The following is a 53,595-nucleotide window of genomic DNA, read 5'->3' on the forward strand; positions in this document are numbered from 1 at the left end:
GAGCCCGTCGCGGCTTTCCTCGCCGGAGCGCAGGTCCGCGTCCGGGCCGCGCGACCACCGGACGTACAGTTCGTCCTCGCCGGCCCGGCGGAACGCCGAGACCAGTTCGTCGAGGTCGCGCACGACGGGCAGCCGGTTGTCCCATTCCGTCATGGGCCCGGGATTACCCGCGTCCGGCGGAGGCAATCTCAGCGGGCGACGACCCGCACGCCGCGCAGCAACGGATCCACCGGATCGGGCAGGAACATACCCGCGGCCACCCCGCTCCGCAGATAGTCGAGCATCGGCCGGGTCAGCACCTCGCCGGGCAGCACGGCCGGGACGCCGGGCGGGTACGGGCTCATCGTTTCGGCGACGATCCGTCCGGCGGCTTTCTCGACCGGGATCTGTTCGGCCGGGCCGAAGAAGGCGTCGCGCGGCAGCATGGCCTGGTCCGGTTCCAGGTCCTCGGGTGCGGGCAGGTCCACCGATTTCGCGCGGGGCAGCTCATCGGCGTGATCGGACAACGCTTGCAGCGCCTCGACCAGGCGGGCAGCCGTCTCCTCGTCGTCGCCGACGGTCAGCTGGGCGGCGATCCGGCGATGGTCGGAAAGGCCGACGTCGACCCGCTGGTGTTCGCGCAGCCAGTGGTTCGCGTCGTAGCCGGAGCAGCCGAGGCCGGACACGTCGATCAGCATTTTCAGCGGGTCCCGGTCGTCCGCCCGGCCGGGGCCGAGGAGTTCGGCGTCGCCCAGCACGGTGATCCCGGCGATTCCGGCCAGCCGCTTCCGCGTGTCCGCGGCCAGCTCCAGCACGGTGTCGAGCAGGCCTTTTCCGTACTCGACCATCTGCCGTCGCCAGCCGTCGAGTCCGGCGTAGACGAGCGACGACGGGCTGGTCGTGTCGAGCAGGTCGGCGCGCATGGCGAGCACGTCGGCGTCGACCAGGTCGCCGCGCAGGTGGTAGACCGAGCCCTGTTCCAGGCCCGCGCCCATCTTGTGCACGCTCGTCACGCACAGGTCGGCGCCCGCGTCCATCGCCCACGCCGGCAGGTCCGGGTGGAACGGGAAGTGCGCGCCCCAGGCTTCGTCGACGATCAACGGCGCCCCGCGTTCGTGGCAGATCCGCGCGACGCCGCGGATGTCCGCGCAGGACCCGTAATCGGTCGGCGTGATCAGCAGCATTACCTTCGCTGCCGGGTGTTCCGCGAAGGCCGCCTCGGTTTCTTCCGGACCGGGCGGATGGGCGAAGTGCAGGGTCCGGTCCCAGCGCGGGGACACCCACACCGGCCGGACGCCGCTCAGGATGAGCCCGGCGACCACGGATTTGTGCACGTTCCGGGAAATCAGCAGTTCTTCGCCCGGACCCGCGACCGACAGCATCGCCGATTTGACCGACAGCGAACTGCCGCAGGTCGAGAAGAACGCGCGGTCCGCGTGCACCGCGTCCGCCATGAGGTCTTCGGCCTCGTTCAGGACGCCGCGGGTGAGCGCCCGGTCGTCGAGCCCGTTCATCAGGATGATGTCCGAGGCGAACACGTCGCGGCCGACGATCTCCGTCAGCCGGGGGTCGGCGCCGCGGCCCTGTTTGTGCCCGGGCGGCAGGAAGGACACGTGCCCGGACGCGCGGAACCGCCGGATCGCCTCGAGCACTGGTGCGCGGGAATGATCGGCCACCCGCCCCGCTTACCCAGCCGGGCCGATCTCAAACAACGACCCGTTTCAGGGGCCCCGGAAGGGGTAATCCCCGCTGGTCTTCACCCGGAGACGGAGGAATCATGACTCAGATGACAGAACAACCGCAGCAGGCAGGCGGCTCGCTCGCGACGCCGCGGCGCACGTGGATCGGCGACCACGACCCGACGGACCAGAACTGGCAGGAGGTCGGCGACGAGATCCAGCTGGCCGCCCAGCGAGCCGGAAGGGCGTGGCAGCAGCCGGAAACCGATTGAGCGAAACCCCGGGAACGACGACGGCGAAGAGGGATGATCGGGCAGGCGCAGGTGCCTGAACGTCCTCCGGCTTTCGCCGCCGTCGCTTTGTGCGCACCCTCGACCGCCGTCGCCGCACCCCTGTCGACGGCCGGGTCGGCGCAGGTCAGCGCGGCGCGGGTCGGCCAGATGGCCGATGCCCGGACGGGGTTGCCCGCCGACTGGCCTGAATGGACGGACTTTTCGGACGATCCTGTCCGTCCCCCGGTCTCCCTACCTTCGGAGCGCTCCCGCTTCCCGCAGAAGCGGACCGTTGCCGAAGGAGTGCGCATCGATGAAGATGCTCGTGGGGCTCGCCGCGCTCGCCGTCGCGGGAGGTTTGGTCGCCGCGATCTGCCTGGCCGCCGACTCCGGCGGCACCGACTGGCAAGCCGCGTGCGGAACGGCCCCGGCTTCGACGGCGGGCAAGCACCCCGGAGCCGTCGCGGACGCCCGGAAAGCGTTGCTGAGCAACGGGAACGACCCCCGGCTCGAGATGGAGGTCGTCGACCTCGACGCGTGCGCGGTGGAGGTCGGCTGGAAGGCCGATCAGCCGCAGCCGACGGCGTCGGTGGTGAAACTGCTCATCGCGCTTGATCTCCTCGACCGGTCCGGCGTCCCCGAAGACAGCGAGGCCGACGCCGTCCACGCCATGCTCGCGGCCAGCGACGACCGGGTCGCCAGCCGGTTCTGGCAGCAACTCGGCGGACCGGCCATCGTCCGGCGGCAGGCCGGGAAGCTGGGGCTCACGCACACTTCGCCGCCCGACGATCCCGGCCAGTGGGGGTCGACGAAGATGTCGCCGGAGGACGTCGTCACGGTGTACCGGCACATCACCTCGGCACGGTCCGCCGACGAACGCGATTTTCTGACCGAGGCGCTGGAAAGCGCCCCGCTCACCGCCGCCGACGGGTTCGACCAGCATTTCGGGATCCCGCGCGCCTTCCCCGGTGCGACGTGGGCGATCAAACAGGGCTGGGGCACGTCGGAGGGGCGGCGGGTGCTCAACACGACCGGTCTGGTCCGGACCGGGTCGCGGACGTTCGCGGTCGCGGTGATGAGCACGTGGGACGACAGCATCGATGTCGGGACCGCGACCAAGGCGCTCACTACGGCCACGGGGGCGTTGAAGGATTCGCTTGTCGCCAACGGCAAACTCACCTGATTTTGTCCTTTGTGGACCTACTCGGGTGCCCAGCTCAGGCCGTGGCGCTCTGCAGTTTCAGCGGATTCTTCGGCGCGTCCGGCCGCGCGTCGATCATCCGCTGCCCCAATTCCCGCAACTGCTTGCGACCCATGGCCGAGCGGACCTCCGGAAACCACTCGTCCTCTTCTTCCTCGACGTGGTGGCGGACGTTTTCGGTCAGGACGGTCACCTTCGCGTCGAAGGTTTCGTCCTCCGGGTCCAGGTCGAGCAGCTCCGACAGCATCCACACCACGACGTGGTGCTCCTCGACGCTTTCCAGGACGTGGTCCTTGGTCTCCGGCACGGCTTCCTTGGCCGCCGGGTAGAAGATCTCTTCCTCGATGTAGGCGTGAATGGTGAGTTCTTCGATGATCGAGTCGACGATGCGGCGCTTTTTCTTGTGGGCCTTGTCGCCCGCTTTCTCGAACTCCTTGAAAAGCTTCTCCACCGTCTTGTGGTCGTTCTTGAGCAGCACGATCGCGTCGGTCGACATCGGGGTCCTCCCAGTGCGGTCCGGGCGCGGGCAGCGCAGGGTCGCCCCGCCCGCCGTTTCTTGTTCCGCGGATTACCCTTTTCCGGGCCGGGAAAACGTCGTTTGCGCGCGAGGCCGCCGGGGTACTCCGATGCCCCCGACCCCAGGAGAACCTCGGTGAACGACCAGACCGGCGACGAGCTGACCTTCGGCATCGAGGAGGAGTTCTTCGTCGTCGACCGCGACGGCCGGCTGGCCCAGGCGGACGACGTCGTCGACCGCGCCGCGGAAACGGGCGGCGACAACGGCGAACTGCAGCACGAACTGACCCGGGCGCAGGCCGAGATCGCGACCGACGTCTGCCGGACCCGTGGCGAGGCGCTGCAGCGGCTGCGCGAGTTGCGCGAAGACCTGGCGGCGGCCGCGCGGCGGCAGAACCGCCGGTTGCTGCCCGCGGCCTCGCCGCCGGTGTCGGAGGAGGGGTTGCCGGATGTCACGCCGAGTCCGCGCTACGAGCGGATCGGCGAGCATTTCGGGGCGACCGCGCGGACGTCGCTGACCTGCGGGTGTCACGTGCACGTCGCGATCCCGGACAAGGAGACCGGCATCCAGGTGCTCGGGCGGATCCGGCCGTGGCTGCCGGCGTTGCTGACCGTGACGGCAAGTTCCGCGATCGCCGACGGCTACGACACCGGTTACCGCAGCTGGCGCTACCAGCAATGGAGCCGCTGGCCCTCGGCCGGCCCGCCGCCGCGGTTCGCGTCGCTCGACGAGTACGAAGGCGTCGTCGACGCGTGGCTGCGCTCGGGCGCGATCCTCGACCGCGGGATGGTCTACTGGGACGCCCGGCTCTCGGAGAAGCAGCCGACGATCGAGTTCCGCATCGCCGACGTCGCCGCGACGCCCGAGGAGGCGGTCTTGCTGGGAGTGCTCGCGCGAGGCCTGGTCGCCACCGCACTGGCGGACGACGATCCCCCGCCGGACCTGCCGAACGAGGTGCTGCGAGCCCACCTCTGGCGCGCGTCGCGGGACGGCATCAGCGGTTGTTGCCCGCACCCGCGGAGTGGCGATTTGGCCCCGGCGAAGGCGGTGCTCGCGGATTTGATCGAGGTGACGTCGTCCGCGCTGGAATCGGCCGGGGATCTGGAGTTCGCGCAGGAGGCGACGGCACAGCTGTGCGCCGAGGGCTGCGGCGCGGACCGGCAACGGCGGCGGTTCGCTGAGCGGGGGCGGGGCGAGGATGTCGTGGACTTGCTCGCAGGCGCTCCCTGACCGCCAGGCCCGTCAACGCCGGAGCCAGACGATAAACGCGCCGAACGGGGACGCGGCGAGCGACGTCGCGGACCTGGTCGCAGGCACCCCCTCAGCGCCGATGCGCCCACGCCGCAGCCAGGCAATAAACACCGAACGCCGCGAGCCCGAGCGCCACCACCGTCAGCAGCACCGCGCCGAACGGCTGGGCGGCGAGGGTTTTCAGGCTGGCGTCCAACCCGCCCGCCTGTTTCGCGTCGGAGCGGAAACCGGCGTAGCCCAGCAGGAACGCGGTCACCGCGAAAACGACCGCCTTCGCCAGGTATCCGGTGCTGCCCAGCCATCCGACCCAACGGCGGGTCTTGCCGGGCAGCCCAGCTAGGTCTAGATCCTCGAGGAAAGTCTGCTTCACGCCCTTGACCCCGGCCGCGACGGCGACGCCGAGCACGATCGCGGCGGCGGCCACCACGAGTGCGGGACCGGCGGGCAACTGGAGCAGCTTCGCGGTGAATTCCTGCTGGGTCTGATCGCTCGAACCGCCGCCGCCCTGGCCCGCAGCGAGGCGGAAGGCCGTGGCGCCGATCGCGAGCACGACGATTCCTCGCGCGGCGGCGCCGAACCGTTTGCGCGTCCGTTTTCCGCCGCTGGTCCAGGTGTATCCGGTCGCGGCCATCAGGAACTGCCACAACCCGAACGCGACGAGCCCGGCCGCGAGCACCCACAGCAGGACCTGGCCGAACGCCGTCGACCCGACCTCTTGCAACGCGCCCTTCTGGTCGGGCTGTCCGCCGCTGCCGAAGGCGACCCGCAGCGCGAGGTAGGCGAGGATGAGGTGCACGAGCGCGTAACAGGCCATTCCGGCCCGGCCGAGCAGCTGGGCGGTGTCGGTCTTTTCGCCTCGGGCGACCTTGGCGGCGATCCGGTTCATGGGGTGGGGATACCCGCTGTTGCCCCCGCTACCACTGGGCCAGGTGGCGCAATCCGCCACCTCGATGAGCCAGGCTCACGGAGGGTAAGTCCACAGCGGATCTGCGCGGCCGGCCCAGCGCCGTGAGCCCGGCTTGCCGTTCGCAGGTTCAGATCCACGTCGACGCGGGCGGCCGCGCAGGCTCCGGCCCAGTCGCCCGCGGCCCGGCGGGCAGTCGCTGACTCGATCATCGACGGCGGCACGGCGAACTGTCGCACGCGCGTCCAGGAAAGAAGACGAGGATTCTCGTTCGCGGGGAATGGGTGCATCAGCACTCACCCGGGGCGAACGGAACCTCCGATCTGCACGAGTAGTCGTTCATCACACCCGAGCGTAGCAGGATCGCCGCGAGCCGCGCCCGAACGTGTCATATTCTGACACCCGTGGCCGGACGGCACGTTGTTCCGCAGAGCGGTCAGCGGGCAGCACCAGGCGCGTCCGGGCGGCTACGGTCCATGCACGCGACAGGGAGGGAGTCCTGGTGACGGAGCCGAAACGGCAGACCCTCACCGAGCGCCGGGCCGAGGAGCTGCGGATGAGCATCGCGCTCACCGCACGCGACCTGTTCGTGGCCGAGGGCCACACGGCGGTCACTGTCGAGCGGATCTGCGAGATCGTCGGGATCAACCCGCGGACGTTCCACCGGCACTTCCCGGTCAAGGAGGACGTCCTGATGCCGCTGCTGCGCCGCAGCGAACGCGTCATCCTCCAGGGGCTCGAGGACGCGCCGGACGACGCGGACCCGGTCGAGGTCCTGACCGCCGCGCTCACCACGGAACTGAACCGGCGGCAGGTGCCGGAGTACGACCACCAGATCATGACGCTGATCGTCAACACGCCGCAGTACCGGCTCCGGTTCGTGGAGTGGTGCGAGGGGCTCAGCGAGGCGGTGACGCGGTTTCTGGCGCGGTATTACGAGCTCGACGAGGATCCGTTCCTGCGCGAACTCCCGGCGCTGCTGGTGATCCAGACCATGCGGCACGCACTGATCCAGTGGGTACAGAACGGCGGGTCCGATGACTTCGCGGACATCGAACGGTGGGAAGCGCGCGGATTGCGGCTGGCATTGAGCGGATTGACCCGGCTCCCCAAGTAGTCCTTTGTGGACCGGACGCGAAACCCGCCCGGTCCACAAAGGACGTTACGAAGACGCGCCCGCCGCGTGCAGAGCGGCGATGTACCCGTACACCACACCCTGCCCGATCGTCGCGCCCGCGCCCGGGTACGACGCGCCGAAGGCGTTCGCCGCGGTGTTTCCGATCGCGTACAGGCCTTCCACCACGGTGCCGTCCTCGCGCAGGACTCGGGCGTGTTCGTCAGCGACCAATCCCCCGCACGTGCCGAGGTCGCTCAGGACCACCTTGACCGCGTAGTACGGGGCGCGGCGCAGCGGGGCCAGGTTTGGGTTGGGGGCGATCGTGGGGTCGCCGTAGTAACGGTCGTACGCGCTGTCTCCGCGGCCGAAGGCGGTGTCGCGTCCGGCGGTGGCGAGAGTGTTGAACTGTTGGAAGGTGTCCTGGAAGGAATCGGCCGGAACGCCGATCGCCCGGGCGAGTGCGCCGAGGTCGTCCGACTTGTGGGCGATTCCTGCCCGGTACCACGATTCCGGGAGCGGCTGCCGGGGGAAGCAGCGGCCGGCGAGGATGTAGCTGTCGCGGTAGCGCTGGTCGAAAACCAGCCACATCTCCTCGACCGGCGTCCCGGCTCGGTCGCGCGCCAGGATTTCCTGCCCGAACGACATGTAGTCGGTCGCCTCGTTGATGAACCGTTTCCCGGTCTGGTCGACGATGAACGAACCTGGCAGCGAACGTTCGGCGAGCATGACCGCCGGGGCGCCGCCTGGCACTGGGGCGAAGGCGGGGAACCACCAGGCCTGGTCCAGCAAAGCGGTGCCCGCGCCGAGTTCCTGGCCGGCCAGGATACCGTCGCCGGTGTTGCCTTCCGCACCCAGGCTGTACTCGCCGAGCCGCGGCGACTGGAACTTGTGCCGTGCCTCGACGTCGTGGTCGAAGCCGCCCGTGGCCAGGACGACACCGCGCCGGGCCTGCACGGTGACTTCGCGATCCCCTTGCCGCAGAACGGCTCCGGTGACCCGGTCGCCGTCGCGCAGCAGGCGGACGAGGGCGGTCTCTGTCCACACGGGAATGCCCGCGCGCAGCACGCCCGCGAACATCCCGGCCGCAAGCGCTTGCCCGCCCGCCAGGTAGTCGCGGCCGATCAGCATGCCGCCGATGCCCAGCGCGGCCCGGGCGAAGATCCGCGGCAGCGCCTTGAGCGGCTTGCGCGCCACCAGGTTCATCCACTTGTAGTCCGCGCCGGTGACCGGCATCGGGACCGGCGCTTCCATCACGCCGGGACGCAGCCTGGGGCGCTCGTCGCCGAGGACGGAGGCGTTGAACGGGCGGCATTCGCACGTCCGGCCTTCCGCACGGCCGCCCGGTTCCTCGGGGTGGTAGTCGGAATAGCCCTTGGCCCAGAAGAACCGCATGGGAGTGGTGCGGCGCAGCATGTCGACGGCGGCGGCGCCGTGCTCGAGGTAGGCGCGGCCGCGTTCGGCCGGGGCCGAGTCGCCGATCACGGCGTTCAGGTAGGTGCCCGCGTCGGCGACCGAGCGGTCCGGCAACGCGGCGTTCCCGGGGATCCAGAACGCCCCGCCGGAACGCGCGGTCGATCCGCCGACGTAGCCGGTCTTCTCGACGACCAAAGTGGACAGTCCGCGTTCGTGGGCCGCGAGCGCGGCGGCCATCCCGGTTCCCGAGCCGACGACGAGGAGATCGACGGTCGTGTCCTCGGCCGGCACGAGCGCGGGCATTTTCTTCTTCATGTCCTTCGAACTCCACTTCGTTCTCGGCAGGAGGCCGGGTCACCGTATTTCGCCGGGTGCGCCGGTCCCCCGGCCGAGTCCAGTCAGCGGAACATCAGCGGCCGAGGAATGCCAGGACAGTGGCTTCCCAGGCGGCTTTCTGCTCGATCATCACCCAGTGCCCGCAGTTCGGGAAGATGTGCACCTCGCCCTGCGGCAGGGCACGCATCGGGAGCAACGCCATGTCGACCGGGCTGACGCGGTCGTCGCGGCCCCAGGTGACCAGGGTCGGGACGTCGAGGCGGCGAAGCTGGGCCCAGGCGGGGGTTTCCGCGCTGCGTGCGGCGGCCGCCATCGCGGCCAGTGCCGCCGCGCCGTACATCCGGCGCGAGTTCTCCAGCGTGGCGGGATCCGTTGCCTGGCTCCAGCGTTCCTCGATCAGTTCCTCGGTGACCATCGCCTGGTCGTAGACCATCGAGCGCAGCCAGGCGACGAGCGCGGCACGGGTCGGGTTTTCGACGAACTCGCTGAGCCGGACGATCCCTTCCCCGGGCTGGGCACTGAAAATCGGGGTCCCGATGCCGCCGATCGTGACCAGCCGCTCGACGCGTTCGGGGGCCGCGAGGGCGAAATCCGTCGCGACGAACCCGCCCATCGAGTTGCCGACCATGCGCACGCGGTCTAGGGAGAGACCGTCGAGCAGCGCGCGCACGGCGGTCCTGGCGGACTGCATCGGGTGCACGGCACCGAAATCGTCGCTGACCCCGAAACCCGGGAACTCCAGGACGATGGTGCGGTAGTGCGGGGCGAAGGTCGGCAGGTTGGCGCCGAAGTTGCGCCATCCGGTCACGCCCGGCCCGGAACCGTGCAGCAGCACCAAAGGCGGACCGTCGCCGCTTTCGCGGTAGCGCAGGACGCCGTGTTCGGTGGGGAGTTCAAGCAGTTCGGGGGTCATGGCCCGACCTTGCCAGCGGAACCGGGGCCGGTCGATCGCCCTTCCCGATCAGCGGACGCCCGCGCTGATCCGCCCGTAGCGGCCCCGGAAAAAGACCAGCGGCTCCAGGTCGGACGAGTACAGATGCCGCACCCGCGAAACGACGATCGCGTGATCGCCTGCCACGTGCTCGGCATCGAGTTCCGCCTCGATCCACGCCAGCGAACCGGCCACCACGGGCGCGCCCGAAGGCGACGGCGTCCAGTCGATCCCCGCGAACTTGTCGACGCCCCGGGCCGCCAGCTGACGGCACACCGCCTCCTGCGACTCGGACAGGATGCTGATCGCATAACATCCCGCCGAGCGCACCCGCGGCCACGAAGTGCTCGTCGCGGCCACGCAGAAGGCGACCAGCGGCGGATCCAGCGACACCGACGTGAACGAGTTCGCCGCCAGCCCGACCGGCGAGCCGGTTTCCTCGTCCATGCCGGTGATCGCCACGACGCCGGTCGCGAAATGTCCCAGCACAGTGCGCATCAGGGCAGGGTCGGACGGTTCGGTCACTGCACTTCCCCCTTCGCCGCGGCGCGCCCGGCCCGGCGTCCGTAGAAACTGCCGTCGCCCAGCGAAGCGCCGCTGACGTAACCGCCGGTGCAGATCCCCGCCGTGCAGCGGCCAGCCGCGAACAACCCCGGGATCGGTGCCCCGGACACGTGCAGCACCCGCGAGTCCAGGTCGGTCCGCAGTCCGCCCAGCGGGAAGCCTGCGGTAGCGCCCCGCAGGTCGAAGGCGGCGACCGCGCCGGTGAGCGGGCGCAGCCATTCCGGTTTCTTGCCGAACAGCGGGTCCCGGCCTTGCGCCGCATACGTGTTGTAAAGCTCGACCGTGGTTTGCAGCGCCCGTTCCGGGAGGCCCATGTCGGCCTCGAGTTCGGCGACGGTCTCCGCGGCCCAGGTCGGCGGGACGCGGAAGTTCGGGGTCGCGGTCTCGGTCGCGAGCGCTTCCTCGTGCGCTTGTTCGTCGATCACCAGGTACGCCTGGTTGTCCTGGTGGAACAGCGTCGCCTGGCCGATGCGGCCCGGGTACGTGTCCTCCGTGACGTAACGCTGGCCCTGGCCGTTGACGAGGATGCCGCGCGCCATCATCTGCGGGTCGCCGAAGAACGCGACCTCCGTGGCGTCCATGTGCGCGGTCGCCGCACCGAACGCGGTGGCCGCCAGGATGCCGACGCCGTCGTGTTCTTCGATGGCGGCTCCCGGGCGGCCGATCAACCGCGGCGCGTGATCGGCGACCATCTGCTCTGAGTAGGCGAATCCGCCGGTAGCCAGGACGACACCGAGGTCGGCCCGCACGGCGATCTCGCGTCCGTAGCGGCGCGCGAGCACTCCGACGACTCGGTCTCCGTCCACAATGAGACTGCTCAGGCGGACGTCGTAGGAAACGCGCACGCCGAGCGCTTCCGCGGTCTCCGCGAGCGGCTTCATCAGCATGTATCCGCCGCCTTGCTCGCCCGTGCGCTTGTTGCTCATCCGCGGCACGTGCCCGCGCGGCGCAGGCCTGGCGACGGCGTTGAACGGGGCCGCGTTCTCGCCGCCGGAGTACGCCAGGCCTTCGTCGTGCGGCGGTTCCCAGCCGGGCTCGTCCCAGAGTGCCTCGCGGAAGGGCACGCCGTTGCCGACCAGCCAGTCGTAGTGCTCCAGGCTGCCGCGGCAGTAGTCGGCGATCTTGGCTTCGTCCGCGCCCGGGCCGACGGCCGCGAGCAGGAACTTCTCCATGTTCTCCGCGCTGTCCTCGCAACCGAGGGCGCGCTGGAGCGGAGTGCCGCCGCCGAGGTACACGAACCCGCCGGCCAGCGCCGCCGCGCCGCCCCAGCCGCTCGTGCGTTCCAGGATCAGCACCTGCGCGCCGGACCTCGCCGCCTCGATCGCCGCGGACACCCCGGCGATGCCGTACCCGGCGATCACCACGTCCGCGGACTCGTGCCATTCGGCGATCGAGGCGGCCGGGACGGGACGCAGTCGGTCGGTCGTCATGGATCAGTCCTTCCTAGGCCAGGAGGTCCCGCATCATCTGCCAGAGCTTCTCGCGCGCGGGTTCGGTCAGGGACAGCGCCGGGATCGTCAGGAAACCGTGGAACAGGCCCTCGAACCGGTGCGCGGTGACTGCTGTCCCGGACTCCCGCAGGCGCTGCGCGTAGTCGTCGCCGGAGCTGCAGAGCGGGTCCAGTTCGGCGGTCGCGACCACGGCGGGCGGAAGGTCTGCCAGCGACTCCGCCCGCGTAGGCACCAGGTAGGAGCTGTCAGTTCCGTCCGGCGCGTATTGCGCCCAGTACCACCGCATGGCGCGCTCGGTGTTGTAGTAGCCCTCGCCATACCGCTGGTAGGACTCGGTGGCGAAATCGTCGTCGATCACCGGGTACAGCAGGACTTGCCCGGCGATGCGCGGGCCGCCGCGGTCGCGGGCAGCGAGGCACACCGTGGCGGCCAGGTTGCCCCCGGCGCTGTCGCCGGCCACGCCGATCCGGGCCGGGTCTCCCCCGTACTCAGCGGCGTGTTCAGCCGCCCAGACCAGGGCCGCGTACAGGTCCTCCATCGCCGCGGGTCCGGGATGTTCCGGGGCCAGCCGGTAGTCGACCGCGATCACGACCGCACCCACCGCGGCGGCCATCGAGCGGCAGAACTCGTCGTGGCTGTCGAGGTCGCAGAACACGAATCCGCCGCCGTGCGCGAAGACAACCACCGGAAGCGGCCCATCGTGCTCTGGCACGTAGATCCGCAGCGGCAGGTCTCCGCCGGGGCCTTCGATTACGCGGTCCTCCGCGATCCGCATCGCGGGCTGGTGGGTCAGCGGCGCCCGGCGGGACCGGATGATCGCCCGCAGTTCGGCGGGCTCGTGCTGGGTCACGTCCGGGAAATCGGCCAGCCCGGCCAGCATCGCCTTCACCTCGGCGCCCGCGGGATCGTCCAGCACGAACCCGCGATACCCGGCAGCCGCGACGTCGTCGCAGATCGCGCGGTATTTGCCGAGCCCGCCGATGTAGGGCATGAACACCCGGGGCTTGCCGGGGATGTTCGCGCCGAGGTACCAGGAATTGGCGGCCGGGAACAACGTCGCCGCCGCGTTGGCGTTGCACTCGGCCACCCAGTGCGCGACAGCCTCCTCGGTCGCCTCAATGGTCGACACCCGGTTTTCGTCGAGATAGTCCACACAGGACGCGATCCAGTCCACGTGTTGTTCCGCAGTCAGCACCATGTTCGCCAGGACACTCGGGCTGCCGGGCCCGGAAACGATGAACATGTTGGGGAATCCGGCGACCGTCAGTCCGAGATAGGTGCGCGGGCCCGCCGACCACGCGTCGCGCAGCGTGCGCCCGTTCCGGCCGCGGATGTCGATCCGGGACAGCGAACCCGTCATGGCGTCGAAGCCGGTGGCGAAGATCAGCAGGTCGAGTTCGTGGAGAGCGTCCGACGTGCGTACTCCGTCCGGCGTGATCTCGCTGATCGGCGTGCGCCGGAGGTTGACCAGCTTGACGTTTTCCCGGTTGTACGCCTCGAAATAGCCGCTGTCGGTGACGATGCGTTTCGTGCCGATCGGATGGTCGTCCGGGATGAGCTGCTCGGCGATCTCCGGATCGTGCACGAGTTCGCGGATCTTCGCCTCGACGTACTCGCGGGCGGTGTCGTTGGCGGCGAGATTCGTGGTCTGGTCGGGAAAAGCCTTGGCGAACAGGTATCCCCCGCGTTCCCACCACTGGTCGTAGATCCGGGTCCGTTCGGCGGCATCGACCTCGAGCGCGCCGCGCGGGTGCGGGCTGTTGGGCGTGCCGCCGCCGCTGATCCGCGACAGCCGCCGCCGTTCGGGATAGCCGGCTTTGACCTCCGCGACGTACTCCGGGGTGAGCGGGTGGTTCCGCGCGGGAATCGAATAGTTGGGGCTGCGCTGGAAAACCGTGACCCGCGCGGCGGTTTCGGCGACGACCGGAATCGCCTGGATCCCGGACGACCCGGTCCCGATCACGCCGACCCGCTTGCCCGCGAAGTCCACGGCGTGCCGCGGCCAGGCGCCGGTGTGGTACAGCTCGCCCGCGAAACTGTCCCGTCCGGGAATCTCCGGCAGGTTCGTCGCGGACAGGACACCGGTGGCCAGCACGAGGAACCGCGCGCCGACGGTCCGGGCGGTGTCGGTGCTGACCGTCCACCGTCCGGACCGTTCGTCGTACTCCGCCGCCGTCACCCGGGTCGAGAACTCGTACGCGGGACGCAGGTCGTGCCGGTCCGCGACGTGGTCGAGGTACCGCAGGATCTCTTCCTGGGTCGCGAACCGTTCGCTCCACGTCCAGTCCTGCTGCAGTTCTTCGTCGAACGAGTAGGAATAGTCGATGCTTTCGACGTCGCACCGCGCACCGGGGTACCGGTTGTGGTACCAGGTGCCGCCCACCCCGGCCGCGCTCTCGAAGCCCCGCACCCGCATGCCGCGCGCGCGGAGTTTGTGCACCGCGTAGAGACCGGCGATCCCGGCCCCGACGACGACTGCGTCGAAACAGTTTTCCACGTTGGTTCCCCTAGGTGCGGCAGTCGGCTCAGGCTTCTCCGCGCGCGGCGGCTTCCTTCATTTCCTTCATCCAGAGCCATTCGTGGCCCCAGTAGCTGTCCGCGGTGATTTCCTCGGCGGTGTAATAGCTTTCGTCGACGAGCTGGCCGCCGTAGCCGTACTCGATGTCCCAGCCGCCGGGGACGCGGACGTAGAACGAGATCATCTTGTCGTTGGTGTGCCGCCCCAGCGTCGAGGACACCGGGAAATCGCGCGCCAGGACCTGGTCGTAGGCGCGGCCGACCGCGTCGAGCGAATCGACCTCGACCATGACGTGGATGAGGCCCGGGTCGCGGCCCTCCAGGCTCGGCATGATCGCCAGGCTGTGGTGGCGCCGGTTGATCCCGAGGAACCGGATCCGCAGCGGGCCGGCTTCCGGCGGGCCGGGCATCCGGAACGCGCCGCGGGACAGGAAGCCGAGCGTTTCGGTGTAGAACTCGAAGGACTCGTCGAAGCTGGTGGTCGGCATGACCACGTGCCCGAGGCCCTGCGCGCCGGTGACGAACTTGTGGGCGTATTTGGTGAGCACCGGGCTGTGTTCGAGGACCGGCCCATGGAAGAACTCGAGCGGCGTGCCGCCCGGGTCCTTCGCGGAGAACCCGGCCTCGACCTTGCGCCGGTCCGCGAGTTCCTGCGACATCGGCGTGCAGTCCACCCCGGCCTTTTCGAGGGTCTCGCGGAGCCGGCGCAACGCCGGGGCGTCCCGCACCTCCCAGCCGACCGCCGTCACGCGGTCGGCGTCGCCGTGCTCCACGGTGATCCGGGACGGCCGCTCGTCCATCCGGAAGTGCAGCGCGTCCTTTTCGTCGCCGAAGCCCGGCGCGAAACCGAGCACGTCGAAGCCGAGTTCGCGCCAGCGTTCGAGGTCGGTGGCGATGACCCGGACGTAGCCGAGTCCTTTGATTTCGCTCATCGTGGGTGTCCTTTCTCAGATCATCACGCGCAGCGGGCCCTGCGGGACTTCGACGTCCAGCGACGCCAGCGCGGCGGCGTGGTAAGTGGTGCTCGTGACGTGGATGGCGTGGTGCAGACCGGCGTGCGCGTCGCGCCAGAAGCGCTGCAACGGGTTGTCCATCCGCAACGCGTTGCCGCCGGCGCGGTCGAAGATCTCGTCCGCGGCGCGCACCGCCCGCCACGCCGCGCGGGCTTGGTCCCGGCGGATCCGGGCACGCGTGGCGAAGTCGATCTCCTCGCCGCGGTCGACCTTGTCCCACACGCGGTCCACATTGGACAGAAGCTGCTGGCGCGCGGCGTCGATCTCCGAGGCCGAGTCGCTGAGCGCGTGCAGCACGTACGGGTCGTCCTTGACGAGGGTTCCGGTCGCGCCGACGCGGTTGCGCTGGTAGTCGATCCCGGCGGCCAGCACGCCCTCGCAGATGCCGATGGTCGCCGAGGTGATGCCGAGCGGGAAGATCGTCGACCACGGCATCTTGTACAGCGTCTCGGTGACGCCGTACTCCCTCGCCGCCGAGCCGTCGATGACCTTGTCCGCGTCCATCACCCGGTACGCCGGCACGAACGCGTCCTTGACCACGATGTCCTTGCTGCCGGTGCCGCGCAGGCCGACGACGTCCCAGGAACCGTCGATGATCTCGTAGTCCGAACGCGGCAGGATCACGTGCATGCTGTGCGGCGGCATCAGCGGCTGGCCGTCCTTTCCGCCGAGCAGTGCGCCGAGGAAGATCCAGTCGCAGTGGTCGGTGCCCGACGAGAACTGCCAGCGGCCGTTCAGCACGAAGCCGCCGTCGGCCGGAACCGCGACCCCGGCGGGCATGTACGGCGACGCCTGCCAGGTGTCGGTGTCCTCGCCCAGGATCTCTTCCTGCACCTTCGGGTCGGCGAAGGCGAGCTGCCACGGGTGCACGCCGACGATGCCGCCCACCCAGCCGGCCGACCCGTAGATGCTCGCCGTCTTCATGACGGTTTCGGCGAACTCGCGCGGGTGCGCCTCGTAGCCGTTGTACTTCTTGCGCTGCAGCAAGCGGATGATGCCCGCTTGCTTGAGCCGCTTCGCCATGTCGTCCGGCAACCGGCCGAGCGACTCGCCTTCGTCGGCGCCGGCCCGGAGTTCTTCGGCGATCGCCTCGATGTTGTCGATTGCTGCATGCGGCATGACGGCTCCTTGTGTGTGGGTCGAGCTTGCCAACCGGGAAACCGGATCGGGCCCGGTCTCCTGATGAGTGGAACAGCGGTTTCAGTACTCGATCGCGATCTCGTCGCTGACCGGTTCGGCCTGGCACGCCAGGACGTAACCCTCGGCGAGATCGTCCTCGGTGAGAATCTCGTTGCGCGCCAAGTTCACCTTGCCCTCCGTCAGCGAGCACACGCACGCGCTGCAGGCGCCTTCGCGGCACGAGTACGGCGCGTCGACGCCCGCGGCCAACAGCGCGTCGAGGAGTTTCGCCCCGGCTTTCCACGGGACGACGTGGTCCTCGCCGTCGAGCGAGACCCGCACGGTGCACGCGACCTCGCCGGTCCCGGATGCCGCTGGCGCGAACGGATCTTGCTGCAGGGAAAGAAACCGTTCCGAGTGCACCCCGGCCATTCCGACGCTCGCGGCGACCTCCGCGGCCACGTCCATGAGCGGCTCCGGCCCGCAGAGATAGAGGTCGCGGTCGGCGAACGGACGCAGCAAGACTGTCAGCAGGTTCCGACTGGGATAGCCTTGCAGTGATTCCAGCAGGTGTATCACCGTGAAGCGATCGGGAAACTTGCTCTCGAGGGCGGCCAGTTCGGCAGCGAAGATCACCGACGCTTCGTCGCGGTTCGCGTAAAGCAGCACGACTTCCCCGCTGCCGCCGAACAGGATCGACTTCGCGATGGCGATCACCGGAGTGATCCCGCTGCCGCCCGCGAGCAGCACCACGGACTGGTCCAGCGAGGCGGGCGTGAAGGTCCCCGCCGGCGGGAGCACGTCCAGCTCAGCGCCCGCGGTGACGGTGTCGCACAGCCAGTTGGACCCGTGCCCGCCCCGCACCCGTTTGACGGTGAACTTCATCGCCTCGTCGCAGTGCGGCGAACTCGACAGCGAGTAGCAGCGGGCGGAACCCGTTCCGGCGTCCGGGACCCGCACGGTCAGGAACTGCCCGGCGCGGTAGCCGAACGCGGGCCCGCCGGCCGGCTCCACGACGAACGAGCGCGCGTCGGCGGTCTCCTCCACGACGGCGGTCACCCGGACCCGTTTCCTGCGGCCGGTACTCGTTTCGGCGGACATCCACCCTCCTGGTCGTCGTCCCTCGCCCCGCCGGACGGGGCCTGCGCACGGTACGGCCGCGCCCGCCCGCCGGATCGCGGTCGTTTCGCTGACTGGGAGACGAGTCGCGAAAGATCTTGTGCGGCAGGCGCTTCCGCCCAGGTCAACGACATAATTCGGCGCGGCTTCCCACCAAGCGGTTGCTCGGGCTCGCTCCCGGCCCCGGCTGTGCTTGCATCCCCGCATGCTGACCACCGACAAGATCACCCGCACCGTCGCGGAGTACGCGCGCAGGCTCGAAGCAGGCGACCCGGCGCGGATCGCCGCCCTTTACGCCGAGGACGCCACCGTCGAGGACCCCGCGGGCAGCGCCGTCCGCAAGGGCCGGGAAGCCATCGCCGCGTTCTACAGCGAACTCGAAGGCCTCGCCCTCACCGCCGAGCTGCTGACCGTCCGGGCCGCCGGCGACACCGCCGCCTTCCACCTGCGCGTGATCACCACGACCGAGGAGTTCGTGAGCGCGATCGAGCCGATCGACGTCATGACGTTCGACGAGCGCGGCCGGATCACGAGCATGCGCGCGATCTGGAGCCCGGCCGACGTAGTGCACCAGCGGCGTTCCAGTCAGTGAACTGTGACCGGGTTCATGGCCCTGGCGCTTGTTAGAACCGGAACGCACCGGACCGACAGCTCCCCACCAACCCTTCCCAGGAGAGCGCGATGACTTCTCTGCATCAGGACGAGATCCGCCGGATCGAAGCGGATTCCGCCCCCGCCCGCTTCGCCCGCGGCTGGCATTGCCTCGGTCTCGTCCGCGATTTCGCCGACGGGAAACCGCATACCGTGCACGCCTTCGGCACGAAACTCGTGGTGTTCCGCGGGGCGAACGGTAAGATCAATATCCTCGATTCCTACTGTCGGCACCTCGGCGGCGACCTGTCCCAGGGCGAGGTCAAGGGCGACGAGATCGCCTGCCCGTTCCACGACTGGCGCTGGGGCGGCGACGGCCGGTGCAAGCAGATCCCGTACAGCAAACGCGTCCCGATGCTCGCGCGCACGCAGGCGTGGACGACCTTGGAGCAGGACGGTCTGCTGTTCGTCTGGAACGACCCGGAAGGCACGAAGCCGACCGACGAGGTCGCCATCCCCCGTATCGAGGGCGCGGAAAGCGACGAGTGGACCGATTGGCACTGGTACACGACCGTCGTCAACACCAACTGCCGCGAGATCATCGACAACGTCGTGGACATGGCGCATTTCTTTTACGTGCACGGATCGCTGCCGACGTACTTCAAGAACGTCTTCGAGGGCCACGTCGCGACCCAGTACATGAACGGAGACTCCCGCGACGACTACCCCGCGCCCGAAGGGCAGCCGAAAATGCTCGGCAGCACCTCCGTCGCGTCGTATTACGGCCCGTCGTTCATGATCGACGACCTGACGTATCACTACGAATTCGGCGACCACCACACGGTTCTGCTCAACTGCCACTACCCGATCACGGCGGATTCGTTCGTGCTGCAGTACGGGATCATCGTCAAGAAATCGGCCACCCTGCCCGAGGACGCGGCGATGCGCTCGGCGATCGCGCTCGGCGACTACATCAAGGTCGGCTTCGAGCAGGACGTCGAGATCTGGAAGAACAAGGCCCGGATCGACAATCCGCTGCTGTGCGAGGAGGACGGGCCGGTGTACCAGCTGCGCCGCTGGTACGAGCAGTTCTACGTCGACGTCGCCGACATCCGCCCGGAGATGGTCGACCGCTTCGAGTACGAACTCGACCTCACCCGGCCGACCCAGGCGTGGCACGACGAGGTGGCCGCCAACATCGCCCGCCAGGCCAAGCCGACGGAGACCGCGCCGTGAGCGAACCGAGGACCGACAACCGGCTCGACGACATGCCGATGCAGCCGCTGCACTGCCAACACTGCGCGGCGCGGCTGCTGGTGCGCAAGAGCACGGTGCACCAGACGAGCCTGCAATGGAATGCCGAGGCGATCGAGGCTTGCGCGGAACTCGGCACGTCGCCGATGCCGGGTCCCGCGCTGGCGGGGTGTTCGAGGCTCAAGGAGTCCCTCGACGCCGAGGTCGCGGCCGGACGGCTGCGGATCGTCCAGACCGTATGACCGCACAGATGCGCCGTGTCCGGTTTCCCCGGGCACGGCGCATCTTGCTGTCCGGAGGCGGTTTACAGCCGAGCTCCGGTGTGCCTACACTCCAAGGTGTCAGATTCTGACAGGTAGTCTCAATCTGACATACGCAGTCTGGAGGTGGTGTTGCAATGGCGCACATCGAGGAAGCCCCCGCGGCGATGATCGACCGCGTCGCGTCGCTGCTGGAGTCCTTCGTGGGCGAACGGCCGCTGACTCTGGCCGAACTCGCCCGGCGCTCGCACGTGCCGCGGTCTTCGGCGCACCGGATCCTGCAGCGGCTGGTCGAACTCGGCTGGGTGGAGCGCAAGGAGTTCACCTACACGCTCGGGGTGCGCATGTTCGAACTCGGCTCGCAGTTCACCCGCCGGCGCACCGTCCCCCGCGCCGCCGTCGCGGTGATGGCTGAGCTGCATCGCCGCAGCGGGCTGACGGTGTACCTCAGCATGCTGGTCGGCGCCGAGATCATGCACCTCGAACGGATCGGCTCGTGGCCGTCCGCCTCCGGGCAGTGGAGCGCGGGCGCCCGACAGCCGGTCACGCTCACCGCGCCGGGCCGGGCGCTGCTCGCCACCCTCTCCCCCGACCACTGGCCCGAGCTGCGTTTCGGCTACGCGCCGACCCAGTACTCCATCCAGACCCGCAGCCAGCTCATGCGCGACCTCGCCCGGGTCCGCGACCGCGGCGGGGTGGCCGTGGACGCGCAGGGCACCCATCACGGCGTGACCGTGGTGGCCGCGCCCATCACGACCATGGACGACGACGGGCACTTCGCGCTGTCGGTGTGCGGGCCGACGCGAGCGCTCGATCTGGTCGCCACGATCACCGAGGTGCGCAATGCCGCGGCGACGGTATGGCGAGTCGCCAACGGCGTGCCTACGCTGCGGCCGCGGGCGGTGCCGGACTTGCCGCCGTCGGGGGTCGAGTTGCAACTGGCCAACGGCGGGTCTGCTTCCGGCTGATCGGCCCTCGCCGGGGAGGGCCGACCCCGCCGGTGCGTCAAGCGGTTTGGCCGCCGTCGATCACGAAATCCTGCCCCGTGCAGTAACTGCTCGCATCACTGGCCAGAAACGCCACCAACGCCGCCACCTCACCCGTCGTGCCGGGACGGCGGATCGGCTGCCCCGCCACCGCGCCGCCGCCTGCGCGGGTCGTTTCCGAGATCATCTGCGTGTCGATCGCGCCCGGGCAGACGCAGTTGACCCGGATGCCGAACTCGCCGAGTTCCTTCGCCGCGGATTTGCTCGCCCCGCGCAGCCCCCATTTCGACGCGCCGTATCCCAGACCGCCCGCGAAACCGGTCAGCGCCGCGGTCGAGGCGACGTTCACGATCGAACCGCCGCGTTCGCGCATCAACGGCAGCACGGCCTGCATCCCGAGGACCGGGCCGATCAAATTGACCCCCAAGGTGTGCGTGAGATGGTCCTCCTCGAAGCTCTCCAACGGTGCCTTGCGGTAGAAACCGGCATTGTTGACAAGGACATCGACCCGGCCGAACTCGGCGCGAGTGCGTTCCATCGCAGCGGCCCAGTTTTCCTTGCTGCGCACGTCCAATCCGACAGCGAGCGTCTCGCCGTCGATCCCGTCCGCGACCGCGGCGACGGCGCTTTCGTCCAGGTCCGCCAGCACGACGCGGGCGCCCAGCCGCGCGGTGGTCCGGGCGTGCTCGGCACCCTGGCCTTGCGCGGCACCGGTGACGAACACGATTTTGTCCCGCAGATCGACGAGTTGATCGGACACGTTTCACTTCCTTCGGTTCGGAGCACTCAGCCGCGCGAAGGTACCTTCGCCGGAAGGGGCCGCAGGGAGCATGCGTCGGCTCAGCGGACACCTGATTTCGCCGTTTGACCGGTGCCGCGCGGGACCGTAAGCTTTCACCAAGCGCTTGCTTTGTGCCGACGGAAGAAGGCTGCCCTTGAAGGATTTCCACGGCAAGCCAGGCGTCGCGGTCGTGACCGGGGGCACCGGAGGGCTGGGCTCCGCGATCTGCCGGACCCTCGCCGCGCGCGGCTCCGCGGTCGCCTTTACCTACCGCAGCGATCACGAAGCAGCCAAGCGGCTAGCCGCCGAACTCGAAGCGACCGCGGATCCCCTGGACCTCACCGATGCCGGGCAGACCAAGGCGTACATCGAGCGTTTCGGAATGATCCACACCGTCGTCCACGCCGCCGGGCCGCTCGTCCCGCAGCAGCATCTGTCCACAGTGGATCCCGCCGATTTCGGCAGGCAGCTCACCGCGGAAGCCGCCGCGTTCTTCAACCTCGTCCATCCGGCACTGCCCGCCCTGCGTGCCAGCAAAGGTTCGATCGTCGCGGTCACCACAGCCGCGACCAAGCGTTACCCAGTCCGCGACGGTCTTTCCGCCGGACCCAAGGGCGCGGTGGAAGCGACCGCCCGGGCACTCGCGGCCGAGGAAGGCCGGTTCGGCGTCCGGGTCAATTGCGTCGGGCCCGGAATGCTGACGGACGGGATGGCCGCGGACCTGATGGCCAACGGAGACCTCGACGACCGTGCGCTCGAAGCGGCCCGGCGCGCCATCCCGTTGCGGATCTTCGGCAACGCGCAGGACATCGCCGAAGCGGTGTGCTTCCTGGCGTCGGACCGCGCCGGGTTCATCAGCGGGCAGAAGCTCGACGTCGACGGCGGATACGGCGTCTGACCGGCAAGAACCCCGGACGCCATCGGCCCGGGGTCCCTGCGCACCTGTCACTTAGCCTTGTTCTTCGTCTCTTTGGCTTTCCCCTTCAGCGAACCCACCGCGTTCCGCGTCGGCGAGTACGTCCCGTACAGCGCGGGGTCCGGCTTCGGCGCGGTGCCGGGGCCGCCGAGCGGTTTCGGGTCGGTGAGGTACTCAATGCCTTCCCCGCCGAAGCTCCAACCCGCCTTCGCGCCGTCCGGGCCGTCGGACAGATGCCACACCGTGTTGTTGTGGTCCTGGTTTTCCTCGTCGAACAACGCGGTCGGCGCGATGTCGCTTTCCAGGCCGTCGGCCTTGAGTTCCTCGATCGCGGCCAGCCATTGCTTCTGGTGCACGGTGTCGCGCGCGAGGTTGAACTGCAGCATCGCCTTCACGCCGGGGTCGTCGGTCATCCGGTACAGCCGCGCGGTCTGCAGCCTGCCCTGCGCCTCGGCCGCCGCGTTGGCGCGGAAGTCGGCGAGAAGATTGCCGGAGGCGACGATGTACTTGCCGTTCCACGGCGTGCCGTTCGAATCGGCGGGCAGCGCGCCGCCGCCGGCCACGATCGCCTGCTGCGGGTCCATCCCGCCGATCACCGCGGCCATCACCGGGTCCTTCACCGCTTCCGCGGTCGCGGTGGCCGGCGCGCCCTCCAGCAGCCGCGCGACCATCGTGGCGAGCATTTCGACGTGCCCGATCTCCTCGGTCGCGGTGTCCATGATCAGGTCCTTGTACTTGCCCTCGATGCGGCAGTTCCAGCCCTGGAACAGGTACTGCATGGTCACCGTCATCTCGCCGTACGCGCCGCCGATCAGCTCCTGGAGCTTGTGCGCGTACACCGGATCCGGCTTCTCGGGCTTCGCCTCGAACTGCAGCAGCTTGGTGTGTCGGAACATCAGCGTCCTCTCCCGGGGATTCGAGCCGGGCGGCGTGCCCGGCGAGTCCGGCAGGAATGCCCGCGATCTTCCGTCCTACACCCGGCATTCCGGGGTCTTTTCAGGGAGTTCGGCGAGGCAACGGCGCGGTGGCGGGCCCTTCGAGAACGGTGCCGTCGACGTCGAATCGCGAACCGTGGCACGGGCAGTCCCAGCTGCGCTCGGCGGCGTTGAACCGCACGAAGCAGCCGAGATGCGTGCAGCGCATGGAAACCGCGTGCAATGTGCCTTCCCGGTCGCGGTAAACGCCTTTGCGACCGTGTCCGTCCGCCAGCACTTTCGCCTGGTCCACGGCGATGTCGTCGGTGCTTTTCGCGTCGGCTTGCGCGAGCCGGTCGCCGACGAAGTCCTTCGCCACCTTCGCGTTCTGCTGCATCAGCTTCGATGCCGACTTCAGCGAAATCCGTTGCGGGGAAAAGAGGTCCCGATGCGGATTGGCCGATCCGGTGATCCCGTCGGCCACCACAGTCGCCGCCGCGGTCCCCATCGCCAGGCCCCATTTTCCGAATCCGGTCTCGACCCACAGCTTCCGTGCGCCCGGGAAGTACGGCCCGGCGATCGGAATGCTGTCGTAGGCCTTCGGGTCCTGCGCGGACCACCGGTGCGTGACCTCGTCGACGTCGAAGTGGCGCGCCGCGAATTCGCCCAGCTCGGTGTACCGCGCGAAGTCGACCGGGTCGCCCGCCGGATGTCCTTGTCCGCCGAGGATCAGCCGGTCTTCGTAGGAGGCGAAAGACCACAATGGACTCCCGGCACTGATCGCCAGCTCCTGCGGCGGCTTGCCGGATTTCAGGGTCGCGGCGACGCAATACGACCGTTGGACCTCCAGCCGCGGGAAGAACAGCCCGCGGTCGAGGATCGGGTAATGCGTTGCGACGACCACGTTTTCGGCGTCGAGCGCACCGTCCTCGGTCGTGATGCGGTACGGCGGTGCGGCGCTGACCTGCCGGACGCGACTGTTCTCGAAGACGCGGCCGCCCTCGGCCTCGACCGCATCGGCGAGCCCGCGCACGTAGTCGGCCGGATGGAGCGCGAGTTGCCCGGGCAGCCGCACCGCGCCGTGCACCGGGACCGGCAGATCGAGCGTGGTCGTCCATTCGACCGGAAGACCCGCCTGCGTCGCGGCCTCATACTCCGCTCGCACGGTGTCCACCTCGTCGGCGTCCATCGCGAACGTCGCGGCGGGCAGCCTCCGCAGGCCGCAGTCAATGGGTTCGGCCAGCTCCGCGACCAGTTCGACCCCGGCCAGCGCCGCCTCGGCGTAGGCCGTCGCGATGGCCGCGTCGTGCTCGCTGAGGAGCGTCGAGTACACAGTGGACTGCAACGCGGTGACCTTCGCGGTGTTGTTGCCGCTGGCCCCCTCCGCGATGCGCCCCGATTCGAGGACGGCCACGTGCACGCCTCGCCGGGCGAGCAACAACGCGGTGGTCATCCCGGCGATGCCGCCGCCGATGACGGCGACCTCGGCGCGTTCCCGCCCGCGCAAGGACGACCGGCCGGTCGCCGACGCGGTCGCGAGCCACAAGGACTGATCTGCGGTGGTGGTCATCAGAGGCTCCTCCGGGTGCCCGTCGGGAGGACGCCGAGCACGATCATCGCCACCGCCAGGCCGAGGTGCAGCCAGTTGTCGGCGGTGTTGACCGGGATGAAGTTCGCTGAACTGCCGTGGTCGATCACCAGCCCATACACCCACAGCGCCAGGTAGACCGCCCCGCCGACGACGAGGAAGTTCCTCGCCCCGGCCGGCGTGCGGGCCAGCGCGAGCCCCGCGGCACCGAAGGCCAGGTGCACGACGTTGTGCAGGATCGACACGCTGAACAGCCCGAGCAGCAGCGCGCCCGAATGGTGCCCGGCACCCGCCAGCTGGTCGTAATGCGTGGTGACGCCCGGGACGAACCCGAGGATGCCCACGAGCAGGAACACCGCCCCCACACCGGCGGCGACGAGCTGGCGCGGCGTGCGCCGCACGACGGCAGTACTCATGACCGGAGCCCTCCCTGAATCCCCCGCACCGGGTCCGGCGCGGAGATATCCGGATAACCGGTGCGGGACCGGGCAAACCTCGACTGCCGGTCGCGCGTCCGGAATCCGGTTTGAAGCCCGCCGCCGCGGGCAACCGCGAGCATGCGGTTACGGCGGAGCGAGCTGTCCTCGCCAGGCATCAAGCGGCAGCGACGCGGCCGCGGCTTCCGGTACCTCGCGCCGGACGGCTCCCCGGTGACCGACTCCGAGGTGCTCGACCGCATCCACGATCTCGTGATCCCGCCCGCGTGGCGGCGGGTGTGGATCTGCCCCCATCCGACCGGGCACATCCAGGCGGTCGGAACCGACGACGCGGGCCGCCGCCAGTACCTCTACCACCCCGAATGGCGTCGAGCGCGCGACGAGGAGAAGCACGACCGGGTGCTCGACCTGGCCGCGGAACTGCCGAACGTCCGCGCCGCCATCCAGGAGGATCTGCGCCGGCGCCACCTCGACCGTCGGCGAGTCTCGGCCGCCGCGCTGCGGATGATCGACCGGGGCGTCTTCCGCAGCGGCGGCGAGGAGTACGCCGAAACCAACGGTTCCCACGGCGCGACCACGCTGCTGCGCGAACACGTGAAAATCAGCGGCGACGAGCTGACCTTCTGCTATCCCGCCAAAAGCGGCCTGGTCCGGTCGCTGAGCATGCGCGACGGCGAACTCGCCGCCGTCCTCAAGTCGCTCCGCCGCTGGCGCACCGGCACCACGCGCCTGTTCGTGTACCGCACCGACGACGGCTGGCACGAACTGCACGCCAGCGACGTCAACGAGCGGTTCAAGGAACTGGCCGGCGAGGAGTTCACGGTGAAGGACCTGCGCACCTGGCACGCGACGGTGCTCGCTGCGGTCTCCCTCGCCGCGCGGGAGCCACCGACGTCCCAGCGCGGCCAGGCGAGGGCCGAGACCGCGGCGATGAAGGAGGTCGCGGAGGAACTCGGCAACACGCCTGCCGTCGCCCGGCGCTCGTACGTCGACCCGCGCGTGCTGCGGGAATTCGAGCGGCACAGCACGATCCACCGCGCAGTGCGGAAGGCCGATGCGGACGGGCTCGCGGAGGAGGAGCTGCGGGAGCGGATCGAGCAGGCAGTGATCCGGCTGCTGCGGCGAGCCTCGTGACGATTCGGGGCTTCAATCATATGTACCGCTAATGGTATGTTGCGCTCATGACTCTAGCCGGAAAGACCGTCCTCATGTCCGGCGGCAGCCGCGGCATCGGCCTGGCCATCGCGACCCGCGCGGCGCGGGACGGGGCGAATGTCGTTCTGCTGGCCAAAACCGCCGAACCGCATCCGAAGCTGGAAGGCACCGTCTACACCGCCGCGAAGGAGATCGAAACCGCCGGCGGGCAGGCACTGCCGATCGTCGGGGACGTGCGCTCCGAGGACGACGTGCTCTCCGCTGCCGAAGCGGCGGCGACGCAGTTCGGCGGCATCGACATCGTCGTGAACAACGCCAGCGCGCTCGACCGGTCCGGCACCGAAGAGCTCTCGATGAAGCGCTACGACCTCATGCAGGACATCAACACGCGAGGCACGTTCCTGCTCAGCAAGGCGGCGATCCCGCACCTGCGCAAGGCCGCGAATCCGCACATCCTGACGCTTTCGCCGCCGCTGAACCTCTCCCCCGCGTGGATCGGCGCGCACCTGGGCTACACGCTCTCCAAGTACGGCATGAGCCTGTGCACCGTGGGCCTCGCGGAGGAACTGAAAGCGGACGGAATCGCTGCGAATTCACTGTGGCCGCGCACCCTCATCGACACCGCAGCGGTGCGCAACATCATCGGCGGCGCAAGCCAAGCGCGCACGCCGGAGATCATCGCCGATGCTGCGTACGCGATCCTCACCCGACCGTCGCGCGAATGCACCGGGAATCTGTTCATCGACGACGAAGTACTCGCCGCCGAAGGCGTAACCGACCTCTCCGGCTATCAGCGCGACGAAGGCGAACTGGCACTGGACATCTTCGTCGACCCGGCCTGATCCCGCATCCGATCGAACTCCCCGGGCAACGTCTCGCCCTCGTTCATTTTCGCCAGCAGCTTGTGCAGCGAATCGTGGGAACGCTGCGGAAGGTCGCTGAGCACGTGCTGGTCGAGGTCGACCAGCAGCTCGTTCGCCTTGCGCAGCGTCTTCCGCCCCGCGTCGCTGAGGTCGACGACGTAGCGCCGCCGGTCTTCGGGGTCTCGGGCGCGGGCGGCGAGCCCGAGGGTCTCGAGGTCGTCCAGGCTGCTGACCATGGTCGCCGGGTCGATGCGCAGGTACGCGCCCAGCGACAGCTGCGACATCGGGCCGTTGTCGGCCAGCGCCTGGAGAACGCTGTAGTGCCGCACCCGCAGGCCCAGCCCGTGCAGCCGGTCCTCGGCGAGCCGGAACACGACCTGGCCGAGTTTGACCAGCAGGCAGCTCGTGTGCTCCCCGATCCCGCCCGGCACCAGCGGACCTGACATCGTTTCCCCTGCCCATCATTAGCGGACCGTACGAATCCGATGATACGGGCCGGTCACGCCCGCAGCCGCACACTGCCGTCCATGGCCGCGAAAGCGCGCCGCACGTGCCCGGGAAGCTCGCCCGGCGCGCAGTCGGGCAGCCACTCGTCCAGCGCGCATCGCCAAGCCGCCACGCAGAACTCGACGAGCAGCCGCAGTTCGAGACGGGAATCGCCGAGCCTGCGCACGATTTCCGCCTCGGTTTCCGCGCAGTGCCGCAGGGTGTGCCCGTTCAGCGCCGGGGATTCGTCGATCAGCCGGAGCGTCGCGGGGAACCGCTCGTACCAGTTCTCGTCCATGCGGCCGAGGGTCGCGAGCATCGCGTCGCGGAAGACGTCGGCGAGCGGGCCGGACTTGGCGGTCTCGTCCAGGACGTCGAGGTAGGCGCTCCAGAGCTCCTTGACCGCGGCGAGCGCGACGTCCTCCTTCGAGCGGAAATTGCGGAAGAACGTCCGGCGCGACACCTCGACCTCGTCGAGCAGCGCGTCGAGCGGCGTGGCGTCGAAACCGCGCTCGCTGAAGATCGCGATCGCGGTTTCCACCAGCGCTTGGCGGGTGCGCTGCTTCTTGCGCTCGCGCAGCGTGAGCGGTCCGGGGTCGGTCATCCGCGGCAGTTTACCCAGCACGCACCGTGGGCGCATATGCTATACAAGAGCAAATGCCACACTGTGGCACATTGACTTCCAGGGGGTTCCCGACCGTGCGTGCACTTGTTGTCGACCACACCGCGCCCGCGCATTTGTCCCTGGCCGAGGTCGCCGACCCGGTCCCCGCGCCCGGCGAGGCGCTGGTCCGGGTCTCCGCGGCGTCGCTCAACTTCGGCGAGGTCAAGGACGCCACCGATCCGTCCGCCGCGAACGGCACCGTGATCGGCTGGGACGCGGCGGGCGTCGTCGTCCAGGCGGCCGCCGACGGTTCCGGCCCCGCTGCCGGGAGGCCGGTCGTCACGCTCGGCACCGCTGGCTGGGCCGAGCTGCGCGCGGTGCCGACGAACCTGATTGGCACCGTTCCGGATGGCGCTGACCTGGGCGCGATCAGCACTCTTCCGGTCGCCGCGCTGAGCGCTTTGCACGTACTGCGCCGGATGGGCCCGGTCCTCGGACGGCGGGTGCTGATCACCGGCGCGTCCGGCGGAGTGGGCCGGTACGCGGTGCAGCTCGCCGCCCGCGCCGGGGCGGAGGTCGTGGCGATCAGCCGGGATCCCGCTCAGGAGAAAGGCCTGCTCGCGCTGGGTGCGGCCGAGGTGCGCACGTCGGTCGCCGACGTCGGCCGGCCGGTGTTCGCGGTGCTGGACAACGTCGGCGGGCCGGATCTCGTGGCCGCCTTCGCCGCGTTGGAGGCGGGCGGCACGCTGATCTCCGTGGGCCGCTCAGCCGAAGCGGACGCGGTGCTGCCGCCGGAGGCCTTCTTGGGCACCGAGGGGCGGCACGACCGGTCGATCCGCACGTTCTTCCTGCTGGCCGATCCCGCGGCCGGCTTCTCCGCCGACCTGACCTGGCTGGCCGCCGAAACCGCCGCCGGACGGCTCGACCCGGGCATCAGCTGGCGCGGGCCGTGGGACCGGTACGCGGAGGCGGTGCAGGCGCTGGTCGGCCGGAGGTTGCACGGAAAGGCGGTACTGGAGATCGGCTGAGCGGACCGGACGCGGCACGCGTTAACCTGGCCTCACCCGACAGCGCGAGAACCACGGAACCCAGGTGAACCAGACCGGAGCACAACCGCCAGCCGGAACGCAGGCCATCCGCCGGGCGCTCGGCATCCTGCGGCTCCTCATGGACGAGGACGGGGAACTCACGCTGTCCGCGATCGCCCGCAAACTGGACCTCACGCCGGGAACGACGCACCGGGTCGTGGGCGCGCTGAGCGCCGACGGGCTCGTCGCGCACAACCCCCGCACCGACAGCTACCACCTCGGCCCCGGCTCGATCCTGCTCGGCCAGGCCGCCCAGCGGGTGCACGGGCTCCAGCTCGCGCTGCCGGTCATCCAGCGGATCAACGCCGACACCGGAGAGTCGGTCAACATCACGATCCGCGAAGGCCACGAATCTGTGGTGCTGCTGCGCGCGCAGTCGACGCTCCCGCTGCGGTTCGAGCAGCACCCCGGCGCGCGTTTCCCGTTGTACGCCACGGCTTCCGGCAAAGCGATGCTCGCCAACTCCCTCGACGCGGAGTCCTACCTCGCGAGCCTCCCGGAGCAGCTGCCCGCGCTGACGCCGCACACCCTCGCCACCCGCGACGACCTCGCCGTGGAGCTGACCGAGACGCGCGATCGCGGGTACAGCATCGACAACGAGGAAAACGTCGCCGGAGTGCGCTGCGTCGGCGCGGGCGTCCTGGACGACCGGGGGCTGGCCCGGGCGGCGGTGGTGATTCAGGTGCCGACCGTCCGGCTGCCCGAGGACCGGATTCCCGAGCTGGGTGCCCTTGCGATCGAGGCGGCCAAGGAGATCGCGCCGTTCCTGCCGCCGGACCGGCTCACTCGCTACTGACGTCGCCAGGCGTACGTGAGGGGAACCCTCAGGGAATCTGATTCCCTCAGGGTTCCCCTCACGTACCTTCGCCCCCGCCAGACTGCGCCCCATCGATAGTCATTCAAGTGCCGACTGTCCGGCTGCCCGAGGACCGGATTCCCGAACTGGGCGCTCTCGCGATCGAGGCGGCCAAGGAAATCGCGCCATTCCTGCCGCCGGACCGGCTCACTCGCTACTGACTCCGAGGGCCCGCGCCGTCAGCGAAGCGAGATGCGCAGGCTGATGCTCGGACAACTGCCGAATCTGCGTCCGGCAGCTGAACCCGTCCGCATGCACCACCGTCCCTTCCGGCGCCGCGCGCAGGGCGGGCATCAACTGGTGCTCCGCGACAGCGACGGAAACGTCGTAATGCCCCCGCTGAAATCCGAAATTCCCCGCCAACCCGCAACAACCCTCGCGCAGCACTTGCGAATGGTCGGACAATCGCCCGAGCAGCTGCGAATCGGCGTCGTAGCCGAGGTCCGCGTGCTGGTGACAATGCACCTGCGTGAGCACCGGCGCCGCGGACTTCGTCAACGCGGGAAGCTCGCTCTCCCCGACATGCTCCGCGAATGTCCGGACACTGCGCTTAAGCAAGGCAGTCCGCGGGTCCTCCGGCAGCAACTCCGAGCCGTCCTCCCGCAGGGTCGCGGTGCAACTCGGCTCCAGGCCGATCACCGGAATTCCCTGCTGCAGCCACGGATCCAGCGCATCCAGCGACCGCCGCAACACCCGGCGCGCGGCGCTCAGCTGGCCGGTGCTGTGCCAGGTCAGTCCACAACAGACAGTCCGCTCCGGGATGACCACCTCGTGGCCCAGGGCTTCCAGGACCGCGACCGCGTCCCGGCCGACCTGGGGGTCGAAGAAGTTCGTGAAGGTGTCCGGCCACAGCACGACTTTCGACGAGGACGTCACCCGCTCCCGGCGGCGGAACCACGAAGCGAACGTTGGCGACGCGAGCTGCGGCAAAGCGCGTTCGGCGGCGATCCCGCCCAGGCGGTTCAGAACCGGCCGGAGCGGGCCGCCCGCGACGGCGTTGATCGCGCGGGCGAACGGGGCGCCCAGCCGGAGCCATCGCGGCAGCGCGCCCATCGTGTAATGCGACATCGGGCGGACCCGGCGCTCGTAGTGGCGGCTGAGGAATTCGGTCCGGTAGGAGGCCATGTCGACGCCGACCGGGCAGTCGGACTTGCACGCCTTGCAGCCGAGGCAGAGGTCGAGCGCGTCGCGGACTTCAGGTGAGCGCCAGCCGTCCTCGATGACGTCTCCGGCCAGCATTTCGAACAGCAGACGCGCCCGGCCGCGGGTCGAGTGTTCTTCTTTGCCGGTCGCGCGGTAGCTCGGGCACATCATCCCGCCGGACGCGGAGACGCACTTGCCCACGCCCACGCATCGCCGGGACGCCGCGGCCAAATCCCCGTCGTCGGCGTGCAGGGCAAGCCGGGCCCGGGTCGGCAGGATCGGCGGGGCGATGACCGTGCGCAGATCGGCGTCCAGCGGCGCGGGATCGACGACGCGGCCGGGGTTCATGCCGTTCGTGGGGTCGAAGGCGGCTTTGAAGTCGGCGAACGCCTGCATCAGCCGCGGCGAGAACATCAGCGGCAGGAGTTCGGCTCGCGCTTGGCCGTCGCCGTGTTCGCCGGACAGCGAGCCGCCGTGGGATACCACGAGTTCCGCGGCCTCGACCATGAACGACCGGTACGCTTCCTTCGCTTCCGGGGCGGCCATCGGGAAATCGATCCGCACATGCAGACAACCGTCGCCGAAATGGCCGTAGACCACGCCTTTCCGGCCGTGCTTGTCCAGCAGCAGGTCGAATTCGCGCAGGTACGCGCCGAGCCGGTCCGGCGGGACCGCGGAGTCCTCCCAGCCCGACCACGCCTCGGAGCCGTCCGCCAGCCGCGTCGCGAGACCGGCGCCTTCTTCCCGGATCCGCCAGAGTTTCCGCTGGGCAACAGGATCCTCCACGACCAGCGACGACGCGCCGACCTGCGGAGCGCGCGCGGCGACCTGGCGGGCAACGGCCAGCGCCTCCGCCGCGTCATCGCCGCCGGTTTCCAGGTACAGCCACGCCGTTCCGTCCGGCAGGGTGCTGCGGTCGCCGGGTTTCCGGGCGTCGAGAGCGGCGACCAAACCGGCCTCGATGCCTTCCATGGTCAGCACCGGCAGGTCGAGCAGCGACGGGACCGCGTCGGCGGCAGCGATGCTGTTCTCGAAACCCAGCACAGCGAGGGCGCGCGTCGCCGGGATCGGGGCCAGGTCGACGACCGCGCTCAGCATCGTCACGCAGGTGCCCTCGGAGCCGACGAGGGCCTTGGCGACGTCGAAACCGTTCTCTGGCAACAGGTATTCGAGGTTGTACCCGGAAACTCGCCGGGGCAGTTTCGGGTAGCCGAGCCGGATGTCGGCCAGGTACTCGTCGCGCAGGTCCCGCAGGCCGCGGTAGAGCGCACCGACCGAATCCTCGCGGGCGCAGAGTTCCGCCAGCTCCGCCGGTGAAGTGGGACCGACCTCGAGCCGGGTTCCGTCGAGGAGGGCGATTTCCAGCGCGCGGACGTTGTCGACCGTCTTGCCCCAGGCCACCGAATGCGAACCGCAGGCGTTGTTGCCGATCATCCCGCCGATCGTGCACCGGCTGTGCGTCGACGGGTCCGGGCCGAAGGTGAGCCCGTGCTCGGCGGCCCGTTCGCGCAACCGGTCCAGCACGAGCCCGGGTTCGACGCGCGCCGTGCGGGCGGCGGGGTCGAGGTCCAGCACGCGGTTGAGGTGCCGGGTGAAGTCCAGGATCACCGCGCGGTTCGCGGCCTGCCCGCCGATGCTCGTCGCCGCGCCGCGCGGGAGGACGGGCGCGCCGTGGTCCGCACACACCCGCAGCGCGGCCACAACGTCGTCCGCGCTGCGCGGCCGCACTACGAGCAGCGGAATGTGCCGGTAGTTCGACGCGTCGGTGGAGTGGGTGGCGAGCGTCGCCGGGTCTCCGGCGACCTCGCCGGACACCGCCCGCGCGAGTGCTTCCTGCAGTGCCGATTGCGAACGGGCTCGGGCCGGCATGGGCGTCTCCTGGGAAATCGGGGGTTCACAGCGCCGCGGTCGCCGGGCTACCGTGAAGGCTCGCCACATAGTGGATATAGCTTCCACATGTTGTCAACATCGACGTGAGGAGTGGTCTCCTTGACCGACATGCCCCGCAACGAAAGCGTCTTCACCTGGGCCGCGCCCCCGCTGAAGTTCGGTGCCGGCGCCCTCGACGAGCTGGGCGCGGAGGTGGCCGCCCGGCAGGCCAGGTCGTGCCTGATCCTCACCGACCCCGGCGTCCGCGCCACCGGCATCCCGGACCGGGCGCTCGACTCGATCCGCGCGGCCGGCGTGAAGAGCGAGATCTTCGACGGCGTCGGCGTCGAACCGACCGACGCGAGCATCGACGAGGCCGTCGCTTACGCCCGCCAGCAGGAATGGGACTGCTTCGTCGCGATCGGCGGCGGCTCGGCGATCGACACCGCCAAGGCCGTCAACCTGCTGACCACGCACCCCGGCGAGCTGCTCGACTTCGTGACCCCGCCGATCGGCGCGGGCAAGGCCCCGTGGCTGCCGCTGAAGCCGCTCATCGCCGTCCCGACCACCGCGGGCACCGGGTCCGAATCGACCACGATCTGCGTCGTCGACCTGCTCGGCCTGCACCTCAAGGCCGGGGTGAGCCACCCGTCGCTGCGCCCGTCGCTGGCGGTCGTCGACCCGCGCACGACGATCAGCCTGCCCTCGGCGGTCACCGCGGCCAGCGGCATGGACGTCCTCTCGCACGCGCTGGAGAGCTACACCAGCGTCGCGTTCGACGCGAAGCCCGCGCCGGAAGACCCGATGAAACGACCGGCGTTCTGCGGCTCCAACCCGATCAGCGACGTCTGGTGCGAGATGGCGCTGACGTTGGTGGGCAAGCATTTGCGCGCCGCTGTCCTCAATGGACGCGACCTGACCGCGCGCACCCAGATGGCGCTCGCGTCGACCTACGCCGGCACCGGTTTCGGCAACGCCGGCACCCACCTGCCGCACGCGAACGCGTACCCGATCGCCGGTGCGGTGAAGCAGTACCGCGCCGAGGGCTACCCGGAGATGCCGATGGTCCCGCACGGCCAGGCCGTGTCCGCGACCGCCGCCGAGGTCTTCCGCTGGACCTATCCCTCGGCGCCCGAACGGCATCTGCACGCCGCGCACCTGCTGTCCGGCGGCCAGACCTTCACCGCCACCGACGGCGCCGACGCCCTCCCCCACGTGCTCGCCGAGCTGATGGCCGACATCCAGATGCCGAAGGGACTGCACGCGTTCGGGTACGGCGACGAGGACATCGACACCCTCGTCGACGGCACCCTCAAGCAGACCCGTCAGCTGGCTGTCGTGCCCCGTCCGGTCACCCGGGCCGCGCTCGAAGACATCTTCCGCCGTTCGCTCTGACCCCCGGGAGTTATCAATGGCGACAACTCCGGAAAAGAGCACCGACGTCCGCCTGGTGGTCGCGTCGAGCGTGTTCGGCACGACCGTCGAGTGGTACGACTTCTTCCTCTACGGCACCGCCGCGGGACTCGTCTTCAACAAACTGTATTTCCCCGGCTCCGATCCCCTCGTCGGCACCGTGCTGGCCTTCGCGACCTTCGCACTCGGCTTCCTCGCCCGCCCGGTCGGCGGGTTCGTTTTCGGCCACCTCGGCGACCGGGTCGGGCGCAAGAAGATCCTCGTCGCGACCATGCTCATCATGGGCACCGCGACCTGTCTCATCGGGCTGCTGCCCGACTACCGGATGATCGGCCCGGCCGCCCCGATCATCCTCGTCGTCCTCCGGCTGGCCCAGGGCGTCGCGGTCGGCGGCGAATGGGGCGGCGCGGTGCTGATGGCCACCGAGTACGCCCCGGCCGGGAAACGCGGGCTCTACGGCAGTTTCCCGCAGATCGGGCTGGCCATCGGGCTCACGCTGGGCACCGGCGTGCTGGCGCTGCTCAACGCGGTCACCAGCGACGAGGCGTTCCTGTTGTGGGGCTGGCGAATCGGCTTCCTGCTGTCCGCCGTGCTGGTGGTGGCGGGCCTGCTGATCCGGGTCAAGGTGATGGAAACCCCGGCCTTCCGCACGATGGCGGCCGAGGAGGGCACCGCGACCGTGCCCGCCGTCGAACTGGTCCGCGACCGGCTTTCCCGGCGGCATCTGCTGCTCGGCATGGGCAGCCGCTTCACCGAGGGCGTGGCGTTCAACGCGTGGGCCGTCTTCGTGATCTCCTACGGCAGCGGAACGCTGAAGCTGGACCGGCAGCCGCTGCTGGTCGGCGTGATGATCGCGGCCGCGGTGATGGTGGTGTTCATCCCGGTGTTCGGCAGGGTTTCCGACCGGCTCGGCCGACGCCGGACCTTCACCACCGGAGCCGTGACGACGCTCGTGCTGGCGATCCCCGCACTGGCGGCACTGCACAGCGGCAATCCGGTGCTGATCACCCTCTCGCTGATCGCGGTGCTGGGCATCAGCTACCCGGTGATGTACGGCCCGCAGGCGGCGTTCTATGCCGAACTGTTCCCGATTTCGCGGCGGTGCACCGGGATTTCGGTGGTGTACCAGCTTTCCGGCGTCGTGGCTTCGGGGCTGACCCCGCTGATCCTGGCGTATCTCGCCGGGAAGACCGGCACGACCGGCATCCTGGTCTACCTCGCCGCGACGACGATGGTGAGCGTGGTCTGCACGCTGGCGATCCGGCAGAGCGACCTGTTCGAGGACGACGAGCGGATTTCCGCGCCAGTCAAGGAGGTTCCCCGGTTCACCTGAGCGGCGAGCCTCGTGAGCGGCGGTGCCGGTTCTCACCGGCACCGCCGCTCACGAGGCCGGACCGGCCGCCTCGGTGAGCTGTTCCCGCAAAGTGCCCAGCGTCCGGGCCAGCAACCGCGAAATCTGCATCTGCGACAATCCGACCCGTTCGGCGATCTGGCTCTGCGTCATGTTCGAGAAGAACCGCATGACGACGATCGCGCGCTCCCGCTCCGGCAGGCTCCGCAGCAGCGGCTTGAGCGTTTCCCGGTCCTCGAGCTTCTCGATTTCCGGATCCTCGTCGCCGAGGGTGTCGGCCAGCGCGATCGAGCCGCTGTCGTCGTGGGCCGGGTAGTCGATGGACGCGGCCTGATAGGCGTTCCCCGCGTGCAGGGCTTCGGTGACCTCGTCCAGATCGAGGTCGAGGTGGTCGGCGAGTTCGCGCGCGGTGGGCGCGCGGCCGAGGCGCTGGCCCAGGTCGGTGGCGGCCTGGCCGATCGTCACGTGGAGTTCCTTGAGCCGCCGCGGGACGCGGACCGACCAGGTGTGGTCGCGGAAGTACCGGCGGACCTCGCCCATCACCGTCGGGACGGCGAAGGCGACGAAATCCGTCTGCCGCGCTGGGTCGTAGCGGTCGACGGCGTTGATGAGGCCGATCCGCGCGACCTGCAGGAGGTCTTCGGACGGCTGGCCGCGCCGGGCGAACCGGCGCGCGATGTGCTCGGCCAACGGGAGGTGCTCCTCGATGAGGCGGCGGCGCAGCCGGGAGTGCTCGTCGGTGTCCTCGGCGAGGCGGCTGATCTCCTCGAACAGCACCGCGCAGTGGCGGTAGTCGTCGCGCCGGGTGCGGGTCATGGTCGCCGCGGTCATGTAAATCCTCCTGACAGCCGAAGGGAACGTGACTCGTGTAGTGCCATGGAGCGCATCGCGTCGCCGACGCTAATCATCCTTAGTGGACAGTGCTCGGCGCCGCAAGGCGAGCAGGCGGCGGATCCGCGTGCTCGCCGGGGTGCCAGGCAGCCGGAGTGTCATGGCCGGGTGGTACCCGCCCGAGAGCAAGATCAATCAGGCGGCCACCCGAATGGGGGCTCAAGTCACATCGCGCCGACGCGGCAGAGTGGCGCGATCGCCGACGGAACGCAAGACCGGCGGGGCGAGCTGCCCGATGCGGTGACCGTCCCTCGCGCAATGCGGTGACGAGCCGGAGAACCTGCGGAACGACGCGGGCACCGGCGAAATAGCGGAGAACGACGAGAGCTTCGCCGGAATCGGTTTCGACCGGCGGTCAACCATCCGTGGACCTGGGTCGCGAGTGCAGCATGGCGGACGCCTCTCCAGCGGGAAGGATCAGCTTCCGGACCGCCATCGCCCGCGCACGGAACGGCGGTCGGCGCGGCTGAGCACGCCCGAGGTGTCGCGCGTCCAGTGGCCGCCGCGCGAATCGGTGAAGGACAGGCCGGGCACGGCGGCCGCGGAGTACAGGTCGTCCACCGGCATGGCGTCCTCGCCGAACGGCAGCGCGCGGACGGCGGTCGCGCCCGGCGGGATGATCGCGAACCGGGCGCGGTGCGGTTCGTCCTCGTCCGGGCGGGCGACCTCCAGCGAGCAGTCGAACACCGGCGCGTCGCCGCTGTTGTGCGCGCACACGACGTAGTCCTCGTCCCGGTCGTGCCGGGCACCCTCGTCGAGCCACGCGGAGACCGACTGCGCCTGCTGCTCCTGCCGGACTTCCGCCTGGTCTTTCCGGTTGAGCAGCATGATCCACACATACGAGGCGAACCCCAGCAGCGAGCCCGCGCTCCCGATCGCCGATACCCACGTCGCGGTCAGTTGTGATCCCATTTCCGGCGGGGTTCCCCGATCCGGCCGCGCCGAAACCCGGTGCGGCAGAGGTTTGGACCTTCGCCGGCCGGGGTACCCAGAGCGCGGCGCGGAACCCCCTTCCGCTCCCAGACTTTCGTTGCCGCGGAGACGCCGGTGGTGCCAAGACACCGCCGGCGTTTCTGCTGTCCACAGTGGACTTGTGTGCTCAGGTCTTCAGCCAAGCAGGACGAGCGCCCTTGCTCAGCGTGCGCCATTCGTCGGCGAACCGGTCCTGCAACATCTTCGCCGCGGCTTCGTCCCGGCCGTAGAGGAGACCGAAGGTGAACGTGTTCTGGTTCTCGCTGAAGCCGTCGATCGCGAAGTGCCGCAACGCTGCTCGGTCGACCACGGTGTCCTGATGCTTGCCCAGCGTCTGCTGCACCGCCTTGACGTGCTTGCGCCACGTGCGCAGCTTCTTGCCGAACACCGGCCGGACGGCGTCAGCGGCATAGCGAGCGCGCTTGGCCTTCTTCCGGACGTTGTGCAGTGCCTTCTCCAGCTCAGTTCCGCTGAGCCCTTCCGCCGCCGCAGTGGCTCGAGAGAGCTTGCGCGCAGTCTTGCGCAGAGGCTTCCGCAGCGCCTTCTTGCCCGCCGGGCGCATCGTGTCGAGCAGCGCGGCGATCGATCCCAGCAAAGTCACGTATCGGGTGCTGGACAAGGCTTCCGTCGCGCGGGCCAGTTCAGTTTGGGAGGTGCGGGCGAAGTCGCGGGTCAGGTATTGCCGCAGCGGTCCGAAAACCAGCTCCGGCGGGACCTCGTCGAGACAGGATTCGAGGCGGGCTTGGCTGACCTCGGTGTCGCGCGCGGGGGCGAGTTCGCTTCCGAGCCACTTCAGCTCCGCCGCGATCGCGTTGGCTTTCTTCTTGCCCACCAAGGGTTTGAACGTCTGAAGCGCGCTCCGCAGCTTCCGCGCCGCGACCCGGAGCTGGTGCACCGAATCGTCTTCCCCGACGCGAAAGCCCAAGTCAGCGCGACGCAATCGCTCGAATTGCTCGCGCAGGTACGCAGCCAGGACCTCGTTCGAGCCACGCTTGCCTACGGCGGTGTCTCCGATCAGGCGCTGCAGTTTCGACGGCCACCAGGCGTTCTCGGCCCCGCGCTTCCGCAAGGCGCGATCAAGCCGGTCGAGCAGCTCAGGTCCCGCCTCGACGTCCAGCTCGCGCCAGCGGTCCAGCCGAACCGCTTGTCCCCCGAGGAATTCTCCGGTGACATGGTCGTCCGCCAGCGTCGCCAGGGTCCGGCCGGACGCGTCGGACAGGCGGTGCGTGAACCGGTCGGTCCGCAGCTGCGCGACCGGATGCAGCTTGCGGTCCAGCGTGTACGCGCGGACCAGCTTCACGACCGGCGCAGGCATCGCCGAGTTGTCGAGCGGAAACTGCAGCTCATGACCGGGCGATCTCAGCCACCACCCGGTGTCGCTGCTTCTTCGCAGCGTGATCCCGGCTCTGGTCAACCGGAAGTCCTTGGTGTCGTAGTAAACGGTCTCCAGCGTCCGCTCGGCGGGTGCTTCCTGCGTGATCCCCTTGCCCGCCAGCTGCGGCACCCAGGCTTTCAAGCTCAGCTCGTACTTGCGTCCGGTCTCTGCGCTTCGCATTCCCCGCTCCTTCAGTCGTTGTCGGCGGCGCCGGCGACGGCCTCGGCGATCGCGGGCACCAAGCCCTCGTCGAAGACGCTGGGCACGATGTGCTCCCGGTCGAGGTCGTCGCCGACCGTCTCGGCCAGCGCGTGCGAGGCCGCGAGCAGCATCCGCGCGGTCACCTTCGGGGCGCCGGAGTCGAGCAGCCCGCGGAACATCCCCGGGAACACGAGGACGTTGTTGATCTGGTTGGGCAGGTCGCTGCGGCCGGTCGCGACGATCTCCGCGTGCTCGTGCGCGGCGTCCGGGTCGACCTCCGGATCCGGATTGGCCAGCGCGAACACGATCGCCCGGTCGGCCATCCGCGCGAGGTCGTCGCCCTTGAGCAGGCCGCCGACGCTCACGCCGACGAAGACGTCCGCGTCGCGCAAGGCGTCCTGCAGGCTTCCCTGGACCGCGTCGCCGCGGTTGGTGTTCTCCGCGAGCCACTGCTTCTCGCCGGTCAGATCGCGTTCGCCGTGCAGAGCGCCTTTGCTGTCGCAGACCACGATCCGCTCCGCGCTGAAGTCGGCCTTCAGCAGCAGCCGCGCGATCGCGGACCCGGCAGCGCCAGCGCCGGAAATCACCACCGAGGTGTCCCCTGGCGTGCGGTCGGTCAGCTTCAGCGCGTTGTGCAGGGCGGCGAGCACGGCGATCGCGGTGCCGTGCTGGTCGTCGTGGAAGACCGGAATGTCCAGCTCGTCGTGCAACTGCCGCTCGACGGTGAAGCACTGGGGCGCGGCGATGTCTTCCAGGTTGATCGCGCCGAAGGACGTCGCGAGGTCCTTGGCCGTGCGCACCAGGTCTTCCGGCTCGCGGCTGACCGGGCAGATCGGCCACGCGTCGACGTCGGCGAAGCGCTTCAGCAGCGCCGCTTTGCCCTCCATCACCGGCAGCGCGGCGGCCGGGCCCTGGTCGCCGAGCCCGAGCAGCGCGGAACCGTCGGAGACGATCGCGACGGAGTTGCTGCGCACGGTTTCCCGCGCCAGCACCGAGGGGTCCTCCGCGACGCGCTTGGCCAGCTCGGCGACGCCGGGCGTGTAGTGCTCGGCGAGGTCGTCGGCGTCGTCGAGCCGCACTCGGGTGGTGACTTGGATCTTTCCGCGACTGCTCATGGCAGCCGGATACCCGGCCGCGCGGCGGCGGAATCCTGCTCGGTACGTGAGGGGAACCCTCATTGACTCTGATTCCCTCAGGGTTCCCCTCACGTACCGGGAAGACCCGCGCCGGGCGCCGTCAGTCGAGCACGAGCGCCGCGTCCGGTTCGGTCACCCGGAAGCTGAAGCTTTCCTCCAGGTACAGCGTGAGCGTCTCGGCGTCGTGGTGGCGGTAGCCGACCGAGAGGTCCTGGCCGAGTTCCAGCACGAAGTCCCCGCCCGCCAGGCTCAGCACGACCGCGCCGGTCAGCCCCGGCGTGCGCTTGACCCGGCCGCCGCCGAGGGCGCGGCGGAGGTGGTCGAGCACGAGCAGGCCGCCGTGTTCGGTGCTCTCCACGATGGCGGTGTAGCCGTCGGGGTTGATCGCGAGCGCGTACGGTCCTTCGATTCCGTTGCACCGCAACGTGTTCACCGCGTTGGCGACCACGTGCGGATAGCGTTCCGGATCGGTGCCGAGCGTGCCGTGGTCGTACGGGCTCGCCTCGACGATGCCGGTGATCCCCGCCTCCGGCCAGCCGTGGAACACCGCGCGGTTCTCCAGCAGGCCGACCTGCGCGGCGGCCTGGTCGAGGTCGTCGAACTCCAGGTCGTCGGCGCCGCGTTCGGCGTCCTCGAGTTCCTTGCGCTCGACGGTGAACGGCACGCGCACCTCCACCAGCGGCAGCACCCGGCGCTGCTGCGCGAGGGTTTCGCGCTCGCGGGCGGTTTCCGGCGGATCGACGCGCCGGGTCCGGCCGAGGGAGGTCGCCGAGTGCGTCCAGCCGTGCGGGCCCTCGACGTCGACCATCTTGCGCGCCGCCAGGTGCGCCGCCAGCCGTTCCCGCGCCTCGTCGTCGATCTGCTGCCAGCCCTCGGCCGGGATCGGCGCGAGCTCGCGCATCAGGTGGTTCATCATGCTCCCTTCAGGCTGCCGATGCCCAGCGAACCGTCGTCGGACGGGGTCTTGCCGGCCTTGCGCTCCTGCTCCTCGACGTAGCGCTCCGGGTCGACGTCCCCGGTGTCGATGCCCTTCCCGCCCTCGTGCTCGGCCTTGAACGCCAGGAACTTCCGGCCGAGTTCCTCGCGCAGGCCCGGGTCGGCGTGCTTGCGGAAATCGGCGAGCGCGTCGTCCTCCTCCTCGGCCATGTGCTCGCTGTTGGCGGTGCGGGCCTGCCGGACCGCCTCGAGCCAGGCCGCGCTGCCCGCCGGGTGGCGGCGGGTTTCGGCGACGGCGTCGCGGATCTCGTTGTGGTCGCCGACCGCGTCGAGCGTCTCGTCTTCAGCGTCGGTGCCGCGCTGGATCAGCTCGGGGTAGAAGACTGCTTCCTCGGCGGCCGCGTGCAGGTCCAGCAGGTCGGCGAGCGGTTCCCAGGCCCGCGCCAGCTCGTCCGGGCCGTCGAGGTCGTCCAGTGCCGCGAACGCCCGCCGGAACCGCTCGTGATCGTCGAGGATCAGGCTGGTGATGTCCGTCATGGCCCTCGACGTTAGCTCTCCCGGCGGCAGCGCGCTCGTCGTGTTTGCGCGAGGCTGCTTGCGGGTAACGGGATCCGATGGTCGCGCGTCAGGAACCGGGAGCCGAGCCGCCGGACACCACCAGCCTCGACAAGCTCCGCCGAGCAGCCAGTGAGTGCCGCGGCTGCGGGCTTTACCGCGACGCCACGGCGACGGTTTTCGGCGTGGGCGCCAAACATGCGGACATCTTCGCCCTCGGCGAGCAGCCCGGCGACCAGGAGGACCGGCGCGGCGAACCGTTCGTCGGACCGGCCGGGAAGCTGCTCGACAAGGCGCTCGGCGACGCGGGACTGGACCGCGATTCGCTGTATCTGACCAACGCGGTCAAGCACTTCAAGTTCAAGCTCCGCGGCAAACGCAGGATCCACGAAAAGCCGGCCCGATCCGAGGTCGTCGCGTGCCGCCCCTGGCTGGTGGCCGAACTGCAAGCGGTACAGCCGCGGCTCGTGCTGCTGCTGGGCGCGACGGCGGCGCAATCGGTGTACGGCAGCAGTTTCCGGCTCACCCAGCATCGCGGCGAACCGCTGGATCCGCCGGAAGAGTTCGCCGACCTGTTCGCCTCGGCGGTCGCCACCGTCCACCCGTCCGCCGTGCTGCGCGCGCCCGACCGCGACACCGCGTACGACGAGTTCGTCGCCGACCTGCGCGGGCTCTGACGTTTGCCGCTTCCGGCAAGGGGAATCCGGTCGCCATGAAAGCAGTGACCTGGCACGGCAAGCGGGACGTGCGAGTCGACCACGTCCCCGACCCGAAGATCGAGGAGCCGACCGACGCCGTCGTGCGGGTGACCTCGACCGGCATTTGCGGGTCCGACCTGCATCTCTACGAGGTTCTCGGCCCGTTCATGACCGAGGGCGACATCCTCGGCCACGAGCCGATGGGGATCGTCGAGGAGGTCGGCAGCGGCGTGAGTTCGCTGAAGCCCGGCGACCGTGTGGTGGTGCCGTTCAACATCTCCTGCGGACACTGCTGGATGTGCGAGCGCGGGCTGCAATCGCAGTGCGAGACCACCCAGGTCAAGGACCAGGACAAGGGCGCGGCGCTGTTCGGCTACACGAAGCTCTACGGCCAGGTGCCCGGCGGGCAGGCCGAGTACCTCCGCGTCCCGCAAGCGCAGTACGGGCCGATCAAGGTGCCCGAGGGCCTGCCGGACGAACGGTTCGTCTACCTGTCCGACGTGGTCCCGACGGCGTGGCAGGCCGTGCAGTACGCGGACATCCCCGACGGCGGTTCCGTCGTGGTCTTCGGCCTCGGCCCGATCGGCCAGATGTGCGCGCGGGTCGCGCTGCACCAGGGCGCGGGCGAGGTGATCGGCGTCGACCTGGTGCCGGAGCGGCTGGCTCGGGCCCGCGCACACGGCGCGACGACGCTGGACCTGCGCGACCACCGGCAGATCGGCGACGCGATCCGCGACCTCACCGGCGGCCGCGGCGCGGATTCGGTGATCGACGCGGTCGGCATGGAAGCGCACGGCGCGCCGATCGGGAAACTCGCGCACAACCTGGTCGCGCTGCTGCCGCAGACTCTGGGCGCGAAGGTGACCGAGAAGGCCGGGATCGACCGGCTGAGCGTGCTGTACGCGGCCATCGACAGCGTCCGGCGCGGCGGCACGATCTCGCTGTCCGGCGTGTACGGCGGCATGGCCGACCCGATCCCGATGATGGAAGTGTTCGACAAGCAGATCCGGCTGCACACCGGGCAGGCGAACGTCCGCCGGTGGATCGACGACGTCCTGCCGGTGCTCACCGCGGACGGGGACCCGCTGGGCGTGGAAGGCTTCGCGACGCACAAACTCCCGCTGACCGACGCGCCGCGCGCCTACGAGATGTTCCAGAAGAAACTCGACGGAGTGCAGAAGATCCTGCTCGAACCAGCTGCGTAGCCGCGGTACGTGAGGGGAACCCTGAGGGAATCTGATTCCCTCAGGGTGGCCCTCACGGACCTCAAGACACGGCCAGATGGGGAGGAATCGGGCATTTAGGTGGCGGCGGCGTCTCTTGTGGACGGTCAGCGAGACTGAGGCCACGCGGCTTAAGTTCCTGGCATGGGGAATCAGAGTCAATGAGGGTTCCCCTCACGTACCTCGCCGAGCCAGCCGTTCCCGCTGCGGAACCACGACGTACTTCGGGTCCTTTGTGGACTCCACCCCGGCCGCGTACACCCCGAACCGCGTGCACAGCCCGGACGCCAGGTAAGCCGCCCCCGCGGCCACCCCCGCCGCGCGATGGCGACGCGCAGCCAACGACAACGCCGCCCCAGCCGCGGTGAGAACCTTGGCCGCCTTCAACAACCGACCGGCCCGGCCGGTCCGGTACGGCTCCGAAGCCAGCCCCAGCCCGGTCTCCAAGTGATGCTCGGCAGCCAATTCCGCGGCGGCACCGGCAATTCCAGCCCGCACGACGGGACCGTTTTCCTTCGGCGGCACCGCGATCAGCGCGATTCCCGCCCCGCTGGTCAGCGCGCTGCCCGCGAACAGCACCGGCAGCGTCCCGTGTGCCTCGTGCCAGGACGGCGTCGCCGTGTCGGCCAGCAGCACCGCGGTATACGTGCACATCGCTGGCCCCAGCACGCCCGCGCCCGCCCCGGCCAACCGGCCGAGCCGCGGGAAACGCCCGGTCAGCGCGGAGAAAGCCGCACCGGCGGCGAGACCGGAGAACGGCGACAGGATCCACGATCCCACCGACAGCGGCGAAGTCGGCTTGAACACGCGCAGCATGTTCAGGAACCGCGTGGGCTTGCCGAGGTCGTGGATCAACGCGACCACACTGGCGATCGACCCGCCGGAAGCCGCCAGCCGACCGACCTTGGCCAGCTCCGGCCGTCCGGTCGCGTCGGCGAGCGCGGCCAGCGACGCGGACGCACCGGCCGCGCCGCCGAGGAACAGGTACAACGGCACATCCGGCTGCTTCCAGGCGGGCTCCTTGAGGATCGGCCTGCCGTAGTACGACCGGAATTCGGCGGGCTCGACCATCGCCCGTTCGCGGCGGGGGCTCATCGGCGCCGTCCCAGGAACGACACGACCAGCGCCGCGGCCACCCCGGCGGCGGTCGTCGCGGCCCGCTTCCACATCTGCGGCAGGTCGCGGGTCGTCACGACCGGATCCGGCGGGAAGCCGTAGACCTCGGGTTCGTCCAGCAGCAGGAAAAACGCGCCGTCGCCGCCGACCCCGTCATCGGGATCGTGCCCGTAGAGCCGCGCCTCCGGCACGCCGTCGTCGTGCAGCGCCGACACCCTCGCGGCGGCGCGTTCGCGGAGTTCGTCCAGCTCGCCGAACTGGATGGAATCCGTCGGGCACGCCTTGGCGCACGCGGGTTCCATCCCGGCGCCGAGCCGGTCGTAGCAGAGGGTGCACTTGAACGCGCGGCCGTCGCTCTCGCGTTTCTCGATGACCCCGTACGGACAAGCCGGAACGCAGTAGCCGCAGCCGTTGCAGATGTCCTGCTGCACCACGACTGTGTCGAATTCGGTGCGGAACAGCGCGCCGGTCGGGCAGACGTCGAGGCAGGCCGCGTGCGTGCAGTGCTTGCAGACGTCGCTGGACATCAGCCAGCGCACGCCCGGTTCTTCCGGCTGCTGCTCCGGCGCCCCGACCGCCGGCATCCCCAGGTCGACCGCGGGCTGCTCGATGAACGCCACGTGCCGCCAGGTGTTCGAGCCGAGGTCGCCGGTGTTGTCGTAGGACAGGCCGAGCAGGTCCTCCCCGCCCGCCTCCGGGACGCCGTTCCACTCCTTGCACGCGACCTCGCACGCCTTGCACCCGATGCACACCGACGTGTCGGTGAAAAAGCCCATCCGGGGCTGGGCGCCGTACTCAGCCATTGGCTCGCCTCCGGTACTCCGCCACGAACTCCAGCAGCTCCGGCCCGCGCGGCCGCCGTCCGGGACGGATGTCGCAGGTGGCCGCTTTGGCCTCCTGGATGTGCACGTTCGGGTCCATCACGATCGAGAGCAGGTCGTTGGCCGCGTCGCCGCGGGACAGCCCGTTCGGGCCCCAGTGGTACGGCAGCCCGACCTGGTGGACGGTCCGGCCGCGCACCTTGAGCGGTTTGACCCGGTCGGTGACCAGCACGCGGGCCTCGATCGCCGTCCGCGCCGACACGATGGTGGCCCAGCCGAGGTGGACCAGCCCGCGTTCGGCGGCCAGCGCGGGCGAGATCTCGCAGAAGAACTCCGGCTGCAGCTCGGACAGGTACGGCAGCGTCCGGCTCATCCCGCCCGCCGTGTGGTGCTCGGTGAGCCGGTAGGTGGTGAACACGTACGGGTAGACCTCGCTGCGCGCCGGGTTGTACTGGTTCACCGGGCTGTCCAGCGTCTGCCGCACCGGCGATTCCTGCTGGCCGTACAGCGCGTTCGCGACCGGGCTCTCGAAGGGCTCGTAATGCGTGGGCAGCGGGCCGTCGGCCAGCCCGGCGGGGACGTACAGCCAGGCCTTGCCGTCGGTCTGCATGATGAACGGATCGCGGCCGCTCAGCGCGTCCTGCGCCTTCGCCCCGTCCGGCGGGACGTAGCTCGGCGCCTTCGTGGCCTCGAAGTCCGGGACGTCCGGGCCGGTCCACTTGGACTCCTCAGCGTCCCAGTAGACCAGCTTTTTCCGTTCGCTCCACGGTTTCCCGTCCGGATCCGCCGAGGCGCGGTTGTACAGGATCCGCCGGTTCGCCGGCCACGCCCAGGCCCAGCCGCTCGCGATCCAGTCCTGTTCGGAGCCCGGCTGCCGGTTCGCGGCGTGGTTGTGGCCGTCGGCGCGGACGCCGCAGTAGATCCAGCAGCCGCAGGACGTCGAACCGTCGTCCTTCAACTGGGTGTACGACGAGAGCGGGCCTTCCGGACCGTGGCCGTTGATCTCCGCGAGCACGGACTCCGCGCTCGGCTCGGCGGTCGGGCCCTCGGTCGGATAGCTCCAGGCGAGATCGCGCAGCGGGGCGTCGCGTTCGCCGCTGCCGGCGCGCTCCCGGATCAGCCTGCCGAGGTGGTAGTAGAACCACAGGTCGCTGCGGGCGTCGCCGGGCGGTTCGACCGCTTTGTGGTGCCATTGCAGCAGCCGCTGGGTGTTGGTGAAGCTGCCGTCCTTTTCGGTGTGCGCGGCGGCGGGCAGGAAGAAGACCTCGGTGCCGATCTCCTCGGGCTTCAGTTCGCCGGTCTCGATCTCCGGGCCGTTCTTCCAGAACGTCGCGCTCTCGATGAGCTGCAGGTCGCGGACCACCAGCCAGTCGAGATTCGCCAGCCCGAGCCGCTGGAACTTCCCGTTGGCCGAGCCGACCGCCGGGTTCTCGCCGACCAGGAAGTACCCCTTGCACTCCCCCGCGATCTGCTGCTGGACCGTCTGGTACGTCCCGTGGTCGCCGGTCAGCCGCGGCAGGTAGTCGAAGCGGAAATCGTTGTGCGGCTGGGCGCTGTCGCCCCAGTACGCCTTGAGCAGGCTGACCGTGTACGAGCGCATGTTGCCCCAGAAACCGGTCTTGCCCGCGTCGGCCTCGACGAAACTGTCGAGGTCGAGGTGCTGGTGCGCGTGCGGCATCGGGATGTAGCCGGGCAGCAGGTTGAACAGCGTCGGGATGTCGGTCGAGCCCTGGATGCTGGCGTGCCCGCGCAGCGCGAGGATGCCGCCGCCCGGACGGCCGATGTTGCCCAGCAGCGTCTGCAGGATCGAGGCGGTGCGAATGTACTGCGCGCCGACCGTGTGGTGCGTCCAGCCGACCGAGTACACCCAGGCCGTGGTGCGGTCGCGGCCGGAGTTCGCGGTGATCGCCTCGGCGATTTCGGTGAACTGCTCGACCGGCAGGCCGCAGACGTCGGCGACCGCCTCGGGCGTGTAGCGGGAGAAATGCCGTTTGAGGACTTGGTAAACGCAGCGCGGATGCTGCAGGGTCTCGTCGGTTTTCGGTTTGGTGTCGATCGCCGCGCCGCCGCTGCCGTAGGACTCGGCGCGCGCGGAGGTCTGGTGCTTCTCGCCGCCGTGGTGCCCGCCCGGCTGCCCCGGGTCGCGGTGGCCGGCCGCCGGGGCCGCCTCAGCGTCCTCGTACGCCCAGGTCGAGTTGTCGTATTGGCGCTTGTCCGGGTCGAAGCCGGAGAAGAGGCCGTCGAGGTCTTCGGTGTCGGCGAACTCCTCGGTCAGGATCGCCGCGGCGTTCGTGTAGGCCACGACGTACTCGCGGAAGTCCAGTTCGTGCTGCAGGACGTAGTTGATCAGCCCGCCGAGGAAGGCGATGTCCGAACCCGCCCGCACCGACGCGTGGACGTGCGCGACCGCGCTCGTGCGGGTGAACCGCGGGTCGACGTGGATGATCTTCGCTCCGCGGGCCTTCGCCTCCATCACCCACTGGAACCCGACGGGATGGCATTCGGCCATGTTCGAGCCCTGGATGACGATGCAGTCGGCGTTGGCGAGGTCTTGCTGGAACGTCGTGGCGCCTCCACGACCGAAGGAGGTCCCCAGACCGGGAACCGTGGCGGAGTGTCAAATACGGGCCTGGTTTTCGATCTGTATCGCGCCGAGCGCGGTGTACAGCTTCTTCATCAGGTAGTTCTCTTCGTTGTCCAGCGTCGCGCCGCCGAGGCTCGCGAAGCCGAGCGTGCGGTTGAGCCTGCGGCCCTGGTCGTCGGCGTCCTGCCACGTGGCGGCTCGCGTCTCGAGCACGCGGTCGGCGATCATGTCCATCGCCTGGTCGAGGGACAGCCGTTCCCAGTCGGTGCCGTACGGACGGCGGTAGAGGACTTCGGTGACGCGGCTCGGGCTGGTCACGAGCTGTTTGCTGGCCGAACCCTTCGGGCACAGCCTGCCGCGCGAGATCGGCGAATCCGGGTCGCCCTCGATCTGGGTGACCGCGCCGTCCTTGACGTACACCTTCTGCCCGCAGCCGACCGCGCAATACGGACAGACGGAACGGACTACCTTGTCGGCGTCCTCGGTGCGGGCGTGCCAGCTTTCCGATCCGCGGGATTTCGCCGCCGAGGCGCGCGCAGTGCGGTCGGGACCGGCCAGCTGCCGGTACACCGGCCAGCCTTCGATCCACTGCCGCATGCCCACGCTGTCACGGTAATCCGTTCTCCGGGCGCTCGCAGCACGTCCGGCGGGTCCCGTCGCCGAGCGGTTCGGTGAGCCCGGCCGCGTCGAGGTGCTCCAGGAGCGGGATCATCACCCGGCGGGTGCTGTCCAGCGCCCGCCGCGCCCGCGACACGGTGAACGGCTCGCCGAGCGCGGCCAGCGCCTCCGCCGCGCGCTCCGGCGCGTCCGGGCCCAGCACCACTCCGTCGGCGATCGCCCGCAGCCGGCCGACCCGGACGGCGGCGGCCAATTCCCGTTTGCCCAGGCCGAGTTCCCGCAGTTCGTCCGCTTCCGGCGCGCGGAACGGGTGCTCGGCGAACCGTTCTTCGAGGACTGCGACGGCGGTTTCCACTTCGGCGGTCAGCCCGGTGCCGGGTTTGCGGACGAGCCCGTCCTTGAGGATCAGCTCGCCGGCGAGGACCGCCGGGATCAGGTCCGCGTCCGGGAGGCCGAGCCGTTGCCGGAACGCCTCGGCCGGGATGCCCGCCGCCAGCGGATGTTCCCGGGTCCACGCCGCGACGACTTCGGCGGCCTCCGCTCGCGACCGGCGGAGGCGGGCCGGGTCGGCGTGCCAGCCGCCGAGCCGCTCGCCTACCTCCGGCAGCCCTAACGCGCGGAAGTCCTCGTGGCGCACGAAACCCGCCCGGCGGAGGTAATCCCAGCCCGGCTCCACCGCGGTCAGCTCTTCACCCCGGGCGCGCGCGGCGCCGCGGCGCGCGAGCGACGGCGGCCGGACGTCCACCACGTCGAACCCAGCCGGGATCCGGTGCTCGCCCGGGTCGCGCAGCAACCCCCGGTCGCCGGTCCGGAGCGGCAGCGGGCTCGCGAGCAGCAGCCGCGCGGTGTCCGTCCCGAGCGGACGGACGCGGACCGGCACCGCTGCGGATCCGAAGTGCAGCACGAGGTTCCGGTGCAGTTCGCCGGACTGTGCGCCGCGCAGCCGGACGTCTATTTCGGTCGCCGGGCGCCACGCACCCGGGGTCAGCAGCACGTCGCCCCGCCCGACGGAATCCTTGGGCACGCCGCGCACGTTCACCGCGACCCGAGCCACCGCGGACACGCTTTCGCGCGGTTCGCCGAGCGCCTGCAGACCGCGGATCTGCACGCGGTTCGCGCCGAGCGTCAACTCGTCGCCGACCCGCAGCGTGCCGCCGCCGAGGGTTCCGGTGACGACGGTGCCCGCGCCTTTGATGGTGAACGCGCGGTCGATCCAGAGTCGGACGTCCGCGTCGAGGTCCGGCGGCGGCAAGCGGCTCGCGAGCTTGGCGAGCTGCGCGCTCAGTTCGTCGAGCCCTTCGCCGGTCGTGCCGCTGACGCGCACCGCGGGCACCTCGCCGAGCGCCGTCGCCGCGATCTCCTCAAGCGCCGCCGCTGTCGCTCTCGCCGGATCGGCGCGGTCCGCTTTGGTGACGGCGAGCAGGCCGTGCCGGACGCCGAACGCGTCGAGCGCAGCCAGGTGTTCCGCGGATTGCGGCATCCAGCCCTCGTCCGCGGCCACGACGAACAAGGCGGCCGGGACGGGACCGACGCCCGCCAGCATGTTCGGGACGAATCGCTGGTGCCCGGGGACGTCGACGAAAGCGATCTCCTCGCCGCCCAGGCGGGTCCAGGCGAAGCCGAGGTCGAGGGTCAGGCCGCGGCGGCGTTCCTCGGCCCACCGGTCCGGTTCCATGCCGGTCAGCCGGCGGATCAGGGTGGATTTCCCGTGGTCGACGTGGCCGGCGGTGGCGATCACCCGCATCGGCGGACCGCCTCCCGCAGGGTCGCGTCGTCCGCCGGGGCCACCGTCCGGAGGTCGAGCAGGCACCGGTCCCGCACGATCCGGCCGACGACGGCGGGCTCGCCCAGCCGCAACGCCTGCGCGTACCGGGCAGGCAACGCGACCGCCGCGCTGGGCAGCTCAACTCCCGGCGCGCCACCGCCGCCGACAACCGCGGTCGAATCCACCGCTTCGGCGTCCACGCCCGCCGAACGCAACGACTGAGCTAGCGCTTCGGCGCGTTGGTGAAGACCCTCCGCGACAAGCGCCGCCCGCACGGGTGGTTCCGGCCCGCGAAGGGTGGCTTCAAGCGCGGCGAGGGTCAACTTGTCGACCCGCAGCGCGCGAGCCGCGGGATGGCGTCGCAGCCGGTGCACCAGCTCGGCGTCTCCGAAGAGCAAGCCCGCCTGCGGCCCGCCGAGGAGCTTGTCGCCGCTCGCCGTGACGACGTTCGCGCCGTCGGCCAGCGCGGTCGCGACGTCCGGTTCGTCCGGCAGCAGCGGATGCGGCGCGAGCAGCCCGGACCCCACGTCGGCGACGACCGGCACGCCGAGCCCGGCCAGTTCGGCGACGCTCGCCTCCGAGGTGAACCCGGTGACCTGGTAGTTGGAGGGATGGATTTTGAGCACGAATCCGGTGTCCGGACCGATGGCCGCCGCGTAGTCCGCCGCCGAAGTCCGGTTCGTGGTCCCGACTTCGCGGAGCCGCGCACCGGTCGAGGCAAGCAGGTCCGGGATGCGGAAACCGTCGCCGATCTCGACCAGTTCGCCGCGGCTGACCACGATTTCCTTGCCTGGAGCCAAGGTCAGCGCACACAGCAGCAAGGCGGCCGCGTTGTTGTTGACCACGTGCACCGCCTCCGCGCGCGGCACCGCCTCCGCCAGCGCGGCGAGGGTCCCGCGGCCGCGTTTCGCCCGCTCCCCTGTTTCGAGCGCGAACTCGACGTCCGTGGCCCCGCCCGCCGCGACGATCGCGTCCAGCGCGGCAGCGGACAGGGGCGCCCGGCCGAGGTTGGTGTGCACGAGGACGCCGGTCGCGTTGAGCACCGGACGCAGCGAGGACACCGTCGAGGGCAGCCGGGCTACTACCTCCGCTACGACCTCGCTGGGCTCGATCTCTCCCGCGCGCGCCCGCTGCTGCGCTGCTAGGACGAGGGACTTCACCAGGCCCCGGCCGAGTGTTTCGACGGCTTTCGCGATCCTCGGCTCGCCGAGCACCGCGTCGGTGCGCGGGATCGCCCGGCGCGGGTCACCCATGGCGGAGGCGGACGGGAATCGAACCCGCCAGCGGCAGGACCTGCCGCTCAACGGTGTTGAAGACCGCGCCGGTCACCAGGCCGGATACGCCTCCCTGGGGCATTCCGCCATCCTGCCAAGACCGTCGCGCCCCCGCATGATGAAAAGCATGAGGCTGACCCAGTACGCCCACGGCGGCGGCTGCGCGTGCAAAATCCCGCCCGGCGAACTGGAAACGATCGTCCGCGGCCTGTCCGGCGCCGCGCCGGAGAACCCGCCCGGCGAACTCCTCGTCGGCCTCGACGACGGCGACGACGCGGCGGCCGTGCGCATCGCCGGGAACGTCGCACTCATCGCGACGACGGACTTCTTCACCCCGGTCGTCGACGATCCGTACGACTGGGGCCGGATCGCCGCCGCGAACGCGCTGTCCGACGTGTACGCGATGGGCGGCGTCCCGGTGGTCGCGGTCAATCTCCTCGGCTGGCCGCGCGAGGTGCTGCCGTTCGACCTGGCCGCGGAGGTGCTGCGGGGCGGCTTGGACGTCTGCGCGCGAGCCGGATGCCATCTGTCCGGCGGGCACAGCGTCGACGACCCGGAACCCAAGTACGGCCTCGCCGTCACCGGTACCGCGGACCCGGACCGCTTGCTGCGCAACGATTCGGGCAAGCCGGGCACGCCGCTCACGCTGACCAAGCCGCTCGGGATCGGCGTGCTGAACTCGCGGCACAAGGCCACCGGCGAACGCTCCGAGGAGGCGATCGCCGCGATGACCCAGCTCAACCGCGCCGCTTCGGCCGCCGCATTGGAGGCGGGCGCGGTGTGCGCGACCGACGTCACCGGCTTCGGATTGCTCGGCCACCTGCACAAACTGGCCCGGGCGAGCGGCGTCACCGCGCGGCTGGACCCGGCGGCTGTCCCGTATCTCGAGGGCGCACGGGAGGCCCTGCGTGACGGCTATGTCAGCGGCGGGACTCGCCGGAACCTCGACTGGGTCCGGCCGCACACCGATCTCTCCCGGATCTCCGAGGAAGAAGCCCTCCTGCTGGCCGACGCCCAAACCTCCGGCGGCCTGCTCGTGGCGGGCGAACTGCCCGGCTACCCCGTGATCGGCGAGCTGGTGTCCCGCACCGACCACACCATCGTCGTCGGCTGAGGTCCGTGAAGGGCTCCTTGAGGGAATTGGACCTGGATCCACCGGTGTTTGTGGTGGTGTAGGCCGTGTCTGGACGCGCAGATGCCCTCTGAGCTGGGATGATTGTTCTTGCGAAGGAAAAATCGATCCGAGCGAGAGGGCATCTGCTGGATGCGATCATTGCATACTGCCGGGGCGGTGTCGGCGAGGTTCGACGATCCGGGTCTGGTGTCGCATGCGGGGCTGGTGCCGGTGATGCGGCTGGCCGAGCGCGCCGGGCTGGGCGAGCTGGCCGACGAGCTGCTCACCCTCGGGACCACCGCGGGGTCCAACAGCGGTGCGAAGGTGTCGACGATCGTCGCCGGGATGGCGGCCGGGGCGGACTCGATCGACGATCTC

At 69.9% G+C, this 53,595-nt stretch carries 48 protein-coding genes, 1 tRNA gene and 1 pseudogene (1 of these 50 cut by a window edge); 19 read left to right on the top strand and 31 right to left on the bottom strand.

The window, feature by feature from the left end:
- A protein-coding gene (locus PUT80_RS26195; protein WP_275293820.1) for a DUF6098 family protein crosses the window boundary here: on the bottom strand, window positions 1–153 show its beginning. It extends 309 nt beyond the left edge of the window; 153 of the gene's 462 nt are visible here — the first part of the coding sequence; its start codon is at window positions 151–153; its stop codon lies off the left edge, out of view.
- Between the two features lie 35 nt (window positions 154–188).
- Complete coding sequence (locus PUT80_RS26200) at window positions 189–1,655, bottom strand: PLP-dependent transferase (RefSeq protein ID WP_275293821.1); 1,467 nt, start codon at window positions 1,653–1,655, stop codon at window positions 189–191.
- A 101-nt stretch (window positions 1,656–1,756) separates the two neighbouring features.
- Between PUT80_RS26200 and PUT80_RS26205 the strand changes: the two genes are divergently transcribed.
- Together PUT80_RS26205 and PUT80_RS26210 are read left to right on the top strand one after the other, a co-directional pair.
- Window positions 1,757–1,930 carry a hypothetical protein gene (locus tag PUT80_RS26205; protein WP_158691544.1) on the top strand — a complete coding sequence of 58 codons (174 nt, stop codon included), beginning with the start codon at window positions 1,757–1,759 and terminating at the stop codon, window positions 1,928–1,930.
- Between the two features lie 313 nt (window positions 1,931–2,243).
- Entirely contained in the window at window positions 2,244–3,113 is an 870-nt protein-coding gene (locus PUT80_RS26210) for a serine hydrolase (protein WP_275293822.1), read from the top strand.
- A gap of 34 nt (window positions 3,114–3,147) precedes the next feature.
- On the opposite strand, the gene PUT80_RS26215 is transcribed toward PUT80_RS26210, so the two are convergent.
- Window positions 3,148–3,627 (bottom strand): hemerythrin domain-containing protein, encoded by a 480-nt coding sequence (locus tag PUT80_RS26215; RefSeq protein ID WP_275293823.1) that lies wholly within the window; start codon window positions 3,625–3,627, stop codon window positions 3,148–3,150.
- Window positions 3,628–3,783: 156 nt separating this feature from the next.
- On the opposite strand from PUT80_RS26215, the gene PUT80_RS26220 reads away from it, so the two are divergent.
- Window positions 3,784–4,878, top strand: coding sequence for a glutamate--cysteine ligase (locus PUT80_RS26220; RefSeq protein ID WP_275293824.1), 1,095 nt, complete (start codon window positions 3,784–3,786; stop codon window positions 4,876–4,878).
- 91 nt (window positions 4,879–4,969) lie between these two features.
- Here PUT80_RS26220 and PUT80_RS26225 read toward each other — a convergent pair whose 3' ends face one another.
- Window positions 4,970–5,785: a DUF1206 domain-containing protein gene (locus PUT80_RS26225; protein ID WP_275293825.1), complete on the bottom strand. Its 816-nt coding sequence runs from the start codon at window positions 5,783–5,785 to the stop codon at window positions 4,970–4,972.
- Window positions 5,786–6,305: 520 nt separating this feature from the next.
- Here PUT80_RS26225 and PUT80_RS26230 point away from each other — a divergent pair.
- Window positions 6,306–6,920: a TetR/AcrR family transcriptional regulator gene (locus PUT80_RS26230; protein WP_037810767.1), complete on the top strand. Its 615-nt coding sequence runs from the start codon at window positions 6,306–6,308 to the stop codon at window positions 6,918–6,920.
- A 45-nt stretch (window positions 6,921–6,965) separates the two neighbouring features.
- On the opposite strand, the gene PUT80_RS26235 is transcribed toward PUT80_RS26230, so the two are convergent.
- The 8 genes from PUT80_RS26235 to PUT80_RS26275 form a co-directional block, all read right to left on the bottom strand.
- Window positions 6,966–8,648 carry a 3-ketosteroid-delta-1-dehydrogenase gene (locus PUT80_RS26235; protein ID WP_275293826.1) on the bottom strand — a complete coding sequence of 561 codons (1,683 nt, stop codon included), beginning with the start codon at window positions 8,646–8,648 and terminating at the stop codon, window positions 6,966–6,968.
- Between the two features lie 94 nt (window positions 8,649–8,742).
- Window positions 8,743–9,582: an alpha/beta fold hydrolase gene (locus PUT80_RS26240; protein ID WP_275293827.1), complete on the bottom strand. Its 840-nt coding sequence runs from the start codon at window positions 9,580–9,582 to the stop codon at window positions 8,743–8,745.
- A 48-nt stretch (window positions 9,583–9,630) separates the two neighbouring features.
- Window positions 9,631–10,098: a flavin reductase family protein gene (locus PUT80_RS26245; RefSeq protein ID WP_275293828.1), complete on the bottom strand. Its 468-nt coding sequence runs from the start codon at window positions 10,096–10,098 to the stop codon at window positions 9,631–9,633.
- A gap of 23 nt (window positions 10,099–10,121) precedes the next feature.
- Window positions 10,122–11,594 carry an FAD-dependent oxidoreductase gene (locus PUT80_RS26250; protein WP_275293829.1) on the bottom strand — a complete coding sequence of 491 codons (1,473 nt, stop codon included), beginning with the start codon at window positions 11,592–11,594 and terminating at the stop codon, window positions 10,122–10,124.
- 13 nt (window positions 11,595–11,607) lie between these two features.
- Complete coding sequence (locus tag PUT80_RS46325) at window positions 11,608–14,112, bottom strand: alpha/beta hydrolase fold domain-containing protein (RefSeq protein WP_343076905.1); 2,505 nt, start codon at window positions 14,110–14,112, stop codon at window positions 11,608–11,610.
- A 28-nt stretch (window positions 14,113–14,140) separates the two neighbouring features.
- Window positions 14,141–15,064, bottom strand: a complete 924-nt coding sequence (locus PUT80_RS26265; RefSeq protein ID WP_037810757.1) for a VOC family protein — start codon at window positions 15,062–15,064, stop codon at window positions 14,141–14,143.
- 15 nt (window positions 15,065–15,079) lie between these two features.
- Entirely contained in the window at window positions 15,080–16,264 is a 1,185-nt protein-coding gene (locus PUT80_RS26270; protein WP_275293830.1) for an acyl-CoA dehydrogenase family protein, read from the bottom strand.
- Between the two features lie 81 nt (window positions 16,265–16,345).
- The gene (locus PUT80_RS26275; protein WP_275293831.1) at window positions 16,346–17,365 is read right to left on the bottom strand and encodes a 2Fe-2S iron-sulfur cluster-binding protein; all 1,020 of its coding nucleotides are present in this window, start codon (window positions 17,363–17,365) and stop codon (window positions 16,346–16,348) included.
- Window positions 17,366–17,588: 223 nt separating this feature from the next.
- Between PUT80_RS26275 and PUT80_RS26280 the strand changes: the two genes are divergently transcribed.
- The 4 genes from PUT80_RS26280 (at window position 17,589) to PUT80_RS26295 (ending at window position 20,456) form a co-directional block, all read left to right on the top strand.
- The gene (locus PUT80_RS26280; protein WP_037810752.1) at window positions 17,589–17,975 is read left to right on the top strand and encodes a nuclear transport factor 2 family protein; all 387 of its coding nucleotides are present in this window, start codon (window positions 17,589–17,591) and stop codon (window positions 17,973–17,975) included.
- 89 nt (window positions 17,976–18,064) lie between these two features.
- Window positions 18,065–19,210 (top strand): Rieske 2Fe-2S domain-containing protein, encoded by a 1,146-nt coding sequence (locus tag PUT80_RS26285; RefSeq protein WP_037810750.1) that lies wholly within the window; start codon window positions 18,065–18,067, stop codon window positions 19,208–19,210.
- Entirely contained in the window at window positions 19,207–19,470 is a 264-nt protein-coding gene (locus tag PUT80_RS26290; RefSeq protein ID WP_275293832.1) for a ferredoxin, read from the top strand. Before PUT80_RS26285 ends, PUT80_RS26290 begins: the two co-directional genes overlap by 4 nt.
- 155 nt (window positions 19,471–19,625) lie before the next feature.
- The gene (locus PUT80_RS26295) at window positions 19,626–20,456 is read left to right on the top strand and encodes an IclR family transcriptional regulator (protein WP_275293833.1); all 831 of its coding nucleotides are present in this window, start codon (window positions 19,626–19,628) and stop codon (window positions 20,454–20,456) included.
- Window positions 20,457–20,493: 37 nt separating this feature from the next.
- Here the strand turns inward: PUT80_RS26295 and PUT80_RS26300 are convergent, their stop codons facing one another.
- Window positions 20,494–21,234, bottom strand: a complete 741-nt coding sequence (locus PUT80_RS26300; RefSeq protein WP_037810741.1) for an SDR family NAD(P)-dependent oxidoreductase — start codon at window positions 21,232–21,234, stop codon at window positions 20,494–20,496.
- Between the two features lie 175 nt (window positions 21,235–21,409).
- Between PUT80_RS26300 and PUT80_RS26305 the strand changes: the two genes are divergently transcribed.
- Complete coding sequence (locus PUT80_RS26305; protein WP_275293834.1) at window positions 21,410–22,153, top strand: SDR family oxidoreductase; 744 nt, start codon at window positions 21,410–21,412, stop codon at window positions 22,151–22,153.
- Window positions 22,154–22,200: 47 nt separating this feature from the next.
- Here the strand turns inward: PUT80_RS26305 and PUT80_RS26310 are convergent, their stop codons facing one another.
- The 3 genes from PUT80_RS26310 to PUT80_RS26320 form a co-directional block, all read right to left on the bottom strand.
- The gene (locus tag PUT80_RS26310) at window positions 22,201–23,067 is read right to left on the bottom strand and encodes a manganese catalase family protein (protein ID WP_275293835.1); all 867 of its coding nucleotides are present in this window, start codon (window positions 23,065–23,067) and stop codon (window positions 22,201–22,203) included.
- A gap of 100 nt (window positions 23,068–23,167) precedes the next feature.
- Window positions 23,168–24,655, bottom strand: a complete 1,488-nt coding sequence (locus tag PUT80_RS26315; RefSeq protein WP_275293836.1) for an FAD-dependent oxidoreductase — start codon at window positions 24,653–24,655, stop codon at window positions 23,168–23,170.
- The gene (locus PUT80_RS26320; protein WP_275293837.1) at window positions 24,655–25,089 is read right to left on the bottom strand and encodes a DUF4383 domain-containing protein; all 435 of its coding nucleotides are present in this window, start codon (window positions 25,087–25,089) and stop codon (window positions 24,655–24,657) included. The genes PUT80_RS26315 and PUT80_RS26320 overlap by 1 nt, the downstream gene beginning before the upstream one ends.
- 141 nt (window positions 25,090–25,230) lie before the next feature.
- Between PUT80_RS26320 and PUT80_RS26325 the strand changes: the two genes are divergently transcribed.
- Both PUT80_RS26325 and PUT80_RS26330 read left to right on the top strand, forming a co-directional pair.
- Window positions 25,231–26,244 carry a DNA topoisomerase IB gene (locus tag PUT80_RS26325; protein ID WP_275293838.1) on the top strand — a complete coding sequence of 338 codons (1,014 nt, stop codon included), beginning with the start codon at window positions 25,231–25,233 and terminating at the stop codon, window positions 26,242–26,244.
- A gap of 47 nt (window positions 26,245–26,291) precedes the next feature.
- Window positions 26,292–27,107, top strand: coding sequence for an NAD(P)-dependent oxidoreductase (locus PUT80_RS26330; protein WP_275293839.1), 816 nt, complete (start codon window positions 26,292–26,294; stop codon window positions 27,105–27,107).
- Here the strand turns inward: PUT80_RS26330 and PUT80_RS26335 are convergent.
- Both PUT80_RS26335 and PUT80_RS26340 read right to left on the bottom strand, forming a co-directional pair.
- Window positions 27,056–27,574 (bottom strand): MarR family winged helix-turn-helix transcriptional regulator, encoded by a 519-nt coding sequence (locus tag PUT80_RS26335; RefSeq protein WP_275293840.1) that lies wholly within the window; start codon window positions 27,572–27,574, stop codon window positions 27,056–27,058. The genes PUT80_RS26330 and PUT80_RS26335 overlap by 52 nt on opposite strands.
- A gap of 53 nt (window positions 27,575–27,627) precedes the next feature.
- The gene (locus tag PUT80_RS26340) at window positions 27,628–28,218 is read right to left on the bottom strand and encodes a TetR family transcriptional regulator (protein ID WP_275293841.1); all 591 of its coding nucleotides are present in this window, start codon (window positions 28,216–28,218) and stop codon (window positions 27,628–27,630) included.
- Between the two features lie 95 nt (window positions 28,219–28,313).
- Between PUT80_RS26340 and PUT80_RS26345 the strand changes: the two genes are divergently transcribed.
- Both PUT80_RS26345 and PUT80_RS26350 read left to right on the top strand, forming a co-directional pair.
- A complete protein-coding gene (locus PUT80_RS26345; protein ID WP_275293842.1) occupies window positions 28,314–29,246 on the top strand; it encodes a zinc-binding dehydrogenase in 933 nt (310 codons plus the stop codon).
- 64 nt (window positions 29,247–29,310) lie between these two features.
- Window positions 29,311–30,102 (top strand): IclR family transcriptional regulator, encoded by a 792-nt coding sequence (locus tag PUT80_RS26350; protein WP_275293843.1) that lies wholly within the window; start codon window positions 29,311–29,313, stop codon window positions 30,100–30,102.
- A 207-nt stretch (window positions 30,103–30,309) separates the two neighbouring features.
- On the opposite strand, the gene PUT80_RS26355 is transcribed toward PUT80_RS26350, so the two are convergent.
- On the bottom strand, window positions 30,310–33,174 hold the full coding sequence (locus tag PUT80_RS26355; protein ID WP_275293844.1) for an FAD-binding and (Fe-S)-binding domain-containing protein: 2,865 nt from the start codon (window positions 33,172–33,174) through the stop codon (window positions 30,310–30,312).
- A 129-nt stretch (window positions 33,175–33,303) separates the two neighbouring features.
- Between PUT80_RS26355 and PUT80_RS26360 the strand changes: the two genes are divergently transcribed.
- Both PUT80_RS26360 and PUT80_RS26365 read left to right on the top strand, forming a co-directional pair.
- Window positions 33,304–34,569: a hydroxyacid-oxoacid transhydrogenase gene (locus PUT80_RS26360; RefSeq protein ID WP_107050982.1), complete on the top strand. Its 1,266-nt coding sequence runs from the start codon at window positions 33,304–33,306 to the stop codon at window positions 34,567–34,569.
- A gap of 16 nt (window positions 34,570–34,585) precedes the next feature.
- Window positions 34,586–35,920, top strand: a complete 1,335-nt coding sequence (locus PUT80_RS26365; protein WP_275293845.1) for an MFS transporter — start codon at window positions 34,586–34,588, stop codon at window positions 35,918–35,920.
- A 48-nt stretch (window positions 35,921–35,968) separates the two neighbouring features.
- Here PUT80_RS26365 and PUT80_RS26370 read toward each other — a convergent pair whose 3' ends face one another.
- From PUT80_RS26370 to PUT80_RS26395, 6 genes are all read right to left on the bottom strand, one after another.
- Complete coding sequence (locus PUT80_RS26370; protein WP_275293846.1) at window positions 35,969–36,769, bottom strand: SigB/SigF/SigG family RNA polymerase sigma factor; 801 nt, start codon at window positions 36,767–36,769, stop codon at window positions 35,969–35,971.
- A 477-nt stretch (window positions 36,770–37,246) separates the two neighbouring features.
- Complete coding sequence (locus PUT80_RS26375) at window positions 37,247–37,741, bottom strand: hypothetical protein (RefSeq protein ID WP_275293847.1); 495 nt, start codon at window positions 37,739–37,741, stop codon at window positions 37,247–37,249.
- 187 nt (window positions 37,742–37,928) lie between these two features.
- On the bottom strand, window positions 37,929–39,356 hold the full coding sequence (locus PUT80_RS26380; RefSeq protein WP_275293848.1) for a CYTH and CHAD domain-containing protein: 1,428 nt from the start codon (window positions 39,354–39,356) through the stop codon (window positions 37,929–37,931).
- Window positions 39,357–39,367: 11 nt separating this feature from the next.
- Window positions 39,368–40,492 carry a malic enzyme-like NAD(P)-binding protein gene (locus PUT80_RS26385; RefSeq protein WP_275293849.1) on the bottom strand — a complete coding sequence of 375 codons (1,125 nt, stop codon included), beginning with the start codon at window positions 40,490–40,492 and terminating at the stop codon, window positions 39,368–39,370.
- Between the two features lie 121 nt (window positions 40,493–40,613).
- The gene (locus tag PUT80_RS26390; RefSeq protein ID WP_275293850.1) at window positions 40,614–41,426 is read right to left on the bottom strand and encodes a family 1 encapsulin nanocompartment shell protein; all 813 of its coding nucleotides are present in this window, start codon (window positions 41,424–41,426) and stop codon (window positions 40,614–40,616) included.
- Complete coding sequence (locus tag PUT80_RS26395; protein ID WP_275293851.1) at window positions 41,426–41,986, bottom strand: hemerythrin domain-containing protein; 561 nt, start codon at window positions 41,984–41,986, stop codon at window positions 41,426–41,428. Before PUT80_RS26395 ends, PUT80_RS26390 begins: the two co-directional genes overlap by 1 nt.
- A gap of 77 nt (window positions 41,987–42,063) precedes the next feature.
- Here PUT80_RS26395 and PUT80_RS26400 point away from each other — a divergent pair, with 77 nt between their 5' ends.
- Both PUT80_RS26400 and PUT80_RS26405 read left to right on the top strand, forming a co-directional pair.
- On the top strand, window positions 42,064–42,681 hold the full coding sequence (locus PUT80_RS26400) for a UdgX family uracil-DNA binding protein (RefSeq protein WP_275293852.1): 618 nt from the start codon (window positions 42,064–42,066) through the stop codon (window positions 42,679–42,681).
- A gap of 35 nt (window positions 42,682–42,716) precedes the next feature.
- Window positions 42,717–43,907 carry a zinc-dependent alcohol dehydrogenase gene (locus PUT80_RS26405; RefSeq protein ID WP_275293853.1) on the top strand — a complete coding sequence of 397 codons (1,191 nt, stop codon included), beginning with the start codon at window positions 42,717–42,719 and terminating at the stop codon, window positions 43,905–43,907.
- A 192-nt stretch (window positions 43,908–44,099) separates the two neighbouring features.
- Here PUT80_RS26405 and nrfD read toward each other — a convergent pair whose 3' ends face one another.
- From nrfD to PUT80_RS26435, 6 genes are all read right to left on the bottom strand, one after another.
- Complete coding sequence (nrfD, locus tag PUT80_RS26410) at window positions 44,100–45,020, bottom strand: NrfD/PsrC family molybdoenzyme membrane anchor subunit (RefSeq protein WP_275293854.1); 921 nt, start codon at window positions 45,018–45,020, stop codon at window positions 44,100–44,102.
- The gene (locus tag PUT80_RS26415; RefSeq protein ID WP_275293855.1) at window positions 45,017–45,844 is read right to left on the bottom strand and encodes a 4Fe-4S dicluster domain-containing protein; all 828 of its coding nucleotides are present in this window, start codon (window positions 45,842–45,844) and stop codon (window positions 45,017–45,019) included. Before PUT80_RS26415 ends, nrfD begins: the two co-directional genes overlap by 4 nt.
- A complete protein-coding gene (gene fdh, locus PUT80_RS26420; protein WP_275293856.1) occupies window positions 45,837–49,049 on the bottom strand; it encodes a formate dehydrogenase in 3,213 nt (1,070 codons plus the stop codon). The genes PUT80_RS26415 and fdh overlap by 8 nt, the downstream gene beginning before the upstream one ends.
- A 4-nt stretch (window positions 49,050–49,053) precedes the next feature.
- Entirely contained in the window at window positions 49,054–50,808 is a 1,755-nt protein-coding gene (gene selB / locus PUT80_RS26425; RefSeq protein ID WP_275293857.1) for a selenocysteine-specific translation elongation factor, read from the bottom strand.
- Window positions 50,799–52,082, bottom strand: coding sequence for an L-seryl-tRNA(Sec) selenium transferase (gene selA, locus PUT80_RS26430; protein ID WP_275293858.1), 1,284 nt, complete (start codon window positions 52,080–52,082; stop codon window positions 50,799–50,801). Before selA ends, selB begins: the two co-directional genes overlap by 10 nt.
- Window positions 52,082–52,176: transfer RNA gene (locus tag PUT80_RS26435), tRNA-Sec, on the bottom strand. The genes selA and PUT80_RS26435 overlap by 1 nt, the downstream gene beginning before the upstream one ends.
- A 45-nt stretch (window positions 52,177–52,221) precedes the next feature.
- On the opposite strand from PUT80_RS26435, the gene selD reads away from it, so the two are divergent.
- Both selD and PUT80_RS26445 read left to right on the top strand, forming a co-directional pair.
- Window positions 52,222–53,217 (top strand): selenide, water dikinase SelD, encoded by a 996-nt coding sequence (selD, locus tag PUT80_RS26440; protein ID WP_275293860.1) that lies wholly within the window; start codon window positions 52,222–52,224, stop codon window positions 53,215–53,217.
- A 150-nt stretch (window positions 53,218–53,367) separates the two neighbouring features.
- Window positions 53,368–53,595 (top strand): annotated as a pseudogene (locus PUT80_RS26445) (IS1380 family transposase); the annotation flags it as partial.

The organism is Amycolatopsis sp. La24, assembly GCF_029087445.1.
GTDB classification, from domain to species: Bacteria; Actinomycetota; Actinomycetes; order Mycobacteriales; family Pseudonocardiaceae; genus Amycolatopsis; species Amycolatopsis nivea.

What these genes read in the sequence shown, in the direction of transcription:
- PUT80_RS26205 (WP_158691544.1), top strand. Translation starts at nt 1,757, where the DNA reads ATGACTCAGATGACAGAACAACCGCAGCAGGCAGGCGGCTCGCTCGCG.
- PUT80_RS26210 (WP_275293822.1), top strand. Translation starts at nt 2,244, where the DNA reads ATGAAGATGCTCGTGGGGCTCGCCGCGCTCGCCGTCGCGGGAGGTTTG.
- PUT80_RS26215 (WP_275293823.1), bottom strand. Translation starts at nt 3,627, where the DNA reads ATGTCGACCGACGCGATCGTGCTGCTCAAGAACGACCACAAGACGGTG.
- PUT80_RS26225 (WP_275293825.1), bottom strand. Translation starts at nt 5,785, where the DNA reads ATGAACCGGATCGCCGCCAAGGTCGCCCGAGGCGAAAAGACCGACACC.
- PUT80_RS26235 (WP_275293826.1), bottom strand. Translation starts at nt 8,648, where the DNA reads ATGAAGAAGAAAATGCCCGCGCTCGTGCCGGCCGAGGACACGACCGTC.
- PUT80_RS26240 (WP_275293827.1), bottom strand. Translation starts at nt 9,582, where the DNA reads ATGACCCCCGAACTGCTTGAACTCCCCACCGAACACGGCGTCCTGCGC.
- PUT80_RS26245 (WP_275293828.1), bottom strand. Translation starts at nt 10,098, where the DNA reads ATGCGCACTGTGCTGGGACATTTCGCGACCGGCGTCGTGGCGATCACC.
- PUT80_RS26250 (WP_275293829.1), bottom strand. Translation starts at nt 11,594, where the DNA reads ATGACGACCGACCGACTGCGTCCCGTCCCGGCCGCCTCGATCGCCGAA.
- PUT80_RS26265 (WP_037810757.1), bottom strand. Translation starts at nt 15,064, where the DNA reads ATGAGCGAAATCAAAGGACTCGGCTACGTCCGGGTCATCGCCACCGAC.
- PUT80_RS26270 (WP_275293830.1), bottom strand. Translation starts at nt 16,264, where the DNA reads ATGCCGCATGCAGCAATCGACAACATCGAGGCGATCGCCGAAGAACTC.
- PUT80_RS26275 (WP_275293831.1), bottom strand. Translation starts at nt 17,365, where the DNA reads ATGTCCGCCGAAACGAGTACCGGCCGCAGGAAACGGGTCCGGGTGACC.
- PUT80_RS26280 (WP_037810752.1), top strand. Translation starts at nt 17,589, where the DNA reads ATGCTGACCACCGACAAGATCACCCGCACCGTCGCGGAGTACGCGCGC.
- PUT80_RS26285 (WP_037810750.1), top strand. Translation starts at nt 18,065, where the DNA reads ATGACTTCTCTGCATCAGGACGAGATCCGCCGGATCGAAGCGGATTCC.
- PUT80_RS26295 (WP_275293833.1), top strand. Translation starts at nt 19,626, where the DNA reads ATGGCGCACATCGAGGAAGCCCCCGCGGCGATGATCGACCGCGTCGCG.
- PUT80_RS26310 (WP_275293835.1), bottom strand. Translation starts at nt 23,067, where the DNA reads ATGTTCCGACACACCAAGCTGCTGCAGTTCGAGGCGAAGCCCGAGAAG.
- PUT80_RS26315 (WP_275293836.1), bottom strand. Translation starts at nt 24,655, where the DNA reads ATGACCACCACCGCAGATCAGTCCTTGTGGCTCGCGACCGCGTCGGCG.
- PUT80_RS26320 (WP_275293837.1), bottom strand. Translation starts at nt 25,089, where the DNA reads ATGAGTACTGCCGTCGTGCGGCGCACGCCGCGCCAGCTCGTCGCCGCC.
- PUT80_RS26325 (WP_275293838.1), top strand. Translation starts at nt 25,231, where the DNA reads ATGCGGTTACGGCGGAGCGAGCTGTCCTCGCCAGGCATCAAGCGGCAG.
- PUT80_RS26330 (WP_275293839.1), top strand. Translation starts at nt 26,292, where the DNA reads ATGACTCTAGCCGGAAAGACCGTCCTCATGTCCGGCGGCAGCCGCGGC.
- PUT80_RS26335 (WP_275293840.1), bottom strand. Translation starts at nt 27,574, where the DNA reads ATGTCAGGTCCGCTGGTGCCGGGCGGGATCGGGGAGCACACGAGCTGC.
- PUT80_RS26340 (WP_275293841.1), bottom strand. Translation starts at nt 28,218, where the DNA reads ATGACCGACCCCGGACCGCTCACGCTGCGCGAGCGCAAGAAGCAGCGC.
- PUT80_RS26355 (WP_275293844.1), bottom strand. Translation starts at nt 33,174, where the DNA reads ATGCCGGCCCGAGCCCGTTCGCAATCGGCACTGCAGGAAGCACTCGCG.
- PUT80_RS26360 (WP_107050982.1), top strand. Translation starts at nt 33,304, where the DNA reads ATGCCCCGCAACGAAAGCGTCTTCACCTGGGCCGCGCCCCCGCTGAAG.
- PUT80_RS26365 (WP_275293845.1), top strand. Translation starts at nt 34,586, where the DNA reads ATGGCGACAACTCCGGAAAAGAGCACCGACGTCCGCCTGGTGGTCGCG.
- PUT80_RS26370 (WP_275293846.1), bottom strand. Translation starts at nt 36,769, where the DNA reads ATGACCGCGGCGACCATGACCCGCACCCGGCGCGACGACTACCGCCAC.
- PUT80_RS26375 (WP_275293847.1), bottom strand. Translation starts at nt 37,741, where the DNA reads ATGGGATCACAACTGACCGCGACGTGGGTATCGGCGATCGGGAGCGCG.
- PUT80_RS26380 (WP_275293848.1), bottom strand. Translation starts at nt 39,356, where the DNA reads ATGCGAAGCGCAGAGACCGGACGCAAGTACGAGCTGAGCTTGAAAGCC.
- PUT80_RS26385 (WP_275293849.1), bottom strand. Translation starts at nt 40,492, where the DNA reads ATGAGCAGTCGCGGAAAGATCCAAGTCACCACCCGAGTGCGGCTCGAC.
- PUT80_RS26390 (WP_275293850.1), bottom strand. Translation starts at nt 41,426, where the DNA reads ATGAACCACCTGATGCGCGAGCTCGCGCCGATCCCGGCCGAGGGCTGG.
- PUT80_RS26395 (WP_275293851.1), bottom strand. Translation starts at nt 41,986, where the DNA reads ATGACGGACATCACCAGCCTGATCCTCGACGATCACGAGCGGTTCCGG.
- PUT80_RS26400 (WP_275293852.1), top strand. Translation starts at nt 42,064, where the DNA reads ATGGTCGCGCGTCAGGAACCGGGAGCCGAGCCGCCGGACACCACCAGC.
- PUT80_RS26405 (WP_275293853.1), top strand. Translation starts at nt 42,717, where the DNA reads ATGAAAGCAGTGACCTGGCACGGCAAGCGGGACGTGCGAGTCGACCAC.
- nrfD (WP_275293854.1), bottom strand. Translation starts at nt 45,020, where the DNA reads ATGAGCCCCCGCCGCGAACGGGCGATGGTCGAGCCCGCCGAATTCCGG.
- PUT80_RS26415 (WP_275293855.1), bottom strand. Translation starts at nt 45,844, where the DNA reads ATGGCTGAGTACGGCGCCCAGCCCCGGATGGGCTTTTTCACCGACACG.
- selB (WP_275293857.1), bottom strand. Translation starts at nt 50,808, where the DNA reads ATGCGGGTGATCGCCACCGCCGGCCACGTCGACCACGGGAAATCCACC.
- selA (WP_275293858.1), bottom strand. Translation starts at nt 52,082, where the DNA reads ATGGGTGACCCGCGCCGGGCGATCCCGCGCACCGACGCGGTGCTCGGC.
- selD (WP_275293860.1), top strand. Translation starts at nt 52,222, where the DNA reads ATGAAAAGCATGAGGCTGACCCAGTACGCCCACGGCGGCGGCTGCGCG.